We start from the raw sequence: 56,307 nt of genomic DNA on the forward strand, positions 1-56,307 counted from the left end.
CCGCCAGCTGCGCGCCTTCGCGGCCGTGGCCGAACTGCAGAGCTATCGCCGGGCCGCCGCCCGCCTGGGCCTGACGCCCTCGGCCGTGAGCCAGTCGGTGCGCGCGCTGGAGGCGGCGCTGGGCCAGCCGCTGATGCAGCGCACCACGCGCAGCGTGGCGCCCAGCGCCGTGGGCCTGGAGCTGCTGGCGCGCCTGCGGCCGCACCTCGACGGCCTCGACGCCGCCTGGCAGGCCGCGCAGGAGGCGGTGGGCGAGCCTGCCGGCCTGCTGCGTCTGAACATGCCCCGAAGCGCCGCGCAGCTGCTCATGGCGCCGCGGTTGTCGGCCTTCCTGGCCGCGCATCCGCGCATCGCGGTGGAGCTGCAGACGCAGGACGGCTTCGTCGACATCGTGGCGGCCGGCTGCGATGCCGGCATCCGCTTCGAGGAGGCGGTGCCGCGCGACATGGTGGCCGTGCCGCTGGGCGGGCCGCAGCGCTTCGTGGTGGTGGCGGCGCCCGCCGTGACGACCGAAACCGGCCTGCCCATGGAGCCCTGGGACCTTCTGTCGCGCCCCTGCATCCGCCAGCGCTTTCCGCACGGCGAGCTCTACCACTGGGAATTCGCGCGCGGCACGGAGCGCGTCGCCCTCGACGTGCCCGGCCGCCTGACGGTGGACGACCAGCCGCTCGCACTGCAGGCGGCGCTGGACGGCGCTGGCTGGGCCTACGTGTACGAGGCGACCGCCGCGCCGCACCTGCGCGCCGGACGGCTGGTGGCGGCACTGGACGACTGGTGCCCGCCGGGCACCGGTTTCCAGCTGTACTACCCGGGACGGCGCCAGGCCTCGTCGGCGCTGCGGGCCTTCATCGACTGGTGGCGCCGCTGCGGCGATGCGCCGCCGCGCCCGCCCGGCACCGCCGCCGCTTAGAGCTGCAGCACGATCCTCTGTCCGCAGGCCCGTGAGCAGCAGCTCATCATCTTGCGGTTCTGCTCGCGTTCGGCGCGGGTCAGCACGCGGTCGCGGTGGTCGACCTCGCCGTCGATCACCGCCACCTCGCAGGAGCCGCACAGGCCTTCCTCGCAATCGCTCTGCACGTCGATGTTGGCGGCGCGCAGGGCCTGCAGCAGGGTCTGATCCGCGCGGACCTGGATCGTCAGCCCCGAGTCCTTGAGTTCGGCCTCGAAGCCGTGCTCACGGCTCGGATCCAGCGGGCCGACGGTGGCGGTGAAATGCTCCACCCGCAGGCTGTCCTGCGGCCAGTGGGTGCTGTTCGAGGCCAGCGCATCGAGCAGTCGCGTCGGGCCGCAGGCGTAGATCTGTGTGCCCGGCTGCGGCACGCGCAGCAGCTCGGGCAGGTCCAGGCGCCGGCCTTCGTCGCCGACGTGCAGGTGCAGGCGCTCGCCATGCAGCGCGTGCAGCTCGTCCACCATGGCCATGGTGGCGCGCCGCTGGCCGCAGTAGTGCAGCACGTACGGAATGCCCAGCGCCTTGGCCCGCCGCGCCATGGCGCTGATCGGTGTGATGCCGATGCCGCCGGCGACCAGCACCAGCGCCTGCGCGCCTTCGTCGAGCCGGAAGTGGTTGCGCGGCCCGCGGATGCGCAGGCGCGCACCGACGTGCGTATGGGCATGCATCCAGGCCGAGCCGCCGCGGCTTTGGGACTCCAGCAGCACGGCGATCTCGAAGGCGCGGGCATCGGCCGGATCGCCGCACAGCGAATACTGGCGCGAGAGGCCGGTGTCGCCGCATTCGACGTCGATGTGCGCGCCGGGCGACCAGCGGGGCAGGGCGCCGCCATCGGCCGCCACCAGCCACAGGCGCACGACGCCCTCGGCCACCGGCTCGGCGCGCTCGACCACCACAGGCCGCGTCAACGCATGGCCGGTGGGCTCGCCGATGCGCACCGGCGAGCGGGCGCCGTCGCGCACGGCGGGGTCGCGCCGCTCGGGGTTGGCGGCCGGGTCCCATTCCACCCACAGGTGCTCGGGGCCGCGGAAGGAGGTGTTGGGCACGTAGCTGAACGCCTGCTCGGCCAGCCCCATGTGCGGCAGGCGGCGGGTGAATTCCTCCAGGAAAACCTGCATCTCCATGCGCGCCAGGTTCTTGCCCATGCACTGGTGCGAGCCATAGCCGAAGGTGAGGTGGTCGCTGGCGTTGTCGCGGCGGATATCGAACAGGTCAGCATCGGCGAAGTGGCGCTCGTCGTGGTTGGCCGACGAGGTGACGATCAGCAGCTTGCTGCCGGCCGGAATGGCGACGCCGCCGATGGTCACGTCCTGCGTGGCCAGGCGCCGCCAGGCGGCCACCGAGCCGTTGTGGCGCAGGCATTCCTCTACCGCGTTGGGGATCAGGCCGGGGTCTTCACAAATCTCGCGCCAGGCGCTGGGATGCTGCAGCAGCAGCTTCATCGCATTGGCGGTGGCATTGGCCGTGGTCTCGTGGGCGGCCACGATGCCGGCCATCATCATGGAATGCAGGTAGGAGTCGGTGACGACCTCGGGCAATGCCTTCTGCATGCGGATGCCGTACTGCATCCAGCCCGGGGCGTCGGGGTTGGCGCGCATCTTGTCGAGCACCTGGCCGGCGTACTGCCAGAAGTTGCCGACGGCATGGGCCACGGCCACCTGTTCCTCCGGCTTCGGCCGGCCCCAGGTGTTGACGGTGTGGGCGATGGAGTATTGGCGCAGCGTGTCCATGTCCTCCTCGGGCACGCCGAGGAAGTGCAGGGCGACGGTGAGCGGCACCTCCCAGAGCATCTGGTCCACCAGGTCGGCGCGGCCGTCGTCGATGAAGCGGTCGACGTACTCGCGCGCCAGTCGGCGCACCAGGGGCTCGTGGTGCTGGAGGTGCTCGGGCGTGAAAGGCTCCATTAGCGCGCGGCGGCGCGGCATGTGGGCCGGCTCGTCCTCGTTGACCAGCGTGCGGTTGAGGGCGAAGCCGTAGCTGGCGAGCACGGCGTTGGCCTCGGGGCCGGTGGGCGTGATCTTTTCCAGCGCGATGGACGGGCTGAACGTCAGGTTGTCGCGGAAGATCGCCTTGATGTCTTCGTACCGCGTGACCACCCAGTAGCCGAGCAGCGGGCTGTAGAACACCGGTTCCTGCTCGCGGGCCCAGCGGACGTAGTCGGGCGGGTCCTGCTGGTAGCCGTCGCTGAAGGGGTCGAAGGCGGCGGCGGCATGGCTGACCGGGCAGCCATTGGGCGCCGACGGGGCCGGGGCGTGGGCGAACGGGCAGCCGCCTTTGGCGGCGGAAGCAGGGGCGTCGGCGACGGGGGCGGTCATGGGCGGCAACTCCGGAAAGCGAAACGCCCGCGCCACCCCTGGAGATGGCGCGGGCGTCGGTTAAGGATCAATCGAGCGTGATGTTGAGGTCGCGGATCAGCTTGTGCCACCGCGTGGTCTCGCTCCTGAGCAGTTCGGCGAACTGCGCGGGCGTGTTGCCCACCGGTTCCACGCCGAAGTCCACCAGCTTCTTGTGCACGTCGGGCGCGTTGATGGCGGCCACCACCTGCTTGTTCAGCGCATTCACGGTCTCGGCCGGCGTGGCGGCCGGCACCACCAGGCCGACCAGCGCGGCGGCTTCCACGTTCTTGTAGCCCAGCTCGGCGAAGGTGGGCACGTCGGGCAATTGCGGCAGGCGCGTGGCATTGGCCACGGCCAGCGGCCGGACCTTGCCGCCCTTGATGAAGCCGGCGCCGGCCGCCAGGTCGACCATCATGGCCGGCACCTGGCCGCCCGCCACATCGGCCAGGGCCGGGGCGGCGCCGCGGTAGGGCGCGTGGGTCATCTTGAGCCCGGCCTCGGTCTTGAGCAGTTCCATCGCCAGATGGTGCGGGCTGCCCGCGCCGGCCGAGGCGAAGTTGATGCCCTGCGGATTGGCCTTGACCTGGGCAATGAATTCCTTGGCGTCCCTGGCGGTGACGCTGGGGCTCACCACCAGGATCATCGGGAAGCGGCCCATCAGCGTGACGGGCGCGAGATCCCGGGTGGGGCTGTAGCTCAGGCTCTTGTAGAGCACCGGGTTGAACACCAGCGTGCCGTTGTCGGCGGAGAGCATGGTGTAGCCGTCCGGCTGCGAGCGCACCACGTCGGCGGCGGCGATGGCGGTGTTGCCGCCCGGCTTGTTCTCGACCAGCACCGGCTGGCCCGTCTGCGCCGACAGCTGCTGGCCGATGGTGCGGGCCAGGAAGTCGGAGCCGCCGCCGGCCGGATAGGGCACCAGCCAGCGCATCTGCTTGGACGGATAGGCGGCCTGCGCCTGGGCGGCGGCCATGGGCGCCAGCAGGGGCAGGGCCATCAGGCAGGAAGCCAGAAGCTTCTTCATGGGAATGTCTCCAGAACTGGACGCCCGGAGGGGCGTCTTCGGGTTTTTGATAGGCGTAATTTTGGTACGCATTGCGTAATCTGTCGGACCGGGTTAACCCGATTTGCGCCATTCGCCATGCCACGCCGAACCTCCTCTTCCCCTGCCGCCGGTGCCGACGGGCATGTCCATTCCGCGCCCGAACCGGTCTCCACCCGCGCCCGTGAACGCCGCCAGCGCGTGCAGTCGGCCGAAACCGGCATGGCCGTGCTCAAGGGCCTGGCCCGGCTCGGTGGCCGGGCCAGCCTGACCGCGCTGGCCACGCATATGGGGGAGAGCCCGGCCAAGGTGCACCGCTACCTGGCCAGCCTGGTGGAGGAGGAACTGGTCACGCAGGACAGCGGCTCGCAGCACTACCACCTGGGCCCGGCCGCGATCCAGATCGGCGTGGCGGCGATGCGCCAGGCCGATCCGCTGCGCCTCGCGGAGCCCGCCCTCGTGCGGTTGCGCGAGTCGCTCGAAGTCACCTGCTTCCTTGCCGTCATGGGCAACAAGGGGCCGACCATCGTGCGCTTCGAGGAGCCGGGCCTGCCGATCACGGTCAACGTGCGGGTGGGCTCGGTACTGCCGCTGCTGTGGTCGGCGACGGGGCGCGCATTCCTCGGCTGGCTGGGCGATGAAACGCGCGTACGCGCCCTGGCCGACGAGGAACTGGCCGCCGCCGGTGCCGCCCGGCGCGCCTCGCTGGACGGGGCGGCGCCCATCGATCGGCTGTGCGCCGCCGTGCGCGCCGCCGGCTGTGCCTGGGTGCGCGACACCAACCTGCCGGGCATCAGCGCCATCGCCGCCCCCCTGTTCGACCACGCGGGCCGGGTGCGGGCGGTGATCACGGCGCTGGGCGCGACGGGGGGCTTCGATCCCGATCCCGACGGCGCCATCGGCCGCGCCGTGCGGCAGGCGGCGCAGGCCGCCAGCCGCCAGCTGGGCGAGGAACGCCCGCCGCCGGCGCGGCCGTCGACACCGGCTTGACCGGGGCGGCGCCCGGACTGCGCCGTGCATCAGGGCCGCCCGGCGCGCTCCGCCGCGCTCACCACCGCGCCGGCGGCGCCCGCTCAGGCGGATGGCGCCGCCTGCCGGCTGTGCACGCCCAGATCCTTGCGCGGATCGAAGCCCGCGGTCGCGCGCGCCAGTTGCTCATAGGCCGCACGCGCGGCCGAGCTGTCGGCCGGTGGCGCCGCGATGGCCAGCACCAGGTACAGGTCGCCGCCGAGGCCGCGGCCCTTGAGCCGCAGCTTCATGCCGGTGCGGGCGCCGGGCGGCACCCGCACCTGGCCCGTGCCGCCACCGGGCAGGGGCACTTCCACCTCGGCACCGAGGGCCGCCTCGGACGGCGTGACGGGCAGGTCCATCGCCAGATCCCGCCCCTCCACGCGGTAGAGCGGATGCGGCGCGATGCGCACGTCCAGGTACAGGTCGCCCGCCGGCGCGCCGCCGATGCCGGGCAGGCCCTGGCCGGCCAGCCGGATCTGCTGGCCGGGCCGCACGCCCGGCGGCACACGCACCTGCAGCGTGCGTGTGACCGGCTGCGGCAGGCCGCGCGCGTCCCGCTCGAGGGTGCGCAGCTGCAGTTCCCACTCGCCGCCGGACAGCGCGAATTCCAGCGGAATCTCGATGGCGGAATGCCGGTCCTCGCCCGCCTGGCGGCCCGGCCGGCGGCCGGCCGCGGCGGCGTCACCGAACAGGCCGGAGAAGATGTCCTCCAGGTCCGGCGGCATGGTGCCTGCGCCTGCGTCCCCGCTGGCCTGGCGGAAGAAGCTGAAGCCGTCGTCCCAGCCGGGCGGCGGCGCGAAGCCGGCGCCCGTGCCGCCGGTCGCGCGGCCCTGGCGGATGCGCTCGGCCAGCGCGTCGTACTCGGCGCGCCTGGTGGCGTCGCCGAGCACCTCGTGGGCTTCGTTGATGTCGCGCATGCGCGATTGGGCGTCGGCTTCCTTGCTGACGTCCGGGTGGTACTTGCGGGCCAGGCGGCGGTAGGCCTTGCGGATCTCGTCCGCCGAGGCATCGCGCGCCACGCCCAGGGTGTCGTAGTGGTTCTTGAGTGCGTCCATGGCCTTCGTTGCTGCAATGCGTGGAGGGCCGGCCGCGCGGGGTGCGGCCGGGCCGGCCTCACCGGGGCGCCTGCCCAGGCGGCCGCCACGAATGCATGGACGAAAGGTCTTGCAGCAGGCGGCTGCCGCGCAGGAAGGCGCCAGTGAGGCGATGCGGGCAATTGCAGTCCCGCCCGGCGTTTTGCAAGGGCGGCGGCGCGGACACGGGCGTCTGGCGCCAGCCGGTCTTCGAAGGCCCGGACCCCGGGGTCAGGCCGCCTGGACCTGGTTGCGCCCCAGCGTCTTGGCGCAGTAGAGGCGCTGGTCGGCCGTCTTGAGCGTGGCCTGGACATCCTCGTCCGGCCCGGCCTGCCATTCGGCCACGCCGGCCGACACCGTCATGGGCTGCTCGTGCGGCGGCTGGGCCTCGGCCACCCGGCGGCGCAGGGCCTCGGCCCGGGCGGTGGCCTCGGCCAGGTCGGTGTCGGGCAGCAGCAGGGCGAATTCCTCGCCGCCGATGCGGCAGGCCACGTCGCCCATCCCGACGCTGTCGCCGATCAGGCCGGCCAGGTGGCGCAGGTAGGCGTCGCCCACGTCGTGGCCGTGGGTGTCGTTGATCCGCTTGAAATGGTCGATGTCCAGCACCACGACCGAAAAGGGCGCGCGCTGCTCGGCCAGCAGGGTCAGGCTGAGGTCGAAGCGCCGCCGGTTGCCCAGGCCGGTGAGCGGGTCGGTGGCGGCGTCCTTCTCCAGCCGCTCCAGATTGCCGTTGAAGACGCCCAGGCCGAGCAGCATGGCCCGCTTGAGCTGGGCGGCCTCGAAGTACCACGACGACACCGCCCGCAAAGCCCGGTCGGTGCCGCCGGGCCGGTAGCCGGCCGCGCTGGCGGCCAGGGCGTTGAGCGGCTGGGCGATGCGCAGGGCGAACATCCACACGAGCACCAGCGCCGCCAGGCTCAGCGGCAGCGTGAGGCCCAGCACCTGCGCCATCAGGCTGCCCAATGGCTTCAGCGTGGCCGCGAGCGGGCGCTGGGCCACGATGCCCCAGCCAGGCGTCGGCGCGGATGCGAAGCCCGCCACCATCTCCAGGCCACGGCTGTTGATCAGCACCTCGCTGCCGGAGGCGGCATGCGCCAGCCTGTCCACCGCGGTGTTCGCGGAGGCGAGGGTGCCGACGCGATCGGGATCGGGGTGGTACAGCAGACGGCGCTGGGCATCGACGACGTAGAGGTAGGAGCCGTCCCGGTGGTAGTGCGTGCCCAGCAACTGGTGCAGCACGCTTTTCTGTTTGAGATAGATCGTGCCGGCGATGGCGCCGAGCTGCCGCCCGTCCGCCGCCACCACCGGATGCGACACGAAGACCAGCAGGTTGCCGCTGGCGGGCAGGTAAGGCGGGCTGATGTAGGGCCGGCCGGCCTCGATGACGCGCAGCAGGTTCTGGTCCCGCAACGCCACGCCCTGCATGGGGGAAGAGGCCGGTGACGTGGCCCGGATCAGCCCGTCGTTGTCCACGATCAGCACGGAGTTGAAGCTGTCCGTCTGCAGGTGCAGCCGCCGCACTTCGCTGCGCAGCACCTCGGCCTGCCCGAAGTCGCTGGCGGCGATCTGCGCCGAATAGGCCAGCTGCTGCAGCGCGCCCTTGAAGAATCCGTCCACCGTGTTGGCCAGCTTGGCGGCGTAGGCCAGGTTGTCGTCGAGCGATTGGGCGATCAGCTGCTGGCGCTGCACCTTGTAGCTGGCCAGCACCGTGGCCACCATGGTGATGATGGCGCTCGACGTGGTGAGCGCGATGATCAGGTGCCGGAGCTTGAGCACCGAATGCCAGGGGCGGCGGGCTTGGTTCATGCGTGCAGAGGGGCCTGACGCTTGGCAGGGGCGGGGCCCGTGCGTGCGCAAAGACAGGGGGATGGGATGGCGCCGCCCCTGCCAGCACGCCGGCCGGCTCTGCAGCGTCGCACGGGTGAGGTGGCGGCGGCCGGCGCCGTCATGACGAACGGCGCCGGTTGCTCGAATTAGTTAGCAATTGTTACCCAACTCGCAACACCTGGCGTGGGCCGGCGCACCGGTCAGGCCAGCGCGGCCACCGAACCGTCAGCCGCGCGCAACGCCCGCACGGTCCACCGGCCGCCATCCTGCCGCTCGAAGCGCAGGGGCTGCGCATTGCCCAGGACCGCCGCATCCACCGGCACGCCCAGCAGGGCGGCCAGCACGTACAGGGTGCCGCCATGGGCGACGACCAGCACCGGCGCCGGCTCGCGCAGGGCGGCGTCGAGGGCGGCACGCTTGCGGTCGACGAACTGGGGCAGGGTCTCGCCGCCCTCGGGCGCACAGGCCCAGTCGATGTCGATGGAGGACGTGCCGACCAGGCATCCAAAGTGGCGCTCGCGCAGCACCTCGCGAGCCACGGGCGTGAGCCTGTGCGGTGCAGCCACCGTGTGGGCGGTGTCGAAGGCCCGGCGGGCGTCGCTGCACACGATGGTGCGGATGGGCTCCCGTGCCAGCACGCCCGCCGCCAGCGCCGCCTGTTCCAGGCCCAGCGGCGACAGCGGCTCGTCGTAGGACTGGTAGATGCGCAGCGCGTTGCGCGGCGTCTGGCCGTGGCGCAGGAAGTAGAAGTGGTCGGTCGCCGGCGACAGCGGCTGGGCCGCCGCGAGCGCGATGAGCTGGTCGAGTCCGCGGGCGTGGCCGGTGAGTTGGGGTGGGGCAGCGCTGGTCATGAGGTGCAGGCGGGGCCGCGTAGAGGGGGGAAGGGCCGGCTGCGCAGCCCAGGAGTCGGGTTCAGAAGGCTCGTTCACACCCTTCTCAGAACTTGGGAATGCGCAGCGTCTTGCTGATCATCAAGGTACCCGAGATGGCATACAGCAGTGTGAACGCATGCAACTCCCAGGGCCCGAGCATCCAGCTGCCGCCCCACAGCGCATCGCCCAGCCGCGCCTGCCACGCCGCCAGCGCCAGCAGGCCGACCAGCACCACGCTGGTGGGAATGGGCGTGCCCTCGAAGTAGCGCACCTTGTCGCCGCCCTCGGACAGCGCCTCGGCCGTGACGTTGTAGCGCGCCAGGCGGCTGACGCCGCAGCAGACGAAGTACAGCAGCAGCACCGCGTCCCACCCGCCGCGCATGCCCGCGGCCCAGCCCAGCGCCGCGGGCGCCACGCCGAAGGAGATGACGTCGGCCAGCGAATCCAGCTCCCGGCCCAGGGCCGAATGGGTCTGGCGCCAGCGGGCGATGCGGCCGTCGAAGATGTCGAGCACGAAGGCCGCGGGCGCCAGCACCGCCGCGGCATAGAAATGCCGGATGTCGCCGCTGGCCACATAGGCCATGGCCAGCAGGACCAGCCCGACGCCGCAGGCCGCGTTGCCGAGGGTGAAGAAGTCCGCGAGGTGGAAGCCGCGGATCATCGAGAAATGCCGCTGCATCGGGCGGGAAGACGAGAGGGGGGCGGACATGGGCCAGCGCTCCTTGGGCAGGAAAGACGGCCCGACGCTAACCCAGCGGCACGGCGGACGCTGTAGTCTGCAAGGCTGTCTGCAGGGCGCCCGCGGCGGTGCGATCAGCCGGCAGCCAGCCGCGCGAAGCGGGTCAGCAGGCTGGCGGCTTCGGGCGTGGGCGCCACCGTGCCGGCCACGGCTGCCGCGTCGGGCAGCCCGTCCGCATGCGCCTCGACGTAGCCGCGCATGGCCGCGGCATCGAACTCCGGATGGAACTGCACGCCCCAGGCGCAGCGGCCGATGCGGAAGGCGTGGTGCGGTTCGTGGGCATTGGCCGCCAGGCCGACGGCACCGTCCGGCAGGCGCAGGGCGCTCTGGCGATGGATGACGTTGACCGGGAAGCGGCGCGGCAGGCCGGCGAACAGCGGGTCGTCGGCCGCGGCGTCGGCCAGGGTCAGGGCCACAGTGCCGATTTCCAGGCCGCCCGGATGAAAGTCCACCTCGCCGCCCATCGCATGGGCCAGCAGCTGATGGCCGTAGCAGATGCCGAGCACCGGCAGGCCCGCGCCCACGCAATCGGCCAGCCAGGCCGCGGTGCGCTCGCTCCAGTCGGCGCGGTGGGACACCATCTCGTGCGAACCGGTGATGACCACGCCACGCAGGCTGGACGCTTCGGGCAGCGCGTCGCCCTTGCGGGGATCGACGAGCTGGATCGGCTGCGCGTCGGCGCCGAGGCCGCGTGCGACCCAGTCCTCGAAATCGCCGTGCGCGGCGCGCAGCGCGTCCAGCGTGCCGCCGGTCTTGACGATCAGAAGAGGGCGCCGTGACGGAGTGGACGTGGGCGGAGAGGAGGGAAGGGAAGAAACGGCAGAGGCAGAACGCATCTGCCGATCATGCCGCAGGGGATCGGCGGGCGCCGACCGAGAGGAAGGCGCAGTCGGTGCGCCGGCCCGGCAAGGCGGCCGGGCCCTGCCTTGCGTCAGCGCAGACCGAAGAAGGAGAGCACGGCCGCGATGACGACGACCAGACCGACGACGTAGATGATGGTGTTCATGGAAGACTCCTCAGTTGCGATCGCTGCAGTGTGGGGGGGCGGCGGCCGCCCGCGCCGTCGGACGGACCAGGGCCGCGCTGTAGGAAGCCCGTCCTGGCAGTGAGGGCAAAGGGGCCGTCCGGACCGCCTCAGCGGCACTGGCGATGGCCGGCAGCCGCCGCTTCAGCGCCGGGGCGGCAGGGCGTTCGCCAAGGCGGCCGCGACACGCTCCAGCGCCGCATCGCGCGCGGCGCCTCCGCCGGACGGACGCAAGGCGCCCGCCGCGTGCCAGTCGGCATGCGCACGGGCCGGCCGCGTGGCCAGGATCGCGGCGCGCAAGGCGCGGGCGCGCGCCTCGTCCACCTGGGCGTTCGCGACCGGGGCCTGCGGCGACCCGGCAGCACCCACGGCGCCGTGGCCCCGCTGCTCCAGCGTCTGCACCAGGGCGAACTGCCGCTCGGCCACGAGGTAGAGCACTGCATCCTCCACCGTCAGCGCCTGCAGCCCGCGGGCCCGGTCCGCCAGCCGGCGGCCCAGCGGACCCAGGCCCTGGGCCAGGGCGCCCCCCAGCGTGCCGCCGAGCAGGGCGCCCGCGCCCAGCGACAGGCCGCCCACCGCGAGGTCGGCCGCGGCGCCGATGGCCGCCCCCACGGCCGCGCCCTGGCCCAGCCGCAGGCCGGCCTGGCGCAGCAGTTCGGGATTGAACAGGTTGAGGCCGTCGGCGCCCGCCAGCGGCGGCAAGGGCGCCTCGGCCGCATCGCCGGCGCGGAAGCCGAAGCGCCGCAGCAGCGCGGCCGTGCCGGCGTCCACGTCCTCGGCCAGCAGGCCGCGCAGGGCCTGCACCTCGGCGCTGCGCCGCTGCGGGTCCGCCAGGTGGTCCACCGGCACGCTGCGCCGCAGCGCCGCCGCCGACAGCAGCGTCGCCGCGATGTCGCGGCAGGCGGCGTCGCGGCGGGCATCGGCCTCCGCCTCCAGGTGCGAGGCCACGGCACGCAGCGCGGTGCGGCGCTCGGGCAGAAGCGTGCCGAGGTCCTGGTAGAGATCGCGCTCCGCGCCGGTGAAGGGCGCCGCCGCGTCGAAGCGCACCACCGCATGCAGGCCGGCGTCGGCCAGCATGGCGCGCCATTGCGCCTCGCGGCTCTCGCCATGGGCGATGAAGTTGAGCACCGGCAGAACCGGCCGGGCACAGGCGCCCAGCAGTTCGACCTCGTCGCGGTACTTGGGCAGCACCGGCGCCCGGCTGTCGATCACGAGGAAGGCGGCGTCGGCCTCCAGCAGGATGCGCAGCACCTTGGCCTCCTGCTCGAAGACGCCGCGGGCCTCCGGCCCCTGCAGGAAATGCCGCACGCGCGCGGGCCGGCTGTCGCCGGGCAGCGCCTGCACGTGGGCGAGCAGGGTGACGGCATCCTCCAGGCCCGGCGTGTCGAAGAAGCGCACGGCCGGCTCGCCGTCGATGCGCAGGTCCACCTGCTCGACGTGGCGCGTGGTACCGGGACGGTCGGAGACCTCGCCGAAATCGGCGCGGCGCGTGAGCGTGCGCAACAGCGAGGTCTTGCCGGCGTTGGTGTGGCCGACGACGGCGATGCGCAGGGGCGTGGGCGCGGCCGTCATGGTCGACGTGCGGTGTCGGCCGCGGAGAAGGTGGTGTCGGCCCGCCCGTTCGCGGCCAGCGCGTCCGACAGGTCGTCGTGGCAAGGCACGACGGCGCCGAGGCCCGTGTCGTGCAGCCAGCGTGCCCACCGCGCGCGCTCGGCGGCGGTGGCCGTGTCGTGCCCGGCCAGCCACAAATGCAGGCCGCCAGCCAGCGGCAGCAGTTCGCGCAGCAGGCGTTCGGTGCCACGGTCCGGGCTGGCGCCAGCCTGGCAGGCGACGACGAGCTGCCGCGGCTGCCGCGCCGCGATCTGCCCGACGGCGGCGGCCCGGCTGGCCGCCCCGCCGTCGCTGGCCAGCACACCCAGGTCCGCCGGAAGGCCGGCCGGCGGCCAGGGCGTTGCGGGGTCGAGCTCGAAGCCGAGCAGCACCGGCCCGCCCTCGGCCCCAACCGCGGCAGCCGGCAGGGCGCCCGCAGCAGGGGCGCCATCGGCATCCACCACCTGTGCGGGGGCCAGTGCATCGATGCGGGCCTGCACCTGGCGGTAGGCGGCGTCGCCGAAGTCCGGCTGCAGGCGATGCCGCCGCAGCCGCCAGACCAGGACGCAGGCCAGCGCGCAGAGCAGGCGCGGCAGCAGCCCATACACCACCACGCAGCCGACCAGCCACCAGGCGAGCACCGCCTGGCCGGCCGCATCGGGGCCGGCGGACGGGTCGCCCGCGGCGCGCACCAGTGCCGCATCGGGCACGGGAAATCCAAGCTGGCCCGGCAGCCAGGCGAGGGCGTGGACGGCACTGGCGAAGCGGGTGGGGTCGAGCAGCGTGGTCTCCCAGCCCAGCGTGTAGCGGCGGAAGGCGAGGGCCGCCAGAAGGCCGGCCAGTGCGGCGGCGAAGCCGATCACCCACAGCGCGTGGCTGGCGAATCCGAGTACCCAGGGCAGCAGCCGGGCCCGCTCCAGCAGGCGCACGCCGGCCTCCAGCAAGGCGGCGCCTTCCCGCCCGCGGCCGAGCGCCGCGCGGGCCGTCAGCCCCAGCCACAGCCGCCCCGCGAGCGCGCCGCCGCGGCGGTCCCCCGGCAGCAGCAGCGCCAGCAGCCAGAACAGCAGCGTCGCCAGGTGCAGCCCGAGCAGTCCGGCCAGGGCGGCGAACACATTGATGCGGCGCGCCTGCGCGTCCACCACCGTGCCGGCCAGGCCCAGGCCCGTGAGCACCATCAGCGCTGCCAGCGCCATCAGCACCAGCGGCGCCAGGTCACGCGCCCGGGCCAGCCGCTGCGCCAGGCCCAGGCGCTCACCCAGCAGCCGGGCGCGCTGGACCAGCGGCGCCGGTGCGGGCTCGGCGCTGCGCGCCACCTGGCGCAGGATGGACTGGTCTTCCAGCGGACCAGCGGACTCGATCAGCCGGATGGCTTCGGTCACCGTCGCGTCGTCGAGGGGGAGGTTGGGCAGCGGGAAAGCTCCAGGTTCGCCGTGGCGGCCGCGGGGCGCTCGCTGCCCATGGCCTTGTAAGAAACACCCTGGCCGGCATCGCGATAGCGTTGCGGCGGGGCCGGGGAATTATGCCGACGACGTCCAGCAAGGCGCCGGCTGCTTGGCCCGACCTGCCGCAGGCAGCGTCTGACCCAGGGCTGACCGTTCGTTTGCACCACCGGCACCCCGCTGATAGCCTCCCGCGCCATGCGAATCCTGCTGGTCGAAGACGATGGCGTCCTGAGTGGCGTGATGCAACGCAGCCTGGGCGATGCCGGCCATGCCGTGCAGCTGGCCGCCACGGTGGAAGACGCGGACACGCAATGGTCCGGCGGCGGCTTCGATGCCGTGCTGCTCGACCTGAACCTGCCCGAAACCGCACGCCCGGACAGCGGCCTCGGCAGCGGCCTGCTGGCCCTGCGCCGCGCCCGCGCCCGGGGCGACCGCACGCCGGTGATGGTGCTCACGGCCCGCAACCGCACCGAGGAGCGCGTGATCGGCCTGGATTCCGGCGCCGACGACTACCTGGGCAAGCCCTTCGATCCAGGTGAGCTCGAGGCCCGCTTGCGCGCCCTGGTGCGCCGCGCGGAAGGTGCCAAAGACGTCGTTGCCGTCGGTCGCCTGCAGCTGGACCGCCGGGCCCGGCGCTTCCGCGTCGCCGGCGAGCCGCTGGACCTGCCCGCGCGCGAATTCGGCCTGCTCTGGGCCCTGATGAGCCCGCCCGGCCAGGTGCTGGCCAAGCGCGAGCTGGCCCGCAAGCTGGCGGAGGAGGCCGACGGCCCCCTGAGCGACAACGCGCTCGAAGCCTTCGTCTCCCGCCTGCGCAAGCGGCTGGTGGACAGCGGCGTCGGCGTGCGCACCCTGCGCGGCATCGGCTACCGGCTGGAGGCCGACGCGGCCTGAGCAGCGCCCGCGCACGGCGCGATCCGAACGAAAAAAGCGGCCCGAGGGCCGCTTTCGTTCTGGCGGGGCGGTTGCCCCGGCCAGCGATCAGCGCTTGCTGTCGTCCTTGATCTGCGGCAGCTCCGTGCCCTCGGGCTTCGCCAGCAGGCCGGCCTGCACATAGGTGGCCAGCTTGGCGCGGGTGTCGACGATGTCGAGGTTGCGCATCGTCAGCTGGCCGATGCGGTCGGCGGGCGAGAAGGGCGCGTCTTCCACCTTTTCCATCGACAGGCGCTCGGGCGCGTAGGTCAGGTTGGCCGACTCGGTGTTCAGGATCGAGTAGTCGTTGCCGCGGCGCAATTCCAGCGTCACCTCGCCGGTGATGGCGCGGGCCACCCAGCGCTGGGCGGTCTCGCGCAGCATGATGGCCTGCGGGTCGAACCAGCGGCCCTGGTAGAGCAGGCGGCCCAGCTTGAGGCCGTTGACGCGGTACTGCTCGATGGTGTCCTCGTTGTGGATGCCGGTCACCAGCCGTTCGTAGGCGATGTGCAGCAGCGCCATGCCGGGGGCTTCATAGATGCCGCGGCTCTTGGCTTCGATGATGCGGTTCTCGATCTGGTCGCTCATGCCCAGGCCGTGGCGGCCGCCGATGCGGTTGGCCTCTTCCATCAGGGCCACCAGGTCGTCGTAGCTCTTGCCGTTGAGGGCGACCGGGCGGCCTTCCTCGAAGCGCACGCGCACCTCTTCGGCCTTGACCTCGACCTCGGGCTTCCAGAAGGCCACGCCCATGATCGGGTTGACGATGCGGATGCCGCTGGACAGCAGTTCCAGGTCTTTCGCCTCGTGCGTGGCGCCGAGCATGTTGGAGTCGGTGCTGTAGGCCTTCTCGACCGACATCTTGTAGTCGAAGCCGTTGGCGATCAGGAACTCGCTCATCTCCTTGCGGCCGCCCAGCTCGTCGATGAAGGTCTGGTCCAGCCAGGGCTTGTAGATCTTCAGGCCCGGGTTGGTCAGCAGGCCGTAGCGGTAGAAGCGCTCGATGTCGTTGCCCTTGAAGGTCGAGCCGTCGCCCCAGATGTTGACCTCGTCCTCCTTCATTGCGGCCACCAGCATCGTGCCGGTCACGGCGCGGCCGAGCGGGGTGGTGTTGAAGTAGGTGACGCCGCCGGTGGAGATGTGGAAGGCGTTGGCCTGCAGGGCGGCGATGCCCTCGGCCACCAGCTGCTGGCGGCAGTCCACCAGGCGGGCCTTCTCCGCGCCATAGGCCATGGCCTTGCGCGGGATCTCGTCATAGTCGGGCTCGTCGGGCTGGCCCAGGTTGGCGGTGTAGGCGTAGGGCTGGGCGCCCTTCTTCTTCATCCACAGCAGGGCGGCGCTGGTGTCCAGGCCGCCGGAGAAGGCGATGCCGACCTTCTGGCCGGTGGGGAGGGATTGCAGGATGGTGCTCATGTGCGTCGGAAGAAAGCGTCTTTTGGCGATGGCGGTGGCGGTCCGCAGCGCGAACCCGCGATTGGACCATAGGGCAGGGCGGGGCAGGTGCGGTCAGTGCGGCAGCACCAGCCGGCAGCTGTCGCCGCCGGCCTCGCGCCACACGCGCACCGCCGACACGGGCAGTTGCCGGGCGCGCAGCGCGGTGGCGATGTAGGCGCAGAGGTTCTCCAGCGTCGGCGTGCCCAGGCCGGGCACCTCGTCGAGCAGGTGGTGGTCGAGCGTCCCGCGCACGGCCTCGATCTCGGCGCGCAGCACTGCCAGGTCGACCACCATGCCGCTGGTGGCGTCGCGCCTTCCGCGCACGCTGACCTCGCCGTGGTAGGTGTGGCCGTGCACGCGCAGGCTGCCCGCCGTCTCGTGGGCGCGCCGCAGCGTGTGGGCGGCGTCGAAGAAGAAGCGCTGCGACAGCTCGAATTCGAAGTCCATGGCGGCGCTCACCGGATGCCGATGACCTTGTGCGTCTGCGTGCTCAGGCGCCATAGCGGGCGCGCCAGGCAGAGGTCGATGCATTCGCGGGTGTGGGTGTCGCGCCGCGGGTCGTCCAGCGGCTGCAGGTAGCGGCGGCCGAAGTCCAGCGACTCCAGCTCGGCCAGGTCGATGCCGGCCTGGGGCCACACCAGCTTGAGTTCGTCCCCGCGGCGCTGCACCAGCGGGTTGCCGGCCTTGGGGCTGACGCAGACCCAGTCGATGCCGGCCGGAGCGGGCAGGGTGCCGTTGGTCTCGACGGCAATGGCGAAGCCCTGGGCATGGAGCGCCGCGACAAGGGCGTCGTCCACCTGCAGCAGCGGCTCGCCGCCGGTCAGCACCACGAAGCGGTGGTCGTGGGCCGGCGCGGGCCAGCAGGCGGCGATCCGGTCGGCCAGCAACTCGGCGGTGGCGAACTTGCCGCCCAGCGTGCCGTCGGTGCCCACGAAGTCGGTGTCGCAGAAGCGGCACTGGGCGGTGGCGCGGTCCTCCTCGCGGCCGGACCACAGGTTGCAGCCGGCGAAGCGGCAGAAGACGGCCGGGCGCCCGGCCTGGGCGCCCTCGCCCTGGAGGGTGTAGAAGATTTCCTTGACGGCGTAAGCCATGGGACAGCGCGGGGAAAAAAGCCGGCGATTGTCGCAGGCGGGGCGCCTCCAGCGCCCGCGGGCCGCGCTTCAGCCGGCGGGGGCTTCGGCCGTCGCCTCGGCTTCGTCGCCGAAATCCTCGCCCAGGAAGCCGCCGCTCTGGTGCGTCCACAGCCGGGCGTACAGGCCACCGCGGGCCAGCAATTCGCGGTGGGTGCCTTCCTCCACCACGTGGCCGGCGTCGAGCACGATCAGCCGATCCATCGCGGCGATGGTCGACAGGCGGTGGGCGATGGCGATCACCGTCTTGCCTTCCATCAGCCGGTTCAGGCTCTGCTGGATGGCGGCCTCGACCTCGGAGTCGAGCGCGCTGGTGGCTTCGTCCAGCAGCAGGATGGGCGCGTTCTTGAGCATCACCCGCGCGATGGCGATGCGCTGGCGCTGTCCGCCGCTCAGCTTGACACCGCGCTCGCCCACGTGCGCCGCCAGGCCGTGGCGGCCCTGCGGATCGGTGAGCGTGTCGACGAAGCTGGAGGCCTCGGCCCGCTCGGCGGCGGCGCGCACCTCGGCCTCGGTGGCATCGGGCCGACCGTAGGCGATGTTGTCGAACAGCGAGCGGTGCAGCAGGCTGGTGTCCTGCGTCACCATGCCGATGTGGGCCCGCAGCGAATCCTGGGTCACATGGGCGATGTCCTGGCCGTCGATCAGCACGCGGCCGCCTTCCAGGTCGTGGAAGCGCAGCAGCAGGTTCACCAGCGTGGACTTGCCGGCGCCGGAGCGGCCGACCAGGCCGATCTTCTCGCCGGGCTTCACGGTGAGGTTCAGGCCGTCGATCACCATGCGGCCCTGCGCCGCGGGCGCGGGCGCGCCGGGCAGCAGGGGCGGGCGGTAGCCGAAGGACACGTCGTCGAAGCGCACCTCGCCGCGCGTGACCACCAGCGGCTTCGCATCGGCCGCATCCACCACCGTGCGCGGCCGGCTCAGCGTGTTGATGCCGTCCTGCACCGTGCCCACGGCCTCGAACAGGCTGGTGGTCTCCCACATGATCCAGTGCGACATGCCCTGCAGCCGCAGCGCCATGGCGGTGGCGGCGGCCACGGCGCCGATGCCCACCTCGCCGCGGCTCCACATCCACAGCGCCACGCCGCCCATGCCGCCCACCAGCAGCATCGACAGGGCATGGTTGACGATCTCGAAGGCGCTCACCAGGCGCATCTGGCTGTAGCCGGTCTTGACGAAATCCTGCATGGCCGCGCGGGCGAACTGCGCCTCGCGCCGGGTGTGCGAGAACAGCTTGACGGTGGCGATGTTGGTGTAGGCGTCGGTGATGCGCCCGACCATGGCCGAGCGCGCGTCCGCCTGGGCCTTGCCGATGCGGCCCAGCCGGGGCACGAAGTACGCCATGGCCATCAGGTAGAGCACCAGCCACACGACGAAGGGCCAGATCAGCCCGCCGGCGAACACGCCGGCCAGCACCACGATGGTGGCGACGTAGGTGGCCATGGTCACGAGCACGTCGGCCATCACGAACAGCGTGTCGCGCACGGCGAGCGCGGTCTGCATCACCTTGGTCGTGATGCGGCCGGCGAATTCGTCCTGGTAGAAGGACATGCTCTGGCCCAGCATCAGCCGGTGGAAGTTCCAGCGCAGCCGCATCGGCAGGTTGATGGCCAGCACTTGGTGCTTGACGATGGTCTGCAAGGCCACGACGACGATGCTGGCCACGAGCGCGATGGCCAGCCAGCGCAGTTCGTTGCCGCGCACGGCCCACAGCTCGGCGGGCGCCACGTTCGACAGCCAGTCCACCAGTCGGCCCAGCAGGCCGAAGAGCAGTGCCTCGAAGGCCGACATCAGGGCCGTGAGGAAGGCGAGGGCGGCCACCTTGCCGCGCACCCCGTGCGTGGTGAACCACAGGAAGGCGAAGAAGCCCTTCGGCGGAGGCACCGGCTCGGCGCTGGGGTAGGCAGGCAGCAGTTTTTCGAAGAAACGGAAGAACAAGCGCGAGGTCTCCTGGGACGAGGCCCGGCACTGTAACGGCGCAGCGGCGACGGCACGATGAACAGGGCTTTGCGGGGGACGCGGGCAAAAAGAAGGGGCGCCCCTGCAGGGCGCCCCTCGTGTGCCGGTGATCGTCCGCGGGGAATGGCGTCAGGATCGGCAGGCCTGCTGGCTTCGCGTCGGGCATCCCCTTCGCAATGCACGGAAGACTGCGCCTGTGTCGCCGATCCCGTTTCCCGCGGGGTGCTCGACCTGGCACGACTGCAAGTTGCGCCCGGCAGCGGGACGGACCTGTAGGACGTGTGCGCTTCAGCGGCGGCGCCCGCGGCGCTCAGCGTGTCGGCGAGGGCGGCGGCGCTGCAGGCGGACGGCCCGTGCGGCCTTCTTCGGCTGGCGCCAGGGCCGCCACGAGAAAGTCGATGAAGCTGCGCAGCGCCGGCGCCATGTGCTGCCGGCTCGCGTACACGGCGAACAGCGTCGTGGCGGGGCCCCGCCATTCGGGCACCAGCTCTACCAGCCGGCCCTGCGCCAAGTCGTCGTCGACCAGCCAGGCCGGCAGGTAAGCGATGCCCAGGCCGGCATGCACCGCATGGCGGGTAAGGTGGGTGTCGTCCGAGCGCATGACGGGCGTTAGCCGCAGCGTGGTCTGGCGACCGTCCGCGGCACGCAGCACCCGGCCTTCCAGCTGCACGTAGCTGGGCACGATGGCGCCGAGGCCCGCCAGGTCCTCGGGCTGCGCGGGCGTGCCGCTGGCGGCCAGGTAACCCGGCGCGGCGACGATGTGGAAGTCGACCGTGCACAGCGGCCGGGCGATGAGGGCCGCTGCCGGCTCGCGCGTGGCGCGCAGCGCCAGGTCGAAGCCGTCGGCCACTAGGTCGACGCGGCGGTTGGCCAGATGCAGGTCGACCAGCACCTCGGGGCAGCGCGCGTGGTAGTCGGCCAGCAGCCCGGCCATGCGCGGCGTGCCGAACCACACCGGGGCGCTCACCTTCAACCGGCCGCGTGGTGTGGCATCCGCATCGGCCACCAGCGCGGCCTCGGCGCTGTCGAGCAGGTCGAGGGCGTGGCTGCTCTGCTCGTACCAGCTGCGGCCGGCGTCGGTCAGGCTCAGGTGCCGGCTCGAGCGGTGCAGCAGCCGCGTGCCCAGGCTGCGCTCCAGTTGGGCGATGTGCCGGCTGGCCATGGGGGCGGAAATGCCCATGGCCTCGGCCGCGCGGGCGAAGCTGCCCGATTCGACGACCCCGCGGAACAGGCGAAGGCTGGTGAGACGGTCCATAACTGAATTGCACAGAATGAAACTGAGCATTGAATGTACGGCCATCGATTGCGGCGTATGAAAGGTCTAAAGTCCTTTCCAACACGATTCAGGAGATTCCTGCCATGTCCACGCCCCACAGCCTGCGCCTGCCCACCTATTTCATCTCCCACGGCGGTGGCCCCTGGCCCTGGATGAAGGCCGAGATGGGCAACACCTATGCCCGCCTGGAAGCGGCGCTGGCCGACATGCCGCGCCAGATCGGCCGCAAGCCGCGCGCCATCCTGATGGTCTCGGCCCACTGGGAGCGGCCGCGCTTCACGGTGCAGGCGAATCCGCATCCGTCCATGGTCTACGACTACGGCGGCTTTCCGGCCCACACCTACCAGGTGCGCTACGACGCCCCCGGCGACCCGGCGCTGGCCGCGCGCGTGCAGGCACTGATCGAGGCGGCCGGCCTGCCGGCGAGCATCGACGCCGAACGCGGCTACGACCACGGCATGTTCTCGCCCATGAAGGCCATCTACCCCGAGGCGGACGTGCCGGTGGTCCAGCTCTCGCTGCGCCAGGGCCTGGACCCGGCCGAGCACCTGGCGCTGGGCCGCGCGCTGGCACCGCTGCGGGACGAGGACGTGCTCATCGTCGCCAGCGGGCTGAGCTACCACAACCTGCGCGCCTTCGGGCCCCAGGCGCAGGCGCCCTCGCGGGCCTTCGACGACTGGCTGGGGCGGACGCTGGCCCAGGACGATCCGGCCGCGCGCGCGCAGGGCCTGATCGGCTGGGAATCCGCGCCCGCCGCCCGCATCGCCCATCCGCGCGAGGAGCACCTGATTCCGCTGATGGTGGCCGTCGGTGCCGCCGAGCAGGAGGCCGCCCACCGCGTCTACTACGAGAACGGCTTCATGGGCGGACTGACCGTCTCCAGCTACCGCTTCGGCGAGGCGCCCGGTGCGCAGTGAGCAAGAGCCCCTCTCCCCCGCGGCAGAGGGGTTGGGGAGAGGGGGCGCCCCGTAACGCGCGCTGCGCCTGAACGAACGCCGGCCCCTCTCCCCAACCCTCTCCCACAAGGGGAGAGGGAGAAACGACGCGGCGCAGCATCCGCGCCGCCGTTATGCTCCGGCGCCGATGAGCACCGACACCGACCTCCTGGCCTTTGCCGAGCGCCATCCGCGCCTCTTCGTGCTGACCGGTGCCGGTGTGAGCACCGAATCCGGCATTCCCGACTACCGCGATGCGCAGGGCCACTGGAAGCGGCCGCCGCCCGTCACCTTCCAGGCCTTCATGGGCGAGGACGCCACCCGCAAGCGCTACTGGGCCCGCAGCATGATCGGCTGGCGCACCATGGGCCAGGCGCAGCCTGGGCCGGCGCACCGTGCGCTGGCCGCGCTGGAATCGCAGGGCCGCGTCGCCTTGCTGCTGACCCAGAACGTCGACGGCCTGCACCAAGCGGCCGGCAGCCGCCACGTCATCGACCTGCATGGCCGCATCGACACCGTGCGCTGCATGGCCTGCGAGCACCGCCTGCCGCGCGCCGACTTCCAGGCCGAACTGCTGCGGCGCAACCCGGCGTGGGCCGCCCTCGACGCCCGCGCCGCCCCCGATGGCGATGCCGACCTGGAACTGCGCGACTTCTCCGGCTTCGACGTGCCGGCCTGCCCCGTCTGCGGCGGCCTGCTCAAGCCCGACGTGGTGTTCTTCGGCGAGAGCGTGCCGCGTGGCAGGGTGGATGCCGCCTACGCCGCGCTGGAGGCGGCCGACGGCATGCTGGTCGTCGGCTCGTCGCTCATGGTGTATTCGGGCTTCCGCTTCGTGCAGCGCGCCGCCGAGCGTGCGCTGCCCGTGGCGGCGCTCAACCTGGGCCGCACGCGGGCGGACGAACTGCTGTCGCTCAAGGTCGAAGCACCCATCGGCCCGGCGCTGGAGCGGCTGGCGGGGCTGCTGGTGCCGCCGGACGCCCGCGCGGCCTGATGCCAGCCGGCCGGGCCCATTCCCCCGTTTTTCCGTGCAGCGGCGGCTGAGCCCGCGCCGCCGGCCTGCGCCAGCGCGCCGGTGGCTGCGGGCGACTTTCCTTGCGCTGCCGCAAGCTTCGCGATAGCCATGGGTGCTAAAAGGCAGGCCAGCCGCGCGGACAGCCGTACGCGCGGGCCGGAGACAACACGCCATGCCCAACGCCATGTATCGCCCCACGCCGGCGGCCGGTGCCGCACTGCCGCTGGCGGCGCCCGACGCCATCCTCGCTTCGCACGCCCGCAGCGCCGAGTTCGGCCTGCGCAGCCACGAACGCGCCGACCTGCCGCCGCTGGCCCCGGCCGAGCTGGCCGAGGCCATGGCCCGCAACGCGCTGCTCTTCGACCACGCCCGGCCCGTGATGGAAACGCTCTACGCCCAGATCGCCGGCACCCAGAGCCTGGTGCTGCTCACCGGCGCCGACGGCGTGATCCTGCATGCGCTGGGCGACGACGACTTCCTGGGCCGGGCCGACCGGGTGGCGCTCAAGCCGGGCGCCGCCTGGTCCGAGCGCAGCCGCGGTACCAACGCCATCGGCACGGCGCTCGCCCTGCAGCAGGCGGTGCAAGTGCACGGCAGCCAGCACTACCTGCAGGCGAACCACTTCCTCACCTGCGCCTGCGCGCCCATCCTCGATCCGCGCGGGCAGGTGCTGGGCGCGCTCGACGTCAGCGGCGACGAGCGCCGCCGCAGCGCCCACACGCTGGCGCTGGTGCGCATGTCCTCGCAGATGGTCGAGAACCACCTGTTCGACCAGCTCTACCAGGACGCGCTGCGCCTGCGCTTCCATGCCCGGCCGGAATTCCTGGGCACGCTGATGGAAGGTCTGGCCGCCTTCACGCCCGACGGCCGCTTCCTGGCCGCCAACCGCAGCGCCCAGTTCCAGCTGGGCCTGTCGACGGCGGCGCTGGCGGCGCACACCTTCGGCTCGCTCTTCGGCGTGGCGGTGTCCCAGGTGCTGGCACACGCCCGGCAAAGCCCGGGCACGCTGCTGCGCCTGCACCTTCCGGGCGGCGCGGCGGTGTCGGCCCGGGCGGAGTCGCAGGCCCGGCCCGCGATGCTGACCGTGCCGGCCGAGGCGCCCAGTGCAACGGCCACGGCCACGGCAGCGAGCGCGCGGGCCCGCCAATCCGGCGGCCCGCGCTTCTCCGGCCTGCGCTATCTGGACACCGGCGACGCCCAGCTGGCGCAGGTGCTGGCCCGCGTCGGCAAGGTGGTCGGGCAGGACGTGCCGGTGCTCATCCTGGGCGAGACCGGCACCGGCAAGGAATGGCTGGCCCGTGCCATCCACCACGATTCGCCGCGCCGCGACGGAGCGTTCGTCGCCGTCAACTGCGCCGCCATCCCCGAGGCGCTGATCGAGTCCGAACTCTTCGGCTACGAGGAGGGCGCCTTCACCGGCGCGCGCCGCAAGGGCCACGCGGGCCGAATCCTGCAGGCCAGCGGCGGTACGCTCTTCCTCGACGAGATCGGCGACATGCCCCTGGCCATGCAGGCCCGGCTGCTGCGCGTGCTGCAGGAGCGAAGCGTGGCGCCCCTGGGCAGCGGCCGGCAGGTGCCGGTGGACCTGGCCGTGGTCTGCGCCACCCACCGCAACCTGCGCGCCATGATGGCCGAGGGTCGGTTTCGCGACGACCTCTACTGGCGGCTCAACGGCCTGGTCGCGCGCCTGCCGCCGCTGCGCGAACGCAGCGACCTGGCCGTGGTGGTGCAGCGGCTGCTGCAGACCCAGCAGTCCGAGGCCGGGCTGGCCGACGCGCCGCCGCTCGCGCCCCAGACCCTGGCCCTGCTGCGCCGCCATGCCTGGCCCGGCAACCTGCGCCAGCTGGCGAGCGTGCTGCGCACCGCGGCGCTGATGGCGCGCGGCGAGGCGCAGATCCTGCCGGAGCACCTGCCCGAGGAATTGCTGGACGACCTGCAGGCCGACGCTGCGGACGGCGCCCCGGGTGCCGTGGCGCCGCCGCCGTCGGCCACCACGACGCTGGACGCGCTGGAGCAGGCCGCGCTGGCGCAGGCCATGGCGACGCACGGCGGCAACGTCTCGGCCGTGGCGCGGGCGCTGGGCCTGTCGCGCAATGCCGTCTACCGGCGTTTGCGACGGCGCTGAGCCGACGCTTAGACCGGCCTTAAGCACGGCGTCGGCCGGGAACGCCCCCTGGCACGTTGGAATCCCATCCATGCAAGGCCCATGCTGGGCCGAGGAAGGAAGACCCCACCATGACACCCCAAGAACTGTCCATGCTCGAAGACCTGCTGCAGCGCCTGGCCGCGGTGCACGGCGTGCAGAAGGACCCGCAGGCCGACGCCCTGATCCGCGAACGCCTGGCCGGCCAGCCCGATGCCCTGTACCTGCTGACCCAGCGCACCCTGCTGCTGGAGCATGCGCTGCAGGACGCCCAGCGCCAGCTGGCCCAGCGCGCCGCCGCGCCGGCCGATCCGGGCGGAGCCGCCTTCCTGCAGCGCGGGCTGGAGCCGGGCTTCGGGCGCGACACTGCCGACCCCGTGGCCTACAACCCGGGTCGCGCGGCCTACCGCGGCGCGCCTGCCGCCTACGCGCCCGGCGCGCCGGCACCGGCGCAGGCGCCCGGCTGGCGCGAACGCCTCTTCGGCGCGGCGCCCGCGGCAGCCGCACCGGCGCCGAGCAGCGGCCCCAGCTTCCTGGGCCAGGCGGCGAGCGCGGCGGCCGGGGTCGCCGGCGGCATGTTCCTGTTCAACGGCATCGAGCACCTGCTCGGCGGCCGCGGCGCCGGCGGCGGTGGCGGCTTCCTGGGCCTGGGCGGCGGCAATGCCGGCACGCCCGAGGTGATCGAGAACGTCACCCAGAATTTCTACGAGGACAACGGCAGCGCCAGCGCGGGCGGCGGCGGAGCGAGCCAGCTGACCGACGATGCGGGCGGCGACTGGGGCGGCTTCGACGGCGGCTCCTTCGACGACGACCAGGTCGTCTGAAGATCCGGCGCCGTCCCCCCGAAACGGACTGGCGCCGCGCTGCCGGCGGGCGGCGTTCAGGCCTCTGGCGCCGCCTGCATGTGCGCCATCAGCGCACGCGCCGCGGCCTCCGGATCCTCCGCCCCGACGAAGGCCCGCACCACCGCGATGCTGCCCACGCCGCTGGCCAGCGCCTGCGGCAGCCGGTCGGCATCGATGCCGCCGATGGCCACCAGCGGATAGCCCCGCATCAGGCGCGCATAGTCGTTGAGGCGCGCCAGGCCCTGCGGGGCCGTCGCCATCTTCTTGAGCGTGGTCGGGAACACGGCGCCCAGCGCCAGGTAACTGGGGCTCACGGCATCGGCCCGCACCATCTCGGCATAGCCATGGGTGCTGACGCCCAGGCGCAGGCCGGAGGCGCGCAATTCCTGCACTTCCTGCGCCGTCAGCGCGTCCAGGTCTTCCTGGCCCAGGTGGACGCCATAGGCGCCAGCCGCGATGGCCTGCCGCCAGTGGTCGTTGATGAAGAGAAGGGCACCGGTGCCCGCGACGGCCGCGATGGCGGCATCGATCTCGCGGGCGATGGCGCTCTCATCGTCGGACTTGAATCGCAGCTGGACCGTCGGAATGCCGGCCCGGGCCGCGCGGCCGACCCATTCGGCGTCTGGCAGCACCGCGTACAGGCCCAGCGCCACGGGGCAGGGCGCGAAGGCGTCGGCGCGCGCCTGGGGCGGAAAGTCGCGCAGACCGAAGTCGGCGGGCGTGCCGGGCCAGGCACTGGCGTCGAAGCGGCCCAGGCGTCGGGTCATCGCCTGCCAGGCGCGGCCCAGGCATTCGGCATCCACCTCGATGAAGCCCAGCGCGGCGCAGGCGGCCTTGGCACCGCGGTACACCGGGTCGTCGTCGTGGAAGGGGCCGGCTTTCACCGGCGGGTGCCCGTCGAAGCGGCCTCCGTGGGCGGCCAGGATGGCGGTTTCGATCTGTTGGGCGTTCATGGATGGCTCCGTGTTCTTGTTGACGTTGGCGCCCGGCGGCAGGCACCACCGCTGCGGGCTCAGCCGCCGTTCTGGGCGTGGTGCCAGAAGGGCGTGCCCAGCACCGGCGTGCTGGGTTGCGCCGCGTCCTGCGCGCTCATCGCGCCGGCCCGGAAGGCGGCGCGTCCCGCGGCCACCGCATCGGCGAAGGCGCCGGCCATGGCCACCGGGTCCTGCGCCAGCGCCACGGCGGTGTTCAGCAGCACGCCGTCGTAGCCCCATTCCAGCACCTGGCAGGCGTGCGAGGGCAGGCCCAGGCCGGCATCGACCAGCATGGGCACCGTCAGCCGCTCGCGCAGCACCTGCATGGCATAGGGATTGACCGGCCCGCGGCCGGTGCCGATGGGCGCGGCCCAGGGCATCACGGCCTGGCAGCCGACGTCGACCAGCCGCTGGCACAGCACCAGGTCCTCGGTGCAGTAGGGCAGCACCTGGAAGCCGTCCTTGATCAGCCGCTCGGCCGCGCCCACCAGTTGCAGCGTGTCGGGCTGCAGGGTGTAGTCGTCGCCGATCAGCTCCAGCTTGATCCACGGCGTCTCGAACAGCTCGCGCGCCATGTGGGCGGTGGCGATGGCCTCCTGCACGCTGTGGCAGCCGGCGGTGTTGGGCAGCACCGGGACGTCCAGCCGGCGCAGCAGCGCCCAGAAGCCGTTGTCGGCCTTGGCGCCGCCGGGCGCCGCACTCTGCCGCCGCAACGAGGCCGTGAGCATGGCGGGCCGGGCGCGCTGCACGGCGGCCTCCAGCACGTCGGGCGAGGGATAGCGGGCGGTGCCCAGCAGCAGCCGGCTCTGGAAGCGCTGGCCGTAGAGTACCAGCGCGTCGTCGGAATCGGGGAGGGTCATGGGCGGGGTCTCCTGGCGTGGGGTTCAGCCACCGGTCACGGGGCGGATCACCTCGACCTCGTCGCCGGCCTGCAGGGCGCGGCCGGCATAGGCCGAGCGGGGCACGAAGTCGCGGTTGACGGCGGCCGCGAAGGGCGGGGCGGGGTCGAGCAGGGCGATGGCGTCGGCCAGCGTGGCGCCGGAAGGCAGCTCGCGCGGCTCGCCGTTGAGCAGGATGTTCATCATCGGGCGGGAAGGTGTTCGATACCGATCTGCAGCCGATCGGCCAGGGGCGATTCGCGCTGCTGCAGGCTCTGCAGGGCGGCGTCCAGCATGGCCGGCGCGATCATGAAGCCGTGGCGGTACAGGCCGTTGACCTGCAGCACCCGGTCGCCCAGCCAGCGCAGCGCGGGCAGGTTGTCGGGCAGGGTGGGGCGGCATTGGGCGGCGATCTCGACGATGCGCGCCTCGGCGAAGCCGCTGTGCACGGTGTAGGCGGCCGACAGCAGCTCCAGCACCGAGCGCACGCTGGGCGGGGACATGTCGTCCGATTCGATCTCGGTCGCGCCGATCACGAACAGGTGGTCCTGCTTGGGCGCGATGTAGATGGGGTAGCGCGGATGCACCAAGCGCGTGGGCCGCTGCAGCGTGACCTCCGGCGCATGGATGCGGGCGACCTCGCCGCGCACCCCGCGCACGGCCGGCCATTGCGCGTGGGCGCCCAGGCCGCGGCAGTCGACGACGCGTTCGCGCGGGCCGGGTGCCAGGTCCTCGGGGCTGCGGGCGCTGTGCCAGTGCAGGCGCACTTGCGGATGCGCCTCCAGCGCCTGCTGCAGCGCGGCCAGCAACTGGCGGTTGTCGAGCTGGCCCTCACCTGGCAGCAGCAGGCCCTGCATGAATCGGCCGGCGAGGGCGGGCTCGGCCTCGGCCAGGGCCGTCGCGTCCAGCGACTGCGGTGCCGCCAGCGAGGGCTGCTGCGCCTGGTTGCGGGCCAGCGTGCGCCCCAGGCGGCCGGCATCGGCGGCGTCCTGCCGGTGCCAGACGACCAGCGTGCCGGCCTGCTGGAAGAACACCGGCGCCGGCAGCTCGGCCAGCAGCTGCGGCCAGCGGCCGAGCGCATATTCGCCCATGCGCACCACCGACAGCGGCGCCACCGCCGACTCGGCCAGCGGCGCCAGCATGGCTGCCGCCACGCGTGCCGCGGCGCCCTGGGCGTCGGGCCCCTGCGCCTCGTGCAGTTCCACCGCGCAGCCGGCGCGCGCGAGGCCGAGCGCCATCAGCCGGCCCATCAGCCCGCCGCCCAGCACCCAGGCCTTGTCGAAGTCCATCGTCGTCGCCGTCATCGAAGCGCTCCGCGCGCTGCTGCACGCATAATTTCCGCCCCATGACCCATCCCACCCAGCGCTATGCGCGCGTGCTCACCATCGCCGGCTCCGACAGCGGCGGCGGCGCCGGCATCCAGGCCGACCTCAAGACCTTCGCCGCGCTGGGCTGCTACGGCATGAGCGCCATCACCGCCCTCACGGCCCAGAACACCTGCGGCGTCAGCGGCATCCATGGCGTGCCGCCGGCCTTCCTCAAGGCCCAGCTGCAGGCGGTGATCGAGGACATCGGCGTCGACGCCGTCAAGCTGGGCATGCTGCACGCGCCCGAGGTGGTGGAGGTTGTGGCCTGGGCCATCGACCACTACCGGCTGCCCAACGTGGTGCTGGACCCGGTGATGGTCGCCACCAGCGGCGACCGCCTGATCGCCGCCGAGACGGTCGACCGGCTGGTGGCCGAACTCTTTCCGCGGGCCGCGCTGGTCACGCCCAACCTGGACGAGGCGGCGCTGCTGGTGGGCCATGCGATCCCGGACGCGGACGCGCTGGACGGCGCGGCGGCCGAACTGCTGGCCCGGGGCGCGCGCGGCGTGCTGCTCAAGGGCGGGCATCTGCCGGGCGAGGAGGTGGTGGATCTGCTGGCCCTGGCGGGCGGCGAGCGCCACCGCTTCGCAGCCTCGCGCATCCAGAGCCGCAACCTGCACGGCACGGGCTGCACGCTGTCCTCGGCCATCGCCTGCGGCCTGGCGCTCGGCCGGCCATTGCCCGAGGCCGTCGCCCAGGCGCGCGGCTACGTGCGCGGCGCCATGCAGGCTGGCGTGACGGTCAAGGTGGGCGAAGGCCACGGCCCGCTCAACCATGGCTTCGCGCCGGTTGCGACGGTGAAGCTGCCGCTGTAGGCCGCGTCAGCCGGGCCAGCACGAAGGTCAGCGCCAGTGCAGGCAGGGCCGAGCCCCACTGCGGCGCCCAGGCCGCGCAGCCGTGATAGACGGCGATGCCGGCGATCCACAGTGCCGCGGCGCTCAGGTCCACCTGGCGGCCGGCCGGCAGCGGCACGCCGCCACCGCCGAGGCGGCCCAGGATCACGCCATACAGCGGCACGAAGACGGAACTCAGCATGAGCAGGAAGGGTTCAAGGGCATGCATCGGCAGCACCAAGGCCAGGGCCACGCAGACCAGCGCGATCAGCAGCCCCCAGCGGCGCACGCTCCAGCGCGGACGCAGGCTGTGCATGGAGACCGAGCCCGAATAGACGTCGCCGTAGGCGTTGTCCAGTTCGTCGATCAGGATCAGGCCCAGCGCCACCAGGCCGCCCTGGGCCAGCAGCAGCGCCACCACGAGCGTGGTGCCGGGCTCGACCGTGCTGGCCACCATCACGCCCAGGGCGTAGCACCAGAGGTTGGCCACCGCATAGCCGATCCACGTGCCGGTGAAGGCCCCGCCCGGCTGGCCGGGCCGGGCGCGCAGCCCGTGGCGCGCATAGTCGGCCACCAGCGGCAGCCAGGAGACGGGCATGGCGATCACCAGGTCCATGGCGCCGAACAGGCCCATGCTGCCGTCGCCCTGGCGCTGCCAGAATGCCGCGAAGCCCTGCGCCTGCAGCTTGCCGGCGAACTGCCAGGTCAGCCAGATCAGCGACAGCACCACCAGCGGCAGGCCGAAGCGGCTGACGAAGCGCCGCACCAGCGCCACCATCGAGCCCGACAGCAGTGCCAGCAGCACCGCGCCCCACAGCAGCGTGGCGGCCAGGGCGCCGCCCACCGACTCCAGCGACAGGCCGAAGGCCTGCTTCGCGATGACCTGCGTGCCCTCGCGCATGATGACCAGCTCGAAGGTGGTCCAGCCGACCAGCTGCACGATGTTGAGCACCACCGGCAGCCGCGCGAACACGCTGCCGTAGGCCGAATGCATCAGGCCCGCGCTGGCCAATCCGGTCTGGCAGCCCAGCCGCGCCGTCCAGGCCAGCAGGCCGGCGCCGACCAGCGAGCCCACGACGATGGCGACCACCGCATCGCGCGTGCCCACCGCCGGCACCAGGAAAGCGCCTACCTGCATCACCAGCAGGCCCACGCCCAGGCTGAACCACAGCGACAGGTGGTCGTGCCAGCGGAAGGCGCGGCGGGCGTCGGGCAGCGGGGTTAGCGCCTCGTTGGCGGGCGGGGTGGATGCGTCGTTCAAGGCCATGCGTCGTTGCTCCGGAGCGGTCGGGCAGGAGAAGCACCGCCGACTGCGTGGGCCGATCCGGCCCTCCGCGGGCCCGTGCGGGCCACCGGAGCTGCTTCCCTGCGCGAGGATTACCTCAGGCCGCCAGCACACGCGGTGCGTCGCGGCACCGGCCGGCCTTCATGCATCTCAAAGGATGCGTCGGCCCGGCCGAACAGGTTCAAAGGGTGTCTTCTCAGCCCGGCTTCCAGCGAAGCCCGGCACCCCTAGCGAAGGGCGGATTGTAAGAGTGGGAGCGCGGCGCGGCTTGCCGCCGGTCAACGCGGCGGCACCGCCCCCAGCAGCTCGCGCAGGCGGGTGCTGGTGGTGGTGTACTGCAGCGGCGGCACCTTGCCGTCGAACACCCGCTCGGCCACGGCCCAGGCGGCCAGCGTGGCCTCGTGGAAGGCGCTGACGATCAGCTTGCGCTTGCCGGGGTAGGTGTTGATGTCGCCGACGGCATACAGGCCCGGCTCGCGCGTCTGGAAGCGCTGGGTGTCGACCGGGATCTGCTTGCGCTCCAGTTCCAGCCCCCAGTCGGCGATGGCGCCGAGGCGGGGCGAGATGCCCTGGCAGACGACGAGTGCATCGAGCGCCAGGCGGCGCGATGCGCCGTCGGGCGTGTCGACGGTCAGCGCGCTGCCGTCAAAGGCGCTCGGCTGGCCGACGGCGATGCGGATGCCGCCTGCGTCGATGCGCTCGCGCAAGGCAGCGAGCAGCGCCTCGTCGGCGCGGAAGACGTCGCGGCGGTGCAGCAGTGTGACCTCGGCTACCACGCCCACCAGGCCCAGCGCCGCCTCCACGGCGGCGTCCTCACCGCCATGAACGACGACCGACTGGCCGGCGAAGCGGGACAGGTCCGACGGGTGATAGAAAAGGCTGCGGCCTTCGTACGCCTCGGCACCCTCGACGGCGAGCCGCTTGGGCACGAAGGCGCCGACGCCCGCGGCGATGACGACGGCCTGCGCGCGGAAGACGGTGCCGGCCGAGGTGGTGGCCAGCCAGGGGCTCGCCTCATTGCCCGGCTGCTCGCGCTGCAGCGTGTCGACCTGCTCGCCCAGGTGCATCGGCACCTGGAAAGGCGCGATCTGCGCGAGCAACGACTCCGCCAAGCCGGCGCCCGTGGTCACGGGCGTGCCGGGAATGTCGTAGATGGGTTTGTGGCCGTAGAGCTCGACGCACTGGCCGCCCGCATGGGGCAGGGCATCGACGATGCGACAGGGAATCTCGAGCAGGCCCAGCTGGAAGGCCTGGAACAGGCCGGCCGGGCCGGCGCCGATAATGAGGGCGCCGGTGTCCAGATGCGGGGACGGGCCGTTCACGCGCTCAAGCGAAGCGGCTTACTTGACCAGTTCGGCCAGCTTGTTGGGCTTGTCTTTCCACTCGTCGGCATCGGGCAGCGCGGCCTTGCGCTTGGTGATGCTCTTCCAGCCGTCGGCGCGGGCCAGTTCGGCATTGAGCTTGATGAAGGCGAGTTGCTCGGCGGGCAGGTCTTCCTCGGCGTAGATCGCGTTGGCCGGGCATTCGGGAATGCACACGGCGCAGTCGATGCACTCGTCGGGGTCGATCACCAGCATGTTCGGCCCCTCGCGGAAGCAATCCACCGGGCACACGTCGACGCAATCGGTGTACTTACAACGGATGCAGTTCTCGGAAACGACGTGGGTCATGGCTGGATGGCTGGTGAAGGAGTCGGGAAAAACCCGAGATTGTAAGGGGCGGCCCGTCAGCGTTCAGGCCGGTGCGGCACTGTCAACGGCGGCAGGGCGGGTATCACCGTCCGGCTCATCGGCCGGAACGGCGACACGTCGGTGCATCAGCGCACCAGCACGGCGGCGCAGGTTCGGTGCGATGCGGTGTCGACCAGCACCAGCGAGCCGAGCGCGCGCGAGTCGGTGAAAGGCTGCACGGCCAGCGGCTGCTGCAGGGCCAGCACCACCTGGCCGATGGCGTTGGCATCCAGTTGCGTGGCGGCCTCGCTCTCAAGGTTGCCGATGTTGAGCCGGTCCACGATGCGCTGCACCTTGGCCTTGACCCAGCGGTGGCCCTGCAGCGCCCAGTAGACGCGGCCGGCGACCAGCGGCTCGTCGTCCAGCCAGGCGACGGTGGCGGTGATTTCGCGCGTGGGCTCGAAGGCGCCGGGCTCCAGCAGCCAGTCGCCGCGGGAGACGTCGACCTCGCGGTCCAGCACGATGCCGGCGCTGTGGCCGGCGGCCACGCCCTGTTCGCGCCGCACGTGGTCGAGGACACGGGCCACGGTGGCGGTCTGGCCGCTGGGGAGCACGGTCACGCGCTGGCCGGGCACCACCTGGCCACCGCCGACGCGGCCCCAGAAGATGCGGCGGCCCTGGCTGGTGTCGGCCGAGGACGAGAACTTCTCCACCCACTGTACCGGGAAGGTGAAGGGTTGCTGCGTCTCGGTGGCCGTCACGGGCAGCGCTTCCAGCAGCTCGAGCAGGCTCGGGCCTGCGTAGCCCGCCCAGCCGGCGGCGCCTTCTCGGTGCGGCTCGGTCACGTTCCAGCCCTTGAGTGCGGAGATGGGCACGATGGCTTCCACGCGCACGCCGGCGGCAGCAGCGAAGTCGTTCAGCGCGTCGGCGATGCGCTCGAAGGCCAGCGCCGCGTCGTCGATGGCGTCGAGCTTGTTCACGGCGACGACGATGGACTGCACGCGCAGCAGGTGGGCCAGCAGCATGTGGCGGCGGGTCTGCGGCAGCAGCTCGCGCACCACCACCTCGCCATCGCCCACCTCGGCCGCCCAGGGCAGCTTGGTGGCGTCGACCAGCACCACGGCGGCATCGGCGCTGGAGGCGGCCGTGACCATGTTGCGGGTGTACTGCTCGTGGCCGGGCGCGTCGCCGATGATGAACTTGCGCTTCGCCGTCGAGAAGTAGCGGTAGGCGACGTCGATGGTGATGCCCTGCTCGCGCTCGGCCGACAGGCCGTCGGTCAGCAGCGCCAGGTCGGTTTCGCCGCCGCGCTGCACGCCGGCCAGCTGGTCGGCCAGCACGGCGCGGCTGTCCACCAGCAGGCGGCCGATGAGGGTGCTCTTGCCGTCATCCACCGAGCCGCAGGTGATGAAGCGCAGGGCGGTGCCGGTGTCGGCGCTGTTGGTGTGAAGAGCGTCTGTGGAAGTCATGACAGTCATTAAGAGGTTCAAGCGGGCGGCGCGGTTCAGGTCGGGAACACCCGCGGAACTGGCTTTGCCAGGCCGCTGGGTGTGCCCCCTCGAGGGGGGAGGCGGCTACACGAAGTGAGCAAGCAACGGGGGTGGGTTAAAAGTACCCGTCCTTCTTTCGCTTTTCCATGGAGGCATCGGACGTCTTGTCGTCCATCCGCGTCGCACCGCGTTCGCTGACCTCGGCCGACAGCGTCTCGATCACCACGTCGGCCGGGCCGGCGGCCAGGCTGGCCACGGGGCAGGTGCAGGTGATGTCGCCCACGGTGCGGAAGCGCACGTCGCGCAGCTCGACGGTCTCGCCGTCGCGTGCCGGCGTCAACTCGGTCACGGGCACCAGCAGGCCGCGGCGCTCGACGATCTCGCGCTTGTGGGTGTAGTAGAGCGAGGGCAGCTCGATCTGCTCGCGCTCGATGTACTGCCACACGTCCAGCTCGGTCCAGTTGCTGATGGGGAACACGCGGAAGTGCTCGCTCGGCGCCAGGCGCGTGTTGAACAGCGTCCACAGCTCGGGGCGCTGGTCCTTGGGCTGCCATTGGCCGAAGGCGTCGCGGTGCGAAAAGATGCGCTCCTTGGCGCGGGCCTTCTCCTCGTCGCGGCGCGCGCCGCCGATCAGCGCGTCGAAGCGGAATTCCTCGATGGCCTCCAGCAGCGTGACCGACTGGTGCACGTTGCGCGACTCGCCCGGATGGGCCAGGCGCACGGTGCCGCGGGCCATCGAGTCCTCGACGCTGCGCACGATCAGCTCGGCGCCCAGTTCCTTGGCGCGCTTGTCGCGGAAGTCCGTCACCTCGGGAAAGTTGTGCCCGGTGTCGATCATCAGCAGCGGATAGGGCAGGCGCCCGGCACCGAACGCCTTCTCGGCGCACTTGAGCAGCACCAGCGAATCCTTGCCGCCGGAGAACAGCAGCGCCGGCCGCTCGAAGGCCGCGGCCACCTCGCGCAGGATGAAGATGGCTTCTTCCTCCAGGGCATCGAGGTGGGCGTTGGACAGGCGGGCGGTGGCAGAGGCAGCCAGGGCGTCGGGCAGCAGCTGGTCGGCGTCGGTGCGGGCGTTCATGGGTCTGTAGGGCAAGAGGGATTCGGAAGGCGGACGGTTCGGATCAGTGCGCAATGTGCAGGCCGCACTCGCGGTTGTCCTCGCCCTTGGTCGGGTCCACGTAGTCGAAGTTGTTGGGCAGGCCATGGGCCTGGCAGTACTCGTGCAGGTCCTTGGAGGACCAGTGCAGCAGCGGCGCCACCTTGATCAGCCCGTCGGGATTGAGGCTCACCGGCTCCATCTGTGCACGCACGGCGGTGTCGGTGGCGCGCAACGCGGTGAACCAGACCTGGGGCGCCGTCTCCCGCAGGGCGCGGGCGAAGGGCTCCAGCTTGACCTCTTCGGTGAAGGCGGCGTGGCGCGGATCGTCCAGCGCCGGCGTCGGCCCATCGACCGCCTCTCGGTGCGCGCGCGAGCGCAGCGGCAGGTAGATCTTCAGGTTCAGCTTGAGCTGGCGGGTCACCTCGTCGGCGAAGCGGTAGGTGGCCTCGGTGTTGTAGCCGTTGTCCATCCACACGACCGGCACGTCGGGCTGGGCGCGCGTCACCATGTGCAGGATCACGGCCTCGAAGGGGCGGAAGTTGGTGGTGACGATGGCCGGCCGGTGCAGGCCGATGGCCCAGTCCACCAGGCCCTGCGCATCGCGGCCCAGGCGGGCATTGACCTCGGCGAGGTCGAAGGCGGTGGAGTTCCGGGCTGGGGAAGGAATGGCGTTCATGGGGCTCTCGCGGGTTCGACTGGCATTGCCGCGACGACGGCGGCAGCGCCCTGGGACCGAACTTTAGGGAGAGCCCTTATGAAAGCAAACGATCTTTTTGTTCGCGCTTTATGCGGATAAGCATATTCACCGCTGTTGATGCGGGTCCGCACGCGATTCGGCAGCGACACCAGATAAAGGCTTGACGCTGCATGCGGCCGGGGACGTCTGCGCGATTGACAGCAAGGGCCTGTTGCTGGCTCACTTGCCGGTTCCAACCACTCAGCCCCTTTTTGCCATGACGCTCCACGCCTGGCTGGCCTTCGTCGGCGCCAGCATCCTCATTCTTCTCATTCCCGGCCCGACCATCCTGCTGGTGATCGGCGATTCGCTGGCCAACCGGGGGCGCTCGGCGCTGAGCACGGTCGCCGGCGTGGCGACGGGGGACACCACCGCCATGGCGGTGTCGCTGGCCGGTGCGGGCGCGCTGCTGTCGGCATCGGCCACGGCCTTCACGGTACTCAAGCTCGTGGGTGGCGCCTACCTCATCTACCTGGGGCTGAAGTCGATCCTGGGCGCACGCAAGCTGCGCGACGGCACGGCGGACGCCGAATTGCCGGTGCCGCCCAAGTCGGCGCGCCGCCGCTTCCTGTCGGCCTGGGCGGTGACGGCCCTGAACCCGAAGAGCATCGTTTTCTTCGTGGCCTTCGTGCCGCAGTTCATGGCGGCCGACCAGACCTTCCTGTCGCAGAGCCTGGTGCTGCTGCCGACCTTCGTCTGCCTGGCGACGCTCAACGCCGCCATGTATGCCTTCGCGGCCAGGCTGCTGGCGCGCCGCCTGACCAGCGCGGCCGCGCAACGCCGCTTCGGCTACGCGGGCGGCGCGGTCATGGTGGGCGCGGGCGCGGTCACGCTGCGCATGCAGTCGGCCTGAACGCGGCCGCCAACGCCGATCGCCCACGAGCCCGGTTTCGCTGCCGGGCGTCCGGCGCCGACCGGCTCAGGCCTCGGCGCGCACGAAATGCGGCGCTGGCTGCACCGCGTCGCCCTGGTAGAAGTCGGCGAAGCGGTCGAACTGGCGCTGGGCCTCGGCCACGTCCTTGCCTTCCTTGAGCACGGCGCTGGTGAAGCCGGTGCGCTGCATCTGCACCAGCTGGTCGATCAGCACGTCGCCGGTGGCGCGGATGTCGCCGGTGAAGCCCAGGCGCCGGCGCAGCAGGAAGGCCTGGCTGTAGGCCCGGCCATCCGTGAACTTGGGAAAGTGCAGTTCGATGCGGGTCACGCCGGCCAGGTCGGCTTCGGCCGGATCGGCGTCGTTGGGCAGCTGCAGCACGCGGCCCGCGGCGGCGGTGGCTTCGGCCTCGTGCTGGCCGGCGGAGAGGATGTTCAGGGTCTTGTTCATGGCGCTGTGCTCCCGTCCGCTCAGGCGGCTTCCTCGACCTTGAAGCGGGCGCCGTTGGCTGCCGCCTTGAAGGGCTCGTGGCCAACGCGACGCAGCGTGTCGATGAAGGTCTCGCCGGCGTTGCGGGTGTCGCGGTAGGTGCCGAGCACCGCTTCGATCACGCCCGGCACTTCGGCCGCCGAGAAGGAGGGGCCGACTACCTTGCCGGCCTGGGCCGGGCCGCTGAGGTCGGAGCCGTCCGAGCCGGCCAGCGTGACCTGGTACCACTCCTTGCCGTCCTTGTCGACGCCGAGGATGCCGATGTGGCCGCTGTGGTGATGGCCGCAGCTGTTGATGCAGCCGCTGATGTGCAGGTCGATCTCGCCGAGGTCGTCGAGCTCGTCCAGGTCCTGGTAGCGCTCGGTGATGGCCTCGGCGATGGGGATGGAGCGCGCATTGGCCAGCGCGCAGAAGTCGCCGCCGGGGCAGGCGATCATGTCGGTCAGCAGGTGCACGTTGGCGCTGGCGAAGCCGGCGGCGCGGGCGGCCTGCCACAACTCGAACAGGTCTTCGGCATGCACCCAGGGCAGCAGCACGTTCTGGTCGTGGGTGACGCGCAGTTCGCCGGCCGAGAAACGGTCGGCCAGCTCGGCCACGGTGTCGAGCTGGTCGGCCGAGGCATCGCCGGGCGCCTGGCCGCGGCGCTTGAACGAGAGGGTGACGGCGCGCAGCTGCGGGTTCTGGTGCGCGGCCACGTTGCGCTGAAGCCAGCGGGCGAACATCGGCTCGCGGGCCGCGGCCTGCCGCAGCGCGGCGTCGGCCTGCTCGGCCGGCAGGCCCGCGCGGGCGGCCAGGGCCGGCGGCACGAAGGAGGCGGCAACGCGGTCGAATTCGGCCTGGCTGATGGTGTGCGGGGCGCCGTCGCGCTCGATCACGTCGCGGTACTCGGCCTCGACGTCGTCGATGTAGGCCTGGCCTTCGGACTTGACCAGGATCTTGATGCGCGCCTTGTACAGGTTGTCGCGGCGGCCGTAGCGGTTGTAGACCCGGATCACCGCTTCGAGGTAATTCATGATCTGGTTCCAGGGCAGGAACTCGCGCAGCACCGTGCCCACGATGGGCGTGCGGCCCATGCCGCCGCCCACGCGCACCTGGAAGCCGACCTCGCCAGCGTCGTTCTTCACCAGCTTGAGGCCCACGTCGTGCCAGCCGGTGGCGGCGCGGTCTTCCGTGGCACCGGTGATGGCGATCTTGAACTTGCGCGGCAGGAACGCGAACTCGGGGTGCAGCGTGCTCCACTGCCGCATGATCTCGGCGTAGGGGCGGGGGTCGGCCACCTCGTCCACGGCCACGCCGGCGCGCTCGTCGGTGGTGATATTGCGGATGCAGTTGCCGCTGGTCTGGATGCCGTGCATGTCCACCGTGGCCAGCAGTTCCATCACCTCGGCGCTCTTCGCCAGCGGAATCCAGTTGTACTGGACGTTCTGCCGCGTGGTGAAGTGGGCGTAGTGGGTGGGCAGGTGGGTGGTGCCCAGGGCGCCCTGGGTTTCCAGCGCCTGGCGGTAGACCTCCGCCTCCGGCTCGTCGTATTCGCGGGCGATGCGGGCCAGCACGCGCACCTGGCGGCTGGAGAGTTCGCCGTAGGGCACGGCCACGCGCAGCATGGGCGCGTAGCGTTGCACATACCAGCCGTTCTGCAGGCGCAGCGGACGGAACTCGTCCTCGCTGAGGCTGCCCGCCTGCCAGCGCTCGAGCTGGTCGCGGTACTGTGCGGCGCGCTGGCGCACGAACTGGCGGTCGAAGTCTGTGTATTGGTACATCGTGTGTGGAAGGCAGTCGGCCACGCGGCACGGACACCGCGCGCGAAGGCGGCACTTTAGGGGCCGTCCTTATGAATGCAAACGATTTTCTGGTTCGCGCCTTATGCGCATAAGCTTATGCGCCAGAGCCGGCGCGGCCTGCGGCGCGCTTTTGCGGCCCGTCCGGATAAGCGGCTGCGTCGCACCGGACGGCAACCTGCGATTCTAGGAGCGGCGGCGCCGCCGTGCTGCCGCGGGGCCGGGCTGTCGCCCGCGCGTTCACTTCACCTGCTGCTTGCCCAGCTTGCGCGCCAGCGTGCGGCGGTGCATGCCCAGCCGCCGGGCCGTTTCGGAGATGTTGAAGCCGGTCTCGGCCAGCGTCTCGTGGATGCGCTCCCATTCCAGCGTCTTGATGGAACTGGCCCGCTGGGTGAGCTCGACCTCGGTGCTGCCTTCGGCGCGGCCGAAGGCCTCCTCGATGTCGTCGGTGTTCGACGGCTTGGCCAGGTAGTGGCTGGCGCCCAGCTTGATCGCTTCCACCGCCGTGGCGATGCTGGCGAAGCCGGTGAGCACGACGATCAGCATTTCCGAGTCATGCGCATGGAGTGCCTGGACGCAGGACAGGCCCGACGCCTCGCCCTGCAGCTTGAGGTCGACCACGGCATGCGTGGGCGACTCGTCCGCCAGCAGCGCGGTCACCTCGGCCAGGCTGCCCGCGCGCAGCACCTCGTAGCCACGGCGCTCGAAAGAGCGGGCGAGGGTGCGGGCGAACGCGTCGTCGTCCTCCACGATCAGCAGTTGGCGGAAGTCGGCGTCGGTATCCGGCAGCAGGATGTCGGTCATTCGGTCGTTTCCTTGGGCGCGAGCGCCACGGCGGACAGCGGCAGCGTGATGCGCACCACCGCGCCGCCTTCGGGCCGGTTGGTGGCCTCCACCTGGCCGCCCAGGGTGCGCGCCACGTTCACCACCAGGAAGAGGCCCAGCCCGCTTCCCGGCCGGCCCTTGGTGGACTGGTATGGCGTGCCCAGGCGGGTGAGCATGTCGGGCCGAAAGCCCGGCCCCTCGTCGTAGACCTCCAGCACCAGCGCATCGTCGTCGCGGCCCACGTGCAGGTGGATGCGCTGCGGCGAGGCCTCCCGCGCATTGTCCAGCACGTTGCAGATCATCTGCGCGATGGACGAGTCGGAGACCATGGGCAGGTCATGCCCGAAACGGTTGCTGTAGAGCAGCAGGGTGCCCGAGCGGGAGGAGCGCCAGTCGGCCACCAGGTCGTCCAGGAAGCGGCAGACGGTGGTCACGGCCGAGGACTCGCCGCGCGTCTCGCCGGCCGACAGCAGGATGCCGCTGACGATGGACTTGCAGCGCAGCACCTGCGTCTGCATCTCCGTCACGTCCTGCAGCAGTTCGGGGTCGGAATTGAAATGCGGCAGGTGCTGCCAGTCGCCCAGGATGACGGCCAGCGTGGCCAGCGGCGTGCCCAGTTCGTGCGCGGCGCCCGATGCGAGCAGGCCCATGCGCACGATGTGCTCCTCTTCGGCCGCGCGCTGGCGCAGCGCCGCCAGGCGCGCGTCGCGCTCACGCAGGTTCTGGCCGATGCGGGTGATGAACACGACCAGCAGCACGGCGTTGAGCGCGAAGCAGATGAGCAGCCCCAGCAGGTAGGGACTGCCCAGGCCGCGGTGCGAGTCCAGTGCCACCGGCAGCGGCCGGCTGAAGATCGCCAGCCCGACCACGCAGGCCAGGGCCACGCCCACCATCGTCCACACGGCCCAGGCCCGCAGCAGCACGGCGCCCAGCGCCACCTGCAGGAGGTAGAGGTATATGAAGGGATTGCCGATGCCGCCGCTCAGGTGCAGCTGGGCAGTGAGCGTGCCGACGTCCACCATCAGGCCCAGGAACAACTCGCCGTTGCTCACGTGCCGGCCGCTGCGCCAGCGCAGCAGGCTCAGCAGATTGAAGGCCAGCAAGCCGGCGATGACGGCCAGCATGGGTTCGACGGGAATGGGCAGCTGCAGGCCGTAGTGCGCGACCTCGATGGTCACGATCTGGCCAAAGGCGGCGATCCAGCGCAGCTGGATGAGCTGGTGCAGGTTCTTGCGGCCGGTGGCGGCATCGAGGCCCCGCGCGGCCTGGGCGCGCACCTGGTCGCGGGCGGCGAGCAGGGCAGGGGAGGCGGGGACGCTGGTCGGACGGGCGCTCATCGCGCCGGATTGTCGTCCTGGCCGAATGCGCCCCGCCGCCATGCGTACACCAGCCCGCCCAGCAGCATGAGGGCCATGCCGTACCAGGTGATGGCGTACATCAGGTGGTTGTTGGGAAAGCGGATGACGGTCAGCCCGCCGACCGGCCAGGAACCCTCGGCCTGGCCCGGGTCGCGCCGGGCGTCGACGAAGAAAGGCGCCGTGTCGGCGGCCTCCAGGCCGTGCGCAGCGCTCAGGGCGGCGACGTCGCGGGAGTACCAGCGGCCCGCCGCCGGATCGTTGTGGCGCAGGAAGGCACCGCCGGGCTCGGTCAGCCGCAGCAGGCCTTCGACCTGAACGATGCCCTCAGGCGAGGGCCGTCCCCGGGCGCCGGGCGCGCGGGCCTCCGGCGGCAGGAAACCGCGGTTGACCCACACCAGGCTGCCATCGGCCCGCTGCAGCGGCACCAGCAGCCAGAAGCCGGCACCCAGATCGGTGGTGGCCTGGACCAGCGCTTCCTTGTCGGCGAGGAAGCGGCCTTCGAGCCGGACCCGCCGGTATTCATCGGCCTCGGCGCTGACCGCCGGCCACCGGGCGCGTCCGGGCGCATCCATCGGCGCGGCGTGCACGCGGGCATCCACCCGGGCGATCAGGTCGCGCTTCCAGCCCAGCCGGTACACCTGCCACGTGCCCAGCGCCATCAGCAGCACAAAAAAAAGTGCCGCGGCCGGCACCAGGACCAGACCGCGGCGGCGCTGCGTCATTGCGCGCGCTGGATGTGCTGCTGCATCTCGTGGGCCGGCATCATGTTCGTGTTCATGTGGAACATGACCCACAGCGTGCCGGCAATGGCGATGGCCACGAAGACGATGGTGAAGATGGTGGACAGCATGGTCCAGCCACCCTCGACCTTGCCGTTCATGTGCAGGAAGAAGACCATGTGCACGATGATCTGCACCACCGCGAAGGCACCGAGCACGATGACGGCGGTGTTGCGGTTGCTGATCACGTCGGCCATCACCAGCCAGAAGGGGATGGCCGTGAGCACGATCGACAGCACGAAGCCGATCATGTAGCCGGAGAAGGTGCTGTGCGGCCCCGCGTCGCCGTGGTGGTCGTCGTGGTGATCGGCATGGTGGCCGTCGTGCGCAGGGTTGGCGGTGTGGGTGGCAGAGGCGCTCATCACAGCACTCCCATCAGGTAGACGAAGGTGAAGACGCCGATCCAGACGACGTCCAGAAAGTGCCAGAACATCGACAGGCACATCAGGCGACGGTTGTTCGCCTGCGTCAGGCCGTGCTTCTTGATCTGGACCATCAGGGTCACCAGCCACACGGTGCCGAAGGTCACGTGCAGGCCGTGGGTCCCTACCAGCGCGAAGAAGGCCGACAGGAAGGCGCTGCTCTGCGGCGTGGCACCCTCATGGATCAGGTGGTGGAACTCGTACAGCTCCAGTCCCAGGAAACACAGGCCGAAGATGCCCGTGATGACCAGCCAGCCGAGCGTGCCGTTCACCTTGCCCTGCTGCTTCTGCAGCATGGCGAAGCCGAAGGTGATGGACGACAACAGCAGAAAGCCCGTGTTGAGCGCCACCAGCTTGAGGTCGAACAGCTCGGCACCGCTCGGGCCGCCCGCATAGCTGCGGCCGAGAACGCCGTAGGTCGCGAAGAGCGCTGCGAAGATCAGGCAGTCGCTCATCAGGTAGAGCCAGAAGCCCAGCGCCGTGCCGTTCTCCGGATGGGGGTCCTGCGCCAGGTGGTAGGCGCGGTCGTGGGTGTCGCCGGCCGAGCCGGTGGCGTACGCGAGATCAGACATGACGGGCCAGCAGTTGGGTGCGCGCGGTCTCGGTCGCCGAGACTTCTTCCGCAGGGATGTAGTAGTCGCGCTTGTAGTTGAAGGTGTGGATGATCGTCGCGGCGATCGTCGCCACGAAGGAACCCACGGCCAGCGGCCACATGTGCCAGATCAGCGCGAAGCCGAACACCGTCGAGAAGGCCGAGATGATCACGCCCGCCGCCGTGTTGGCCGGCATGTGGATCGGCTGGAAGCCGCCCAGCGGACGCTTGTAGCCGTTCTGTTTCATGTCCCACCAGGCATCGACTTCATGCGCCACGGGGGTGAACGCGAAGTTGTATTGCGGCGGCGGGGAGGAGGTGGCCCACTCGAGCGTGCGGCCGTGCCACGGGTCGCCCGTGTGGTCGCGCAGCTGCTCGCGGCGCAGGAAGCTCACGCCCAGCTGGATCAGGAAGCAGCCGATGCCCAGCGCGATCAGGAACGCGCCGAAGGCGGCGATCTGGAACCAGATCTGCAGCGAGGTGTCCTCGAAGTGGTTGACGCGGCGCGTCACGCCCATCAGGCCGAGCACGTACAGCGGCATGAAGGCCACGTAGAAGCCCACCAGCCAGAACCAGAACGAGCACTTGCCCCAGAAGGCATCGAGCTTGAAGCCGAAGGCCTTCGGGAACCAGTAGTTGATGCCGGCGAAGGCACCGAACACCACGCCCCCGATGATCACGTTGTGGAAGTGCGCGATCAGGAACAGGCTGTTGTGCAGCACGAAGTCGGCCGGGGGCACGGCCAGCAGCACGCCAGTCATGCCGCCGATGGCGAAGGTGACCATGAAGCCGACGGTCCACAGCATGGGCGGCTCGAAGCGGATGCGGCCGCGGTACATGGTGAACAGCCAGTTGAAGATCTTCGCCCCCGTGGGGATCGAGATGATCATCGTCGTGATGCCGAAGAAGGCGTTCACGCTCGCACCCGAGCCCATCGTGAAGAAGTGGTGCAGCCACACGATGTACGACAGGATCGTGATACAGACCGTGGCATAGACCATGGACGTGTAGCCGAAGAGCCGCTTGCCCGAGAAGGTGGCGACCACCTCGGAGAACACGCCGAACACCGGCAGCACCAGGATGTAGACCTCGGGGTGGCCCCAGATCCAGATCAGGTTGACGTACAGCATCGGGTTGCCGCCCGACACGTTGGAGAAGAAGTGCGTGCCCAGGTAGCGGTCCAGCGACATCAGCACCAGGGCGGCCGTCAGCACCGGGAAGGACGCGACGATCAGCGCGTTCGTGCACAGCGAGGTCCAGGTGAAGATCGGCATCTTCATCATGCCCATGCCGGGTGCGCGCATCTTGATGATGGTCACCAGCAGGTTGATGCCTGAGAGCGTGGTGCCGACCCCCGCGACCTGCAGCGCCCATATGTAGTAGTCGAGGCCGACCCCGGGGTTCTGGTTGCCCAGCGTCGACAGCGCCAGCCAGCCGGCGGTGGAGAACTCGCCCAGGAACAGCGACATCATCACCAGGACGGCGCCGCCGGTGGTCATCCAGAAGCTGAAGTTGTTGAGGAAGGGGAAGGCCACGTCGCGCGCGCCGATCTGCAGCGGCACCACGTAGTTCATCAGGCCGGTGACCAGCGGCATGGCCACGAAGAAGATCATGATCACGCCGTGGGCGGTGAAGATCTGGTCGTAGTGGTGCGGCGGCAGGTAGCCCATGTTGTCGCCGAAGGCGAAGGCCTGCTGCAGGCGCATCATGGCCGCGTCGGCGAAGCCGCGCAGCAGCATCACGATGCCCAGGATCATGTACATGATCCCGATCTTCTTGTGGTCGATGCTGCAGAACCAGTCGCGCCACAGGGTTCCCCACAGGCGGAACTTGGTGATCAGCGCCAGCACGGCGATGCCGCCGAGCACGACGGCGATGAAGGTCCACAGCACGATCGGCTCGTGCGCCATGGGAACGGATTCCCAGGTCAGCCGCCCCAGCAGCCAGTGGGGCGCGGCGGTAGAAGGTTCAGTCATAGGGCTTGGTTTCTTCGAATGGATGCCGGGAGGCGGGCCTCGTGGGCGGGCTTCCTGTTGCTCAATTGGTGAGCAGGTCGACGCGCGTCTCGCGGGTGCAGACCTGCTGCGGCAGCAGGGCCGCCATAGCGGCTTCGCCCGCCTTGCTGCGGCCGCGCAGGGCGTCCTGCGCCATCACTTCGTGCATGCAGCGCTGGCCCTCGACCGTGCAGATGTTGATGATGCGCGAGAACAGGTCGGCATCGACGGCGCCGAAACGCTGCACCGGGTTGCGCTCGGTCGGCTTGGCCAGGTCGTTGTAGGCGGCACGGGTGAGGCTCTGGCCGCCCGACTTGGTGGTGGCGACCCACTTACCGAAGTCGTCGCTCGTCAGGCCGTGGAACTTGAAGGTCATACCCGAGAAGCCGGCGCCGCTGTAGTGCGAGGACAGGCCGTGGTAGACGCCCGGCTTGTTGATCACGGCGTTCAGCTCGGTCTGCATGCCCGGCATGGTGTAGATCATGCCGGCGAGGTCGGGCACGTAGAAGGCGTTCATCGTCGTGCTCGAGGTGAGCTTGAACAGGATCGGCCGGTCCACCGGCGCCGCCACTTCATTCACCGAGGCGATGCCCTGCTCGGGATAGATGAAGAGCCACTTCCAGTCGAGCGCGACGACCTGGATCTCCAGCGGCTTGACATCCGCCGGCACCGGCTTGCCGGCCGCGATGCGGTCGAGCGGACGGTAGGGATCGAGCGTATGGGTGCTGATCCAGGTCACGGCGCCGAGTGCGATGATGATCAACAGTGGGGCCGACCAGATCACCAGTTCCAGGCGGGTGGAGTGGTGCCAGTCGGGCTGGTAGTCCGCATCCTTGTTGGCGGCGCGGTAGCGCCACGCGAAGAGGAGGGTGAGGGCGATCACCGGCACGATGATCAGCAGCATCAGGCCGGTGGCGATCATCACCAGGTGGCCCTGCTGACGGGCCACGTCCCCGGAGGGATTGAGCACCACCGTGTTGCAGCCGGCCAGAAGGGCGGTGATGGCCAGCAGCGCCGGCGCGCGGAATGTCTTGATGGAAGGCATACGCTCGAGTCTGAAAGGAACGCGCACACCGGCACCTCGCGCACCGGCGGCAAGAGTGCGCACTTTAGAGGTGCACGACCAAGTAGGCGATTGGACAATTTGTCCTAGCGGCTCTGTCCGACGGAGGCCCGAAGCTTGCGTGGTAATCTGGTTGCTCCTCGAAACAAGGGAGACTTTCGATGAGCAGCCTGACGCCGGCCCATGCCGGAATCCATTCCGGAGACCTCGAGCGCGACGCACGCCAGGTCAATGCGGACGACCACGACGTCGCGCCCGGAGACATTGCCGTCGGCGTCGTGATCGGCCGATCTTCCGAGTATTTTGACTTTTTCGTATTCGGTATCGCGTGCGCGCTGGTGTTTCCCCAGCTGTTCTTTCCCTTTGTGGATGGTCTGCAGGGCACCCTGTATGCCTTCGCGATCTTTTCGCTGGCGTTCATCGCCCGCCCCATCGGCACGGTGCTGTCGATGGGCATCCAGCGCCGCTACGGCCGCGCGACCAAGCTGACCATCGCGCTTTTCCTGCTGGGCACGTCCACTGCCGGCATCGCCTTCCTGCCGAGCTATGACGCGATCGGTCACTGGGCCATCGTGCTTCTGGCGGTGCTGCGGATCGGGCAGGGCCTGGGCACCGGGGGCTCCTGGGACGGGCTGCCTTCGCTGCTGTCGCTGAACGCTCCGCCGAGCCGCCGTGGCTGGTACGCCATGCTGGGCCAGCTGGGCGCGCCGCTGGGCTTCGTCATCGCCAGCGCGCTGTTCATGTACCTGTACGGCAGCCTGTCGCACGAGGATTTCATGAGCTGGGGCTGGCGCTATCCCTTCTATGTGGCCTTCGCCATCAACGTGGTGGCGCTGTTCGCCCGTCTGCGCCTGGTCGTGACCCACGAGTATGAACGCGCGCTGGAGCAGCGCGAGCTGGAGCCGACGCCCGCCGGGGAACTGCTGCGCGCCCAGGGCTACAACATCTTCATCGGCGCATTTGCGGCGCTGGCCAGCTACGCGCTGTTCCACCTGGTGACGGTGTTCCCGCTGTCCTGGATCCAGCTCTATTCCGACCAGCCGGTCGCCAGCTTCCTGGGCGTCCAGATCGTGGGCGGCCTGCTGGCCGCAGTGGCGGTGATCGTCTCCGGCTGGCTGGCCGACCGTTTCGGCCGCCGCAACACGCTCGGCACGCTCGCCGCGCTGATCGGCCTGTTCAGCCTGGTGGCACCGGTGCTCCTAAAGAGCACGGAAGGGCAGGACATCTTCATCCTGATCGGCTTCGTGCTGCTGGGCCTGTCTTACGGCCAGGCGTCGGGCACGGTGACGTCGAACTTCAGCGCCCGCTATCGCTACACCGGCGCGGCCTTGACGTCCGACTTCGCCTGGCTGGTGGGTGCTGCCTTTGCGCCGCTGGTGGCGCTGGGGCTGTCGGCCCATTTCGGTCTGGCATTTCTGGGTGTGTATTTGGCCTCCGGTGCGATCTGCACGCTGGTGGCGCTGTACATCAACAAGACGCTGGAGTCGTCGAAGGACTGAGCAGCGCGCAGTCGGCACTCAGGGCGATTCGCCTGTTCGGAAAAGCGCCTTCGGGCGCTTTTTTCGTTGGTAATCCGAAGATCGGGTGCTGCGATCAGGTCCAGGACGGCCTCGGAGTGGCTTGGACCTGCGTCAAGAGCGACGTTTGCCGTCGCGCCGGTGGGTGAGCATCCAACGCCATACCCAGGCCAGGCCCGAACGGTCATTTGACATAACGCACATTGCCGACAAAATGGACGGGGAAGGCGTCGGGCACCTCACTGTCAATACGCGCCCAGTCGGCAACCGCCGCTAGGCACGCAGCCGTCCAGCCAACGCCTCCATCGCCGCCCTGGCCCGTTCGAAGTCGAAGTCGGCAACGGCCAGCCTGGCGTCGTCCAGCATCGTGTCCGGCAATATCGCCGCCAATGCGGCCAGCGGCGCATCCGGCAATTCGCCGCCGCGGAGCATGGCGATGGCGCTGTCGATCAAGGCCAGGGCCTGCGCGGAATCCGTGCGCGTTGCCGCGAAGCCGTCGTCCGCGCCTGCATCTGTTGCAGCGACGGCCGCAGCCGCTTCCGCCAGCGCAGCGCCACGCGCGTCGCGCAAGGCCTCGGCGGCATCGTGGAGCCGATGCGGCAGTTCCGCCACGCAGAGCCGGCAAAGGGCTTCGTCCTGGTCGGTGGCCGCTGTCTGGAGCCGCTCCGCCAGCGCCTGGATCGCCGTCAGCCCGAAGTGGCCCGCCGCGCCCACCAGACGGTGGGCCAAACCCGCAGCACCATGCCAGTCCTGGCGGTTGATCGCGTCGGCCAGACGGTCGGGGCTGTCCTGCTGCTGGACAAGGAAGCGTCCCAGCGACTCCTGCAGCACTTTCGGCTCACGCCAGAGTTGCAGTGCCCGTTCCCAGTCCACCGCCGCGGCGGCCGCACGGTCGCGTGCCGCCGGTGCCGACGCGGAGGCCTCGGCCAGGCCAAGCACGCGGCCCATTTCTCGTTCCAGCTGGCGCAGATCCAGCGGTTTGGTGGCGAAGCCGCTCATGCCGGCCTGCAATGCCGCGCGCCGGTCGCTGCCGAGCACGCTGGCGGACATGGCAATGATCGGAACCGCTGCACGGCCGGTGGCCCGTTCGTGCGCGCGGATCGCGCGCGCGGCAGCCAGTCCGTCGGTGCCGGGCATCTGCAGGTCCATGAGCACCAGGTCGAAATGCTGCTGCCGCACCAGATCGACGGCTTGCTCCCCACCAGCAGCCTCGGTCAGCCGGTGGCCGCCCCGCGCGAGCACGATGCCGAGCAGTTCCAGGTTGCTCGGGACGTCGTCCACCGCGAGCACCTCAAGCGGTGGCAACAGCGTGGGCGTCGCGGCGGCGTCCGGGCCGGCGCCATCGGGGGTGATGCCGGGCAGCAGCGGCAGGCGCACGGTGAAGACGCTGCCGCGTCCCGGCGCGCTGCTGACCGAGATCGAACCGCCCATCAATTGCGTCAGCTGGCGCGAGATCGTCGTGCCCAGGCCGGTGCCGCCGAAGCGCCGCGAGGTTGACGCGTCCGCCTGTGCGAAGGGATCGAAGATGCGTTCGAGCAGTTCGGGTTCGATGCCGATGCCGGTGTCCTCCACCTCCAGCACCAGCTCACCGCCGCGGTGGCGCACGCGCAGCACCACCCTGCCCTTCTGGGTGAATTTCAGGGCATTGCCCACCAGGTTGAGCAGCACCTGCTCGATGCGCAGGGCATCGCCGCGGAAATGGGAGGGCACCTCGGGCGCATAGTCCAGTACCAGATCCAGCCCCTTGCGCACGGCCACGATGCGCAGCGAGGCCATCGCCCGCTCGCACAGCCGGCGCAGGGAGAAGTTCTCCTCCACCAGCGTCACGGCCCCCTTCTCGAGCTTGGCGGTGTCCAGCACTTCATTGAGCAGCCGCAGCATGGAATGCGAGGCCTGCTGGATGGTGTCCAGGTGCCGCCGCTGCGTGGCATCGAGCGCCGAATCGGCCAGCACGTCGGAAAAGCCGATGATGGCGTTCATCGGCGTGCGGATCTCGTGGCTCATGTTGGCCAGGAAGCTGCTGCGCGCCGCGGCGGCCGATTCGGCGCGTTCCTTCGCATCGCGCAAGGCCTGCTCCATCTGCTTGCGGTCGGTGACGTCCGTGGCCAGCTTGAGCACCTTGAAGGGCCGGCCTTCGGCATCCAGGATGGGGTTGTAGAAGACCTGCAGCCACACCGCATGCCCTTCCTTGGTCAGCCGCACATACTCGCCACTGAGCAGTTCGCCCGCCCGCAGCCGCTCCCACCGCTCGGCATAGTCGGGGCTTTCGACCTCCGCTGCGGGGCACAGGATCGCGTGCGGCTGGTGCCGCAGCTCCTCGAGCGTGTAGCCAAGGGTGCGCAGGAACTGCGCGTTGGCGTCCAGGATGCAGCCTTTGAGGTCCAGCTCGACCATGCACAGCGCGCGGCCGATCGCCTGGACGATGCTCTCGAACTCGGCATTGCGGGCGCGCAGCGAGGTGTTGTCCACCATGACGCCGTCGATCCACTGGATGTGTCCGTCCGTGCCGCGCACGCCGCGGCCGGTTTCGGACACCCAGCGCAGATGACCCTCGCGGTGCCGCAGGCGGTATTCGATGTGGTAGGACCGGTCGTCCGCGAGGGCCTCGCCGACCTGCTCCCACACCCGCTGGACGTCGTCCGGATGCATCAGCGAGGCATACCTCACCTGGCCGGCCACGAGGTCTGCAGCCGGATAGCCCGACAGGCGCTCGATGGCATCGCTCACGAAGATAATCGGCCAGTCGCGCGCATGGCGGCAACGGAAGGTGGTGCCGGGAATGTTCGCGATCAGCGAGCGGAACTGCTCCTCGCTGTGGCGCAGCGATCGCTCCATGTCCCGCCGCTCGCTGATGTCGGTCAGGAAGCCGACAAACAGCGCCTCGTCGTGCAGCTGGACCCGGCCGACCGACAGGCGGGTCGGTATCCGCCGGCCGTCCTTGCACAGCGCCTCCACTTCGCGCACCGAGGCGCCGCCGGGCATTGGGCCCGCCTTCATGAAGTGGCGGACGTAGGCGTCGTGGCCGGAGCGGTGCGGCTCGGGCATCAGCATGCCGATGTGCCGGCCGACCACCTCGGCCGGCTGCCAGCCCAGCAGCCGCTCGGCCGCGGCGCTGAAGGACTGAATGACGCCCTGATCGTCGATCATGATGATCGCGTCGCGTGCCGTGTCCACGACGGCCCGCAGGCGCGATTCGCTGCGCCGCAGCTGCTCCAGCAACTGCCGCTGGCCCAGCCCGACATGCAGCCCGGCGGCGATGAGGGCGACAAAGGCGCTCAGTCCGCCGATGCTGGCCGCGAGCAGCGAGTGTTCTTCCGCGCTGGTGCAAAGGCTCGGATCGGCCTCGAAACGAAGCGCCGCCATGCCCAGGCCGTGCAGCGCCACGATGGCCATTCCGAACATCAGGCCGGCCGACGCCGTCACCTGCCAGCGCGGAATGCCGGGGTGCGCCCGCAGACGCACGCACAACCACAGCGCCGTGCTGGCCAGGGCGGCAGCCGCGGCCAGCGACAGCAGCACGATCCATTCTTCGTGGTACATCCACGCCATGGCCGCCGAGGCCGCCATGCCGACGTAGTGCGTCGCACCGATGCCGGTCCCCAGCGCCAGTCCGCCGGCCACGATGGCGGCGCGGCCCAGATTCGGGCTGGTCAGCAGCAGCATCACCAGCCAGCAGGCGCCGATGGCCGGCGCCAGCGCCAGGCTGGTGAGGCCCAGGCCGATCGCGGCCTTGGCCGTGGGCGCGAAGGCCAGCATGCTGATGCCGTGCATCGCCCAGATGCCGGCGCCCATGGCCAGGGCGCCGCCGGCGGCACTGGCATGGCGGATGGTGGGGCTCGCCGTGCGCCAGCCGATGGACGACAGGTGGACCGCCAGCACGCAGGCCGCCAAGGCCACGACGGCGGCCAGCGCGGCCAGGCCCGGCGCATGGAGCTGCCAGAGCAGGTGCGCGGTGTCGAAGCTGGCAGGGTTGGACGACGACATGGCCGGTTCACTATATTGCAAAGCGTAACCAGACCATCAGTGCCGACGGAATGCGCGCGACATGCCGGCGAGCGCCAAGCGCCGCAGGACGCGCCAGGCCCCTGTCGCTCGGCTTGCCAGCCCGCACACCCCTCGCTACATTGACATTTTTGAGGGCCAGTCATGTCGCCTGTTGACAGCACAACGTCTCCCCCGGCCGCCGCGCCTGCCTCGTCTCCCGCCATCCCATCGGCCCCGTCTTCGCAGCGCCACCACATCCGCCTGACCTCCCATGCCGGCGGACTGGGTTCGCTGCCCATCCATTGGGATGCCGCCACGCCGGCCGAGCGCGGGCCCGTGGTGGGCACCACCACGCGGCGGGCGCACCGCAACGTCATCGGCACCCACAGCGGCAGCTACAGCGTCTACCGCGCCCTCGCCGTGGCGGCCGGCGCGCTCAAGCGGGAGCACCGTGCGGACCTGACCAACACCTCGCCCACGGATGCCATCGGCCCCTATCCGCAGTGGGGCGAGCCGGGCAAGATCGTCTCCCTCGATCCCTGGGGCGCGGTGGTGTCCGATGTGTATGCGCAGGAGATCGCCGCCGGCTACGACATCCGCCCGACCATCGCCGTGACCAAGGCGCATGTGATCCTGCCCGAGGTCATCGACGCGCTGCAAAAAGGCCGGCTGAAGGCCGACGGCAAGTTCCTCACGGCCGGCGGTGCGGCCCTGGTCACCAAGGCCGCCATCGAGCCCGTGTGGTGGCTGCCCGGCGTGGCCAGGCGCTTCGGCTGCTCCGAGACCGACCTGCGCCGCGTGCTGTTCGAAGAGACGGGCGGCATGTACCCCGAGCTGGTCACGCGATCCGACCTCGAAGTCTTCCTGCCCCCCATCGGCGGCCAGACGATCTACATCTTCGGCAACCCGCGCGACCTGACGAACCCGGAGGTCGAGCTCACCGCCCGCGTGCACGACGAATGCAACGGCTCCGACGTGTTCGGCTCCGACATCTGCACCTGCCGGCCCTACCTCACGCATGCCATCGAGGAATGCATCCAGGGCGCGCAGCGCGGCGGCGTGGGCCTCATCTCCTATGCGCGCAAGGAAGGCCGGGCACTGGGCGAGGTGACCAAGTTCCTGGTCTACAACGCCCGCAAGCGGCAGGTCGGCGGCGACACGGCCGACCAGTATTTCGCCCGCACCGAATGCGTGGCCGGGGTGCAGGACATGCGCTTCCAGGAGCTGATGCCCGACGTGCTGCACTGGCTGGGCATCCGCAAGATCCACCGCCTCGTCTCCATGAGCAACATGAAGTACGACGCCATCACCGGCTCGGGCATCGAGGTGGGCGAGCGCGTCAACATCCCCGACGACCTGATCCCGGCCGATGCCCGCGTCGAGATCGACGCCAAGATGGCGGCCGGCTATTTCACCCCGGGCAAGGTGCCCGGCGCTGAAGACCTGAAGAACACCCGCGGCAGAGGACTGAACGAATGACGGCCGGACAAGGCGCCCACCCCCTTTCTGACTCTGACATGCGCCAGCCGGAGGCCGCCGCCGCTTGGCTGCGCACCACCACCGCGGTGCGGGAGCGCGCCGCCGAACTGCTGGCACGCGCCCGCCGCGGCGACTCCGGGTTTTTCACCATCGGCGACGGCAGCACGCTGGACGACGCGGCCCGCGAGGTCGTGCAGGCCACCCAGGCGCGCTATGCCTGGCGGCCCATTCCGTACCACAGCCGCTGGCGCCATTTCGAGGCCGGCGGGGTCGACCGCTCGGCCGAGCTGGACCGCCTGCTCGGCGACCATGCCACGCCGCGCATGCGCGCCCAGGCGCGCATCGACCTCGCAGTGGTGAGTGTGCTGCTCGATGCCGGCGCCGGCGCCGACTGGGCGTACCACGAATCGGCGTCGGACCAGCGCTTTTCCCGCTCCGAAGGGCTGGCGGTGGCCAGCTTCCATGCCTTCACCGCCGGCCTGTTCTCGTCCGACCCCGACCATCCGTTGCAGGCCGATGCCGCCGGCCTGCGCGGCTTGGTGGCGGACCGGCTGGCACAGGCCTTCCAGGTCCGTGCCGACAACCCGCTCGTCGGCCTGGACGGCCGCGTCACCCTGTTGCGCCGCCTGGGCGAGGTGCTGGCGGAGCAGCCGCAGGTCTTCGGCACCGAGGTACAGCGGCCGGGCGGCCTCTTCGACATGCTGATCGCGCCCGAAGGCGTGGAAGTGCCGCCCACGGCGACCGTGCAGGTACACGACATCCTGACGCTGCTGCTCGAATCCCTGTCTGCCATCTGGCCGACCGGCAACTACCTCCACCGCGAGCCCACCGCCCTGCCCGGCCCCGGCGAGTCCGGCCTCGCCCTGGGCGACTGCTGGCAGCACAGCGGCGTGGGCGGCGACGGCCATACCAAGGGCTGGGTGCCCTTCCACAAGCTGTCCCAGTGGCTCACCTATTCGCTCATCGAGCCCTTCGAATGGGCCGGCGTGAAGGTCGAGGGCCTCGACGCCCTGACCGGTCTGCCCGAGTACCGCAACGGCGGCCTGCTGCTGGATGCCGGCGTGATCGTGCCGCGCGATGCGGCGCTGCTCGCGCGCAGCTGGCAAGTGGCCGACGAATTCATCGTCGAATGGCGCGCCCTGACCGTGGCATTGCTGGACGAGCTGGCGCCCTTGGTGCGCAAGCACCTCGGCCGCGACGCGGACGCGATGCCGCTGGCCTGCGTGCTCGAAGGCGGCACCTGGGCCGCCGGCCGCGCCACGGCCGAGCGGCTGCGCGGCGGACTGCCACCGCTGCGCATCGACAGCGACGGCACCGTGTTCTGACGGCCGCGCCGCCCTGCTCTACCATCGCCGCCTTCGTTTTCTGCCTGAACAAGAACTCATGACTCCCAACGCGCACCTGGTTTCGCACCCCCTGGTTCAGCACAAGCTCACGCTGATGCGGCGCAAGGATGCCTCCACCAACAGCTTCCGGCGGCTGCTCAACGAGCTGGCCTCGCTGATGGCCTACGAGGTGACCCGCGACATCCCGACCTCGGAGATCGAGATCGAGACGCCGCTGGAGATGACCCGCGGCCAGGTGATCGACGGCAAGAAGCTGGTGTTCGTGTCCATCCTGCGCGCCGGCACGGGCATCCTGGACGGCATGCTCAGCGTCGTGCCCGGGGCGCGCGTGGGCCACATCGGCCTGTACCGCGACCCCAAGACGCTCACGGCCGTCGAGTACTACTTCAAGATGCCCAGCGACATGCAGGAGCGCGACATCGTGGTGGTGGACCCGATGCTCGCTACCGGCAACTCGGCCGTGGCGGCCGTGGAGCGGCTCAAGGAGCTGTCGCCCAAGTCGATCAAGTTCGTCTGCCTGCTGACCTGCCCCGAGGGCCTGAAGACCATGTACGAGGCGCATCCAGATGTGCCGGTGTACACGGCGGCCATCGACCGGCAGCTCAACGAGCACGGCTACATCCTGCCCGGGCTGGGCGATGCGGGCGACCGGATCTTCGGCACTAAATAAGGCTCGCCCCCAGGCTGCGCGGGCTGGGGCCCGCTCCGCCAACCCCCTCCGGGGGCACACGCAGCGGCCCGGCGAAGCCGGTTCCGCGCGTGTTGCTGGCTTGGCCTGCTCCGCGGCCTTCTGAAGGGGGAGGTTGCGCTGGGGGGTGCCGGGATCGCCCTCTGCCTTGCACCCGCGCCTGCCCCTGTCCGTTCACGCTGAGCCTGTCGAAGCGCGGTTCAAGGCTTCGACAGGCTCGGCCCGGACGGTTGTGCGCCCAGCCGCTACGTCGGTGGCCTCAGCCCGAACGGCGGCACACTCGGACCGGACGCCGGTGCGTCCTTCGAGCCCCGGCACCAATCCTGCTTGTCCAACACCATCAACGAGGAGTGAGAAAGATGATCCAGCGCCGTCCCCTGATCCTGAGTGCCGCCGCCCTGGCGGGGCTTGTCGCGGTCGGGTTGCCGCAGTTCGCATTCGCCCAATCCAAGCTGAAGGTGGCAGCGGTCTACACCGTGCCCTTCGAGCAGCAATGGGTGGGCCGCATCCACAAGGCGCTCAAGGCGGCCGAGGCCCGTGGCGAGATCGAATACAAGGCCACCGAGAACGTGGCCAATGCCGACTACGAGCGCGTGCTGCGCGAGTACGCCACGGCCGGCAACCAGCTGATCGTGGGCGAGGCCTTCGCGGTCGAGGCGGCGGCGCGCAAGGTGGCCAAGGACTTCCCCAAGACCATGTTCCTGATGGGCTCCTCCGGCAAGCCGCAGGCGCCCAACTTCAGCGTCTTCGACAACTACATCCAGGAGCCTGCCTACCTCACCGGCATGATCGCCGGCGGCATGACCAAGTCCAACAAGATCGGCATGGTCGGCGGCTTCCCGATTCCGGAGGTCAACCGGCTGATGAACGCCTTCATGGCGGGCGCCAAGGAAGTGAATCCCAAGGTCGAATTCAGCGTCAGCTTCATCAACAGCTGGTTCGATCCGCCCAAGGCCAAGGAGGCCGCCTTCGCCATGGTCGACAAGGGCGCGGACATCCTCTACGCCGAACGCTTCGGCGTGAGCGACGCGGCCAAGGAGCGCAAGGTGCTGGCGATCGGCAACGTGATCAACACCCAGCCGCAGTACCCGGACACGGTGGTGGTGTCGGCCCTGTGGAACATGGAGCCTTCCATCGACCGCGCCATCAAGCTGGCCAAGGACGGCCAGTTCAAGGCCGAGGACTACGGCCCCTACTCGCAGATGCAGCACAAGGGCTCGGAGCTGTCGCCCCTGGGCACCTTCGAGA

General features: G+C 70.8%; 48 protein-coding genes (1 of these 48 only partly in view). 14 read left to right on the forward strand and 34 right to left on the reverse strand.

Translation table 11 applies throughout. From position 1 onward, the window contains the following. A partial coding sequence (locus tag NS331_RS03935) for a LysR substrate-binding domain-containing protein (RefSeq protein WP_206597312.1) occupies nt 1-910 on the forward strand: 910 nt, incomplete at its 5' end. Here the strand turns inward: NS331_RS03935 and NS331_RS03940 are convergent. Continuing rightward, complete coding sequence (locus tag NS331_RS03940; protein WP_058640708.1) at nt 907-3,264, reverse strand: cytochrome P450/oxidoreductase; 2,358 nt, start codon at nt 3,262-3,264, stop codon at nt 907-909. The genes NS331_RS03935 and NS331_RS03940 overlap by 4 nt on opposite strands. A 67-nt stretch (nt 3,265-3,331) precedes the next feature. Continuing rightward, the gene (locus tag NS331_RS03945; protein ID WP_058640709.1) at nt 3,332-4,306 is read right to left on the reverse strand and encodes a Bug family tripartite tricarboxylate transporter substrate binding protein; all 975 of its coding nucleotides are present in this window, start codon (nt 4,304-4,306) and stop codon (nt 3,332-3,334) included. Between the two features lie 117 nt (nt 4,307-4,423). Between NS331_RS03945 and NS331_RS03950 the strand changes: the two genes are divergently transcribed. Next, nucleotides 4,424-5,314: an IclR family transcriptional regulator gene (locus NS331_RS03950; RefSeq protein ID WP_058640710.1), complete on the forward strand. Its 891-nt coding sequence runs from the start codon at nt 4,424-4,426 to the stop codon at nt 5,312-5,314. Between the two features lie 83 nt (nt 5,315-5,397). Here the strand turns inward: NS331_RS03950 and NS331_RS03955 are convergent, their stop codons facing one another. The 7 genes from NS331_RS03955 to NS331_RS03985 form a co-directional block, all read right to left on the reverse strand. Further along, nucleotides 5,398-6,390 (reverse strand): DnaJ C-terminal domain-containing protein, encoded by a 993-nt coding sequence (locus NS331_RS03955; RefSeq protein ID WP_058640711.1) that lies wholly within the window; start codon nt 6,388-6,390, stop codon nt 5,398-5,400. A 249-nt stretch (nt 6,391-6,639) separates the two neighbouring features. Next, nucleotides 6,640-8,214, reverse strand: coding sequence for a GGDEF domain-containing protein (locus tag NS331_RS03960; protein WP_058640712.1), 1,575 nt, complete (start codon nt 8,212-8,214; stop codon nt 6,640-6,642). A gap of 221 nt (nt 8,215-8,435) precedes the next feature. Beyond that, on the reverse strand, nt 8,436-9,086 hold the full coding sequence (locus NS331_RS03965) for a histidine phosphatase family protein (RefSeq protein WP_058640713.1): 651 nt from the start codon (nt 9,084-9,086) through the stop codon (nt 8,436-8,438). Nucleotides 9,087-9,171: 85 nt separating this feature from the next. Beyond that, the gene (locus NS331_RS03970) at nt 9,172-9,816 is read right to left on the reverse strand and encodes a CDP-alcohol phosphatidyltransferase family protein (protein WP_058640714.1); all 645 of its coding nucleotides are present in this window, start codon (nt 9,814-9,816) and stop codon (nt 9,172-9,174) included. 104 nt (nt 9,817-9,920) lie between these two features. Then, nucleotides 9,921-10,682 (reverse strand): glutamine amidotransferase, encoded by a 762-nt coding sequence (locus tag NS331_RS03975; RefSeq protein ID WP_058640715.1) that lies wholly within the window; start codon nt 10,680-10,682, stop codon nt 9,921-9,923. A 332-nt stretch (nt 10,683-11,014) separates the two neighbouring features. Beyond that, on the reverse strand, nt 11,015-12,442 hold the full coding sequence (locus NS331_RS03980) for a GTPase/DUF3482 domain-containing protein (RefSeq protein WP_058640716.1): 1,428 nt from the start codon (nt 12,440-12,442) through the stop codon (nt 11,015-11,017). After that, nucleotides 12,439-13,839: a DUF2868 domain-containing protein gene (locus tag NS331_RS03985; protein ID WP_242873643.1), complete on the reverse strand. Its 1,401-nt coding sequence runs from the start codon at nt 13,837-13,839 to the stop codon at nt 12,439-12,441. Before NS331_RS03985 ends, NS331_RS03980 begins: the two co-directional genes overlap by 4 nt. Before the next feature lie 258 nt (nt 13,840-14,097). On the opposite strand from NS331_RS03985, the gene NS331_RS03990 reads away from it, so the two are divergent. Next, nucleotides 14,098-14,793, forward strand: a complete 696-nt coding sequence (locus tag NS331_RS03990) for a response regulator transcription factor (RefSeq protein WP_058640718.1) — start codon at nt 14,098-14,100, stop codon at nt 14,791-14,793. 87 nt (nt 14,794-14,880) lie between these two features. Here the strand turns inward: NS331_RS03990 and argG are convergent, their stop codons facing one another. From argG to NS331_RS04015, 5 genes are all read right to left on the reverse strand, one after another. Beyond that, the gene (gene argG, locus NS331_RS03995; protein ID WP_058640719.1) at nt 14,881-16,221 is read right to left on the reverse strand and encodes an argininosuccinate synthase; all 1,341 of its coding nucleotides are present in this window, start codon (nt 16,219-16,221) and stop codon (nt 14,881-14,883) included. A 93-nt stretch (nt 16,222-16,314) separates the two neighbouring features. Further along, a complete protein-coding gene (locus NS331_RS04000; protein ID WP_058640810.1) occupies nt 16,315-16,689 on the reverse strand; it encodes a 6-carboxytetrahydropterin synthase in 375 nt (124 codons plus the stop codon). Between the two features lie 8 nt (nt 16,690-16,697). Beyond that, complete coding sequence (gene queE, locus NS331_RS04005; protein WP_058640720.1) at nt 16,698-17,333, reverse strand: 7-carboxy-7-deazaguanine synthase; 636 nt, start codon at nt 17,331-17,333, stop codon at nt 16,698-16,700. A gap of 69 nt (nt 17,334-17,402) precedes the next feature. After that, complete coding sequence (locus NS331_RS04010; RefSeq protein ID WP_058640721.1) at nt 17,403-19,310, reverse strand: ABC transporter ATP-binding protein; 1,908 nt, start codon at nt 19,308-19,310, stop codon at nt 17,403-17,405. A gap of 331 nt (nt 19,311-19,641) precedes the next feature. Beyond that, nucleotides 19,642-20,586, reverse strand: coding sequence for a LysR family transcriptional regulator (locus NS331_RS04015; RefSeq protein WP_058640722.1), 945 nt, complete (start codon nt 20,584-20,586; stop codon nt 19,642-19,644). 104 nt (nt 20,587-20,690) lie between these two features. Between NS331_RS04015 and NS331_RS04020 the strand changes: the two genes are divergently transcribed. From NS331_RS04020 to NS331_RS04035, 4 genes are all read left to right on the forward strand, one after another. After that, on the forward strand, nt 20,691-21,524 hold the full coding sequence (locus NS331_RS04020) for a DODA-type extradiol aromatic ring-opening family dioxygenase (protein WP_058640723.1): 834 nt from the start codon (nt 20,691-20,693) through the stop codon (nt 21,522-21,524). Between the two features lie 166 nt (nt 21,525-21,690). Next, nucleotides 21,691-22,533, forward strand: a complete 843-nt coding sequence (locus NS331_RS04025; protein WP_058640724.1) for an NAD-dependent protein deacetylase — start codon at nt 21,691-21,693, stop codon at nt 22,531-22,533. 193 nt (nt 22,534-22,726) lie between these two features. Continuing rightward, a complete protein-coding gene (locus tag NS331_RS04030; RefSeq protein ID WP_058640725.1) occupies nt 22,727-24,679 on the forward strand; it encodes a sigma-54-dependent Fis family transcriptional regulator in 1,953 nt (650 codons plus the stop codon). Nucleotides 24,680-24,789: 110 nt separating this feature from the next. Continuing rightward, nucleotides 24,790-25,521 carry a DUF2076 family protein gene (locus NS331_RS04035; protein WP_058640726.1) on the forward strand — a complete coding sequence of 244 codons (732 nt, stop codon included), beginning with the start codon at nt 24,790-24,792 and terminating at the stop codon, nt 25,519-25,521. 56 nt (nt 25,522-25,577) lie between these two features. On the opposite strand, the gene NS331_RS04040 is transcribed toward NS331_RS04035, so the two are convergent. From NS331_RS04040 to NS331_RS04055, 4 genes are read right to left on the reverse strand one after another with little or no spacing between them, the layout of a single operon-like run. After that, on the reverse strand, nt 25,578-26,495 hold the full coding sequence (locus NS331_RS04040; RefSeq protein ID WP_058640727.1) for a thiamine phosphate synthase: 918 nt from the start codon (nt 26,493-26,495) through the stop codon (nt 25,578-25,580). Between the two features lie 59 nt (nt 26,496-26,554). Continuing rightward, complete coding sequence (locus tag NS331_RS04045) at nt 26,555-27,376, reverse strand: thiazole synthase (protein WP_058640728.1); 822 nt, start codon at nt 27,374-27,376, stop codon at nt 26,555-26,557. Nucleotides 27,377-27,400: 24 nt separating this feature from the next. Continuing rightward, entirely contained in the window at nt 27,401-27,598 is a 198-nt protein-coding gene (gene thiS, locus NS331_RS04050; protein ID WP_058640729.1) for a sulfur carrier protein ThiS, read from the reverse strand. Continuing rightward, nucleotides 27,598-28,698: an FAD-dependent oxidoreductase gene (locus NS331_RS04055; RefSeq protein ID WP_058640730.1), complete on the reverse strand. Its 1,101-nt coding sequence runs from the start codon at nt 28,696-28,698 to the stop codon at nt 27,598-27,600. Before NS331_RS04055 ends, thiS begins: the two co-directional genes overlap by 1 nt. A gap of 41 nt (nt 28,699-28,739) precedes the next feature. On the opposite strand from NS331_RS04055, the gene thiD reads away from it, so the two are divergent. Then, the gene (gene thiD / locus NS331_RS04060) at nt 28,740-29,576 is read left to right on the forward strand and encodes a bifunctional hydroxymethylpyrimidine kinase/phosphomethylpyrimidine kinase (protein ID WP_058640731.1); all 837 of its coding nucleotides are present in this window, start codon (nt 28,740-28,742) and stop codon (nt 29,574-29,576) included. Here the strand turns inward: thiD and NS331_RS04065 are convergent. The 6 genes from NS331_RS04065 to NS331_RS04090 form a co-directional block, all read right to left on the reverse strand. Continuing rightward, entirely contained in the window at nt 29,530-30,861 is a 1,332-nt protein-coding gene (locus NS331_RS04065) for a purine-cytosine permease family protein (RefSeq protein WP_058640732.1), read from the reverse strand. The genes thiD and NS331_RS04065 overlap by 47 nt on opposite strands. A 296-nt stretch (nt 30,862-31,157) precedes the next feature. Further along, nucleotides 31,158-32,201, reverse strand: a complete 1,044-nt coding sequence (locus tag NS331_RS04070; protein WP_058640733.1) for an NAD(P)/FAD-dependent oxidoreductase — start codon at nt 32,199-32,201, stop codon at nt 31,158-31,160. 18 nt (nt 32,202-32,219) lie between these two features. Further along, nucleotides 32,220-32,549 (reverse strand): ferredoxin FdxA, encoded by a 330-nt coding sequence (gene fdxA / locus NS331_RS04075; RefSeq protein WP_058640734.1) that lies wholly within the window; start codon nt 32,547-32,549, stop codon nt 32,220-32,222. A gap of 146 nt (nt 32,550-32,695) precedes the next feature. Further along, nucleotides 32,696-34,018, reverse strand: a complete 1,323-nt coding sequence (locus tag NS331_RS04080) for a sulfate adenylyltransferase subunit 1 (RefSeq protein ID WP_058640735.1) — start codon at nt 34,016-34,018, stop codon at nt 32,696-32,698. A gap of 136 nt (nt 34,019-34,154) precedes the next feature. After that, nucleotides 34,155-35,117, reverse strand: a complete 963-nt coding sequence (gene cysD, locus NS331_RS04085; protein WP_058640736.1) for a sulfate adenylyltransferase subunit CysD — start codon at nt 35,115-35,117, stop codon at nt 34,155-34,157. Nucleotides 35,118-35,160: 43 nt separating this feature from the next. Then, nucleotides 35,161-35,814, reverse strand: a complete 654-nt coding sequence (locus NS331_RS04090; protein ID WP_058640737.1) for a phosphoadenosine phosphosulfate reductase domain-containing protein — start codon at nt 35,812-35,814, stop codon at nt 35,161-35,163. Between the two features lie 277 nt (nt 35,815-36,091). Between NS331_RS04090 and NS331_RS04095 the strand changes: the two genes are divergently transcribed. Further along, entirely contained in the window at nt 36,092-36,727 is a 636-nt protein-coding gene (locus tag NS331_RS04095; protein WP_058640738.1) for a LysE family translocator, read from the forward strand. Between the two features lie 66 nt (nt 36,728-36,793). Here the strand turns inward: NS331_RS04095 and NS331_RS04100 are convergent, their stop codons facing one another. The 9 genes from NS331_RS04100 to cyoA form a co-directional block, all read right to left on the reverse strand. Further along, nucleotides 36,794-37,195, reverse strand: a complete 402-nt coding sequence (locus NS331_RS04100) for a DUF934 domain-containing protein (RefSeq protein ID WP_440589366.1) — start codon at nt 37,193-37,195, stop codon at nt 36,794-36,796. Between the two features lie 20 nt (nt 37,196-37,215). Continuing rightward, entirely contained in the window at nt 37,216-38,994 is a 1,779-nt protein-coding gene (locus NS331_RS04105) for a nitrite/sulfite reductase (RefSeq protein WP_058640739.1), read from the reverse strand. Between the two features lie 258 nt (nt 38,995-39,252). Next, the gene (locus tag NS331_RS04110; protein WP_058640740.1) at nt 39,253-39,816 is read right to left on the reverse strand and encodes a response regulator transcription factor; all 564 of its coding nucleotides are present in this window, start codon (nt 39,814-39,816) and stop codon (nt 39,253-39,255) included. Next, on the reverse strand, nt 39,813-41,174 hold the full coding sequence (locus NS331_RS04115; protein WP_058640741.1) for an ATP-binding protein: 1,362 nt from the start codon (nt 41,172-41,174) through the stop codon (nt 39,813-39,815). Before NS331_RS04115 ends, NS331_RS04110 begins: the two co-directional genes overlap by 4 nt. Next, the gene (locus NS331_RS04120) at nt 41,171-41,917 is read right to left on the reverse strand and encodes an SURF1 family protein (protein WP_058640742.1); all 747 of its coding nucleotides are present in this window, start codon (nt 41,915-41,917) and stop codon (nt 41,171-41,173) included. The genes NS331_RS04115 and NS331_RS04120 overlap by 4 nt, the downstream gene beginning before the upstream one ends. Then, nucleotides 41,914-42,336, reverse strand: a complete 423-nt coding sequence (cyoD, locus tag NS331_RS04125) for a cytochrome o ubiquinol oxidase subunit IV (RefSeq protein WP_058640743.1) — start codon at nt 42,334-42,336, stop codon at nt 41,914-41,916. Before cyoD ends, NS331_RS04120 begins: the two co-directional genes overlap by 4 nt. Continuing rightward, complete coding sequence (cyoC, locus tag NS331_RS04130) at nt 42,336-42,968, reverse strand: cytochrome o ubiquinol oxidase subunit III (RefSeq protein WP_058640744.1); 633 nt, start codon at nt 42,966-42,968, stop codon at nt 42,336-42,338. Before cyoC ends, cyoD begins: the two co-directional genes overlap by 1 nt. Continuing rightward, nucleotides 42,961-44,964 (reverse strand): cytochrome o ubiquinol oxidase subunit I, encoded by a 2,004-nt coding sequence (gene cyoB, locus NS331_RS04135; RefSeq protein ID WP_058640745.1) that lies wholly within the window; start codon nt 44,962-44,964, stop codon nt 42,961-42,963. The genes cyoC and cyoB overlap by 8 nt, the downstream gene beginning before the upstream one ends. A 61-nt stretch (nt 44,965-45,025) precedes the next feature. Further along, nucleotides 45,026-46,027 (reverse strand): ubiquinol oxidase subunit II, encoded by a 1,002-nt coding sequence (gene cyoA / locus NS331_RS04140; protein ID WP_058640746.1) that lies wholly within the window; start codon nt 46,025-46,027, stop codon nt 45,026-45,028. 179 nt (nt 46,028-46,206) lie between these two features. Between cyoA and NS331_RS04145 the strand changes: the two genes are divergently transcribed. Then, entirely contained in the window at nt 46,207-47,544 is a 1,338-nt protein-coding gene (locus tag NS331_RS04145; protein WP_058640747.1) for an MFS transporter, read from the forward strand. Between the two features lie 291 nt (nt 47,545-47,835). Here the strand turns inward: NS331_RS04145 and NS331_RS04150 are convergent, their stop codons facing one another. Further along, nucleotides 47,836-51,546, reverse strand: coding sequence for a PAS domain S-box protein (locus NS331_RS04150; RefSeq protein WP_058640748.1), 3,711 nt, complete (start codon nt 51,544-51,546; stop codon nt 47,836-47,838). A 162-nt stretch (nt 51,547-51,708) separates the two neighbouring features. Here NS331_RS04150 and NS331_RS04155 point away from each other — a divergent pair, with 162 nt between their 5' ends. The 4 genes from NS331_RS04155 to NS331_RS04170 form a co-directional block, all read left to right on the forward strand. Then, nucleotides 51,709-53,025 (forward strand): GTP cyclohydrolase II, encoded by a 1,317-nt coding sequence (locus tag NS331_RS04155; protein WP_082702241.1) that lies wholly within the window; start codon nt 51,709-51,711, stop codon nt 53,023-53,025. A gap of 38 nt (nt 53,026-53,063) precedes the next feature. Further along, nucleotides 53,064-54,350, forward strand: a complete 1,287-nt coding sequence (locus NS331_RS04160) for a URC4/urg3 family protein (RefSeq protein ID WP_058640749.1) — start codon at nt 53,064-53,066, stop codon at nt 54,348-54,350. Nucleotides 54,351-54,408: 58 nt separating this feature from the next. Beyond that, nucleotides 54,409-55,041 carry a uracil phosphoribosyltransferase gene (gene upp / locus NS331_RS04165; protein WP_058640750.1) on the forward strand — a complete coding sequence of 211 codons (633 nt, stop codon included), beginning with the start codon at nt 54,409-54,411 and terminating at the stop codon, nt 55,039-55,041. A 377-nt stretch (nt 55,042-55,418) separates the two neighbouring features. After that, on the forward strand, nt 55,419-56,307 hold the 5' portion of the coding sequence (locus tag NS331_RS04170) for a BMP family protein (RefSeq protein ID WP_058640751.1). Its footprint extends 110 nt past the window's final position; 889 of the gene's 999 nt are visible here — the first part of the coding sequence; its start codon is at nt 55,419-55,421; its stop codon lies beyond the right edge, outside the window.

Source organism: Pseudacidovorax intermedius, from assembly GCF_001476815.1.
Taxonomy (GTDB): domain Bacteria; phylum Pseudomonadota; class Gammaproteobacteria; order Burkholderiales; family Burkholderiaceae_C; genus Xenophilus; species Xenophilus intermedius_A.

Bases quoted from the DNA above. Each gene is read 5' to 3' on its own strand.
- NS331_RS04065 (WP_058640732.1), bottom strand. From the start codon at position 30,861: ATGGCCTTGAACGACGCATCCACCCCGCCCGCCAACGAGGCGCTAACC.
- NS331_RS03950 (WP_058640710.1), top strand. From the start codon at position 4,424: ATGCCACGCCGAACCTCCTCTTCCCCTGCCGCCGGTGCCGACGGGCAT.
- NS331_RS04095 (WP_058640738.1), top strand. From the start codon at position 36,092: ATGACGCTCCACGCCTGGCTGGCCTTCGTCGGCGCCAGCATCCTCATT.
- NS331_RS04025 (WP_058640724.1), top strand. From the start codon at position 21,691: ATGAGCACCGACACCGACCTCCTGGCCTTTGCCGAGCGCCATCCGCGC.
- upp (WP_058640750.1), top strand. From the start codon at position 54,409: ATGACTCCCAACGCGCACCTGGTTTCGCACCCCCTGGTTCAGCACAAG.
- cyoB (WP_058640745.1), bottom strand. From the start codon at position 44,964: ATGACTGAACCTTCTACCGCCGCGCCCCACTGGCTGCTGGGGCGGCTG.
- NS331_RS04120 (WP_058640742.1), bottom strand. From the start codon at position 41,917: ATGACGCAGCGCCGCCGCGGTCTGGTCCTGGTGCCGGCCGCGGCACTT.
- NS331_RS04110 (WP_058640740.1), bottom strand. From the start codon at position 39,816: ATGACCGACATCCTGCTGCCGGATACCGACGCCGACTTCCGCCAACTG.
- NS331_RS04055 (WP_058640730.1), bottom strand. From the start codon at position 28,698: ATGACGGCGACGACGATGGACTTCGACAAGGCCTGGGTGCTGGGCGGC.
- NS331_RS04100 (WP_440589366.1), bottom strand. From the start codon at position 37,195: ATGAACAAGACCCTGAACATCCTCTCCGCCGGCCAGCACGAGGCCGAA.
- NS331_RS04115 (WP_058640741.1), bottom strand. From the start codon at position 41,174: ATGAGCGCCCGTCCGACCAGCGTCCCCGCCTCCCCTGCCCTGCTCGCC.
- NS331_RS04000 (WP_058640810.1), bottom strand. From the start codon at position 16,689: ATGGACTTCGAATTCGAGCTGTCGCAGCGCTTCTTCTTCGACGCCGCC.
- NS331_RS03945 (WP_058640709.1), bottom strand. From the start codon at position 4,306: ATGAAGAAGCTTCTGGCTTCCTGCCTGATGGCCCTGCCCCTGCTGGCG.
- NS331_RS04015 (WP_058640722.1), bottom strand. From the start codon at position 20,586: ATGGACCGTCTCACCAGCCTTCGCCTGTTCCGCGGGGTCGTCGAATCG.
- cyoD (WP_058640743.1), bottom strand. From the start codon at position 42,336: ATGAGCGCCTCTGCCACCCACACCGCCAACCCTGCGCACGACGGCCAC.
- NS331_RS03940 (WP_058640708.1), bottom strand. From the start codon at position 3,264: ATGACCGCCCCCGTCGCCGACGCCCCTGCTTCCGCCGCCAAAGGCGGC.
- NS331_RS04150 (WP_058640748.1), bottom strand. From the start codon at position 51,546: ATGTCGTCGTCCAACCCTGCCAGCTTCGACACCGCGCACCTGCTCTGG.
- NS331_RS04105 (WP_058640739.1), bottom strand. From the start codon at position 38,994: ATGTACCAATACACAGACTTCGACCGCCAGTTCGTGCGCCAGCGCGCC.
- NS331_RS03965 (WP_058640713.1), bottom strand. From the start codon at position 9,086: ATGACCAGCGCTGCCCCACCCCAACTCACCGGCCACGCCCGCGGACTC.
- fdxA (WP_058640734.1), bottom strand. From the start codon at position 32,549: ATGACCCACGTCGTTTCCGAGAACTGCATCCGTTGTAAGTACACCGAT.
- cysD (WP_058640736.1), bottom strand. From the start codon at position 35,117: ATGAACGCCCGCACCGACGCCGACCAGCTGCTGCCCGACGCCCTGGCT.
- cyoA (WP_058640746.1), bottom strand. From the start codon at position 46,027: ATGCCTTCCATCAAGACATTCCGCGCGCCGGCGCTGCTGGCCATCACC.
- NS331_RS03970 (WP_058640714.1), bottom strand. From the start codon at position 9,816: ATGTCCGCCCCCCTCTCGTCTTCCCGCCCGATGCAGCGGCATTTCTCG.
- queE (WP_058640720.1), bottom strand. From the start codon at position 17,333: ATGGCTTACGCCGTCAAGGAAATCTTCTACACCCTCCAGGGCGAGGGC.
- NS331_RS03955 (WP_058640711.1), bottom strand. From the start codon at position 6,390: ATGGACGCACTCAAGAACCACTACGACACCCTGGGCGTGGCGCGCGAT.
- NS331_RS04030 (WP_058640725.1), top strand. From the start codon at position 22,727: ATGCCCAACGCCATGTATCGCCCCACGCCGGCGGCCGGTGCCGCACTG.
- NS331_RS04145 (WP_058640747.1), top strand. From the start codon at position 46,207: ATGAGCAGCCTGACGCCGGCCCATGCCGGAATCCATTCCGGAGACCTC.
- thiS (WP_058640729.1), bottom strand. From the start codon at position 27,598: ATGAACATCCTGCTCAACGGCGAGCCGCGCGAGCTGCCTTCCGGCGCC.
- NS331_RS03975 (WP_058640715.1), bottom strand. From the start codon at position 10,682: ATGCGTTCTGCCTCTGCCGTTTCTTCCCTTCCCTCCTCTCCGCCCACG.
- NS331_RS04090 (WP_058640737.1), bottom strand. From the start codon at position 35,814: ATGAACGCCATTCCTTCCCCAGCCCGGAACTCCACCGCCTTCGACCTC.
- NS331_RS04035 (WP_058640726.1), top strand. From the start codon at position 24,790: ATGACACCCCAAGAACTGTCCATGCTCGAAGACCTGCTGCAGCGCCTG.
- NS331_RS03980 (WP_058640716.1), bottom strand. From the start codon at position 12,442: ATGACGGCCGCGCCCACGCCCCTGCGCATCGCCGTCGTCGGCCACACC.
- thiD (WP_058640731.1), top strand. From the start codon at position 28,740: ATGACCCATCCCACCCAGCGCTATGCGCGCGTGCTCACCATCGCCGGC.
- argG (WP_058640719.1), bottom strand. From the start codon at position 16,221: ATGAGCACCATCCTGCAATCCCTCCCCACCGGCCAGAAGGTCGGCATC.
- cyoC (WP_058640744.1), bottom strand. From the start codon at position 42,968: ATGTCTGATCTCGCGTACGCCACCGGCTCGGCCGGCGACACCCACGAC.
- NS331_RS03990 (WP_058640718.1), top strand. From the start codon at position 14,098: ATGCGAATCCTGCTGGTCGAAGACGATGGCGTCCTGAGTGGCGTGATG.
- NS331_RS04160 (WP_058640749.1), top strand. From the start codon at position 53,064: ATGCGCCAGCCGGAGGCCGCCGCCGCTTGGCTGCGCACCACCACCGCG.
- NS331_RS04080 (WP_058640735.1), bottom strand. From the start codon at position 34,018: ATGACTTCCACAGACGCTCTTCACACCAACAGCGCCGACACCGGCACC.
- NS331_RS04045 (WP_058640728.1), bottom strand. From the start codon at position 27,376: ATGACCCTCCCCGATTCCGACGACGCGCTGGTACTCTACGGCCAGCGC.
- NS331_RS04020 (WP_058640723.1), top strand. From the start codon at position 20,691: ATGTCCACGCCCCACAGCCTGCGCCTGCCCACCTATTTCATCTCCCAC.
- NS331_RS04040 (WP_058640727.1), bottom strand. From the start codon at position 26,495: ATGAACGCCCAACAGATCGAAACCGCCATCCTGGCCGCCCACGGAGGC.
- NS331_RS03960 (WP_058640712.1), bottom strand. From the start codon at position 8,214: ATGAACCAAGCCCGCCGCCCCTGGCATTCGGTGCTCAAGCTCCGGCAC.
- NS331_RS04155 (WP_082702241.1), top strand. From the start codon at position 51,709: ATGTCGCCTGTTGACAGCACAACGTCTCCCCCGGCCGCCGCGCCTGCC.